50 protein-coding genes and 3 pseudogenes (1 of these 53 cut by a window edge) are annotated in these 57,671 nt (G+C 36.7%); 6 read left to right on the forward strand and 47 right to left on the reverse strand.

The window, feature by feature from the left end:
• The 4 genes and pseudogenes from U473_RS07890 to U473_RS07900 all read right to left on the reverse strand — a co-directional run.
• Positions 1 to 569 (reverse strand): metalloregulator ArsR/SmtB family transcription factor (locus tag U473_RS07890; protein WP_068725096.1); only part of this gene is annotated, 569 nt, incomplete at its 3' end.
• A 228-nt stretch (positions 570 to 797) separates the two neighbouring features.
• Complete coding sequence (locus U473_RS07895) at positions 798 to 1,391, reverse strand: GGDEF domain-containing protein (protein WP_068725098.1); 594 nt, start codon at positions 1,389 to 1,391, stop codon at positions 798 to 800.
• A 27-nt stretch (positions 1,392 to 1,418) separates the two neighbouring features.
• Positions 1,419 to 1,466, reverse strand: a pseudogene (locus U473_RS15675) (hypothetical protein); the annotation flags it as partial.
• Positions 1,454 to 1,966, reverse strand: a complete 513-nt coding sequence (locus U473_RS07900) for a PAS domain-containing protein (protein WP_068725100.1) — start codon at positions 1,964 to 1,966, stop codon at positions 1,454 to 1,456. The gene U473_RS07900 and the pseudogene U473_RS15675, both read right to left, overlap by 13 nt.
• A 147-nt stretch (positions 1,967 to 2,113) precedes the next feature.
• Here U473_RS07900 and U473_RS07905 point away from each other — a divergent pair, with 147 nt between their 5' ends.
• Entirely contained in the window at positions 2,114 to 2,350 is a 237-nt protein-coding gene (locus tag U473_RS07905) for a helix-turn-helix domain-containing protein (protein WP_068725102.1), read from the forward strand.
• 67 nt (positions 2,351 to 2,417) lie between these two features.
• Here U473_RS07905 and U473_RS07910 read toward each other — a convergent pair whose 3' ends face one another.
• From U473_RS07910 to U473_RS07920, 3 genes are all read right to left on the reverse strand, one after another.
• The gene (locus U473_RS07910) at positions 2,418 to 2,945 is read right to left on the reverse strand and encodes a hypothetical protein (protein ID WP_068725104.1); all 528 of its coding nucleotides are present in this window, start codon (positions 2,943 to 2,945) and stop codon (positions 2,418 to 2,420) included.
• A gap of 81 nt (positions 2,946 to 3,026) precedes the next feature.
• Complete coding sequence (locus tag U473_RS07915) at positions 3,027 to 3,308, reverse strand: hypothetical protein (RefSeq protein WP_068725106.1); 282 nt, start codon at positions 3,306 to 3,308, stop codon at positions 3,027 to 3,029.
• Positions 3,309 to 3,382: 74 nt separating this feature from the next.
• Positions 3,383 to 4,936 carry a rhomboid family protein gene (locus tag U473_RS07920; protein ID WP_068725108.1) on the reverse strand — a complete coding sequence of 518 codons (1,554 nt, stop codon included), beginning with the start codon at positions 4,934 to 4,936 and terminating at the stop codon, positions 3,383 to 3,385.
• Between the two features lie 106 nt (positions 4,937 to 5,042).
• Here U473_RS07920 and U473_RS07925 point away from each other — a divergent pair, with 106 nt between their 5' ends.
• Entirely contained in the window at positions 5,043 to 5,543 is a 501-nt protein-coding gene (locus tag U473_RS07925; RefSeq protein ID WP_068725110.1) for a DUF3907 family protein, read from the forward strand.
• A 278-nt stretch (positions 5,544 to 5,821) separates the two neighbouring features.
• Here U473_RS07925 and U473_RS07935 read toward each other — a convergent pair whose 3' ends face one another.
• The 4 genes and pseudogenes from U473_RS07935 to U473_RS07950 all read right to left on the reverse strand — a co-directional run bounded on the left by U473_RS07935 (position 5,822) and on the right by U473_RS07950 (position 9,208).
• On the reverse strand, positions 5,822 to 6,223 hold the full coding sequence (locus U473_RS07935; RefSeq protein WP_068725115.1) for a hypothetical protein: 402 nt from the start codon (positions 6,221 to 6,223) through the stop codon (positions 5,822 to 5,824).
• Between the two features lie 126 nt (positions 6,224 to 6,349).
• Positions 6,350 to 7,963 (reverse strand): annotated as a pseudogene (locus U473_RS07940) (MDR family MFS transporter).
• A gap of 14 nt (positions 7,964 to 7,977) precedes the next feature.
• On the reverse strand, positions 7,978 to 8,409 hold the full coding sequence (locus U473_RS07945) for a MarR family winged helix-turn-helix transcriptional regulator (protein ID WP_082732438.1): 432 nt from the start codon (positions 8,407 to 8,409) through the stop codon (positions 7,978 to 7,980).
• Between the two features lie 139 nt (positions 8,410 to 8,548).
• On the reverse strand, positions 8,549 to 9,208 hold the full coding sequence (locus U473_RS07950) for a TVP38/TMEM64 family protein (RefSeq protein ID WP_068725118.1): 660 nt from the start codon (positions 9,206 to 9,208) through the stop codon (positions 8,549 to 8,551).
• Positions 9,209 to 9,376: 168 nt separating this feature from the next.
• Here U473_RS07950 and U473_RS07955 point away from each other — a divergent pair, with 168 nt between their 5' ends.
• On the forward strand, positions 9,377 to 9,583 hold the full coding sequence (locus U473_RS07955) for an alpha/beta-type small acid-soluble spore protein (protein ID WP_068725120.1): 207 nt from the start codon (positions 9,377 to 9,379) through the stop codon (positions 9,581 to 9,583).
• 70 nt (positions 9,584 to 9,653) lie between these two features.
• Here the strand turns inward: U473_RS07955 and U473_RS07960 are convergent, their stop codons facing one another.
• Together U473_RS07960 and U473_RS07965 are read right to left on the reverse strand one after the other, a co-directional pair.
• Complete coding sequence (locus tag U473_RS07960) at positions 9,654 to 10,619, reverse strand: cell wall hydrolase (RefSeq protein ID WP_068725122.1); 966 nt, start codon at positions 10,617 to 10,619, stop codon at positions 9,654 to 9,656.
• 184 nt (positions 10,620 to 10,803) lie between these two features.
• Positions 10,804 to 11,928 (reverse strand): PRK06851 family protein, encoded by a 1,125-nt coding sequence (locus tag U473_RS07965; RefSeq protein WP_068725124.1) that lies wholly within the window; start codon positions 11,926 to 11,928, stop codon positions 10,804 to 10,806.
• Between the two features lie 196 nt (positions 11,929 to 12,124).
• Between U473_RS07965 and metC the strand changes: the two are divergent.
• Positions 12,125 to 13,296: pseudogene (gene metC / locus U473_RS07970) on the forward strand (cystathionine beta-lyase).
• Between the two features lie 166 nt (positions 13,297 to 13,462).
• Here the strand turns inward: metC and U473_RS07975 are convergent.
• The 7 genes from U473_RS07975 to U473_RS08005 form a co-directional block, all read right to left on the reverse strand.
• A complete protein-coding gene (locus U473_RS07975) occupies positions 13,463 to 14,377 on the reverse strand; it encodes a ketopantoate reductase family protein (protein ID WP_068725126.1) in 915 nt (304 codons plus the stop codon).
• 95 nt (positions 14,378 to 14,472) lie between these two features.
• A complete protein-coding gene (locus tag U473_RS07980; protein WP_068725128.1) occupies positions 14,473 to 15,420 on the reverse strand; it encodes an aldo/keto reductase family protein in 948 nt (315 codons plus the stop codon).
• A gap of 105 nt (positions 15,421 to 15,525) precedes the next feature.
• Positions 15,526 to 16,182, reverse strand: coding sequence for a phosphatase PAP2 family protein (locus tag U473_RS07985; protein ID WP_235589082.1), 657 nt, complete (start codon positions 16,180 to 16,182; stop codon positions 15,526 to 15,528).
• A gap of 35 nt (positions 16,183 to 16,217) precedes the next feature.
• Positions 16,218 to 17,219, reverse strand: coding sequence for an MBL fold metallo-hydrolase (locus tag U473_RS07990; RefSeq protein WP_068725130.1), 1,002 nt, complete (start codon positions 17,217 to 17,219; stop codon positions 16,218 to 16,220).
• Between the two features lie 102 nt (positions 17,220 to 17,321).
• A complete protein-coding gene (locus U473_RS07995) occupies positions 17,322 to 19,322 on the reverse strand; it encodes a sensor domain-containing diguanylate cyclase (protein ID WP_068725132.1) in 2,001 nt (666 codons plus the stop codon).
• A 33-nt stretch (positions 19,323 to 19,355) separates the two neighbouring features.
• Positions 19,356 to 19,961 (reverse strand): histidine phosphatase family protein, encoded by a 606-nt coding sequence (locus U473_RS08000; protein WP_068727551.1) that lies wholly within the window; start codon positions 19,959 to 19,961, stop codon positions 19,356 to 19,358.
• A gap of 200 nt (positions 19,962 to 20,161) precedes the next feature.
• On the reverse strand, positions 20,162 to 21,337 hold the full coding sequence (locus tag U473_RS08005; protein ID WP_068725134.1) for a hypothetical protein: 1,176 nt from the start codon (positions 21,335 to 21,337) through the stop codon (positions 20,162 to 20,164).
• Positions 21,338 to 21,497: 160 nt separating this feature from the next.
• Between U473_RS08005 and U473_RS08010 the strand changes: the two genes are divergently transcribed.
• Positions 21,498 to 23,771: a YcdB/YcdC domain-containing protein gene (locus tag U473_RS08010; protein ID WP_068725136.1), complete on the forward strand. Its 2,274-nt coding sequence runs from the start codon at positions 21,498 to 21,500 to the stop codon at positions 23,769 to 23,771.
• Positions 23,772 to 23,817: 46 nt separating this feature from the next.
• Here the strand turns inward: U473_RS08010 and U473_RS08015 are convergent, their stop codons facing one another.
• The 27 genes from U473_RS08015 to U473_RS08145 form a co-directional block, all read right to left on the reverse strand.
• Complete coding sequence (locus U473_RS08015; RefSeq protein ID WP_068725138.1) at positions 23,818 to 25,020, reverse strand: sugar ABC transporter permease; 1,203 nt, start codon at positions 25,018 to 25,020, stop codon at positions 23,818 to 23,820.
• Between the two features lie 28 nt (positions 25,021 to 25,048).
• Positions 25,049 to 26,575, reverse strand: coding sequence for a xylose ABC transporter ATP-binding protein (locus U473_RS08020; RefSeq protein WP_068725140.1), 1,527 nt, complete (start codon positions 26,573 to 26,575; stop codon positions 25,049 to 25,051).
• A 74-nt stretch (positions 26,576 to 26,649) separates the two neighbouring features.
• Positions 26,650 to 27,705, reverse strand: coding sequence for a substrate-binding domain-containing protein (locus U473_RS08025; protein ID WP_068725142.1), 1,056 nt, complete (start codon positions 27,703 to 27,705; stop codon positions 26,650 to 26,652).
• Positions 27,706 to 27,907: 202 nt separating this feature from the next.
• Positions 27,908 to 28,984, reverse strand: coding sequence for a sugar ABC transporter substrate-binding protein (locus tag U473_RS08030; RefSeq protein WP_201024166.1), 1,077 nt, complete (start codon positions 28,982 to 28,984; stop codon positions 27,908 to 27,910).
• Complete coding sequence (locus U473_RS08035) at positions 28,981 to 30,594, reverse strand: response regulator transcription factor (RefSeq protein WP_068725144.1); 1,614 nt, start codon at positions 30,592 to 30,594, stop codon at positions 28,981 to 28,983. The genes U473_RS08030 and U473_RS08035 overlap by 4 nt, the downstream gene beginning before the upstream one ends.
• Positions 30,587 to 32,080, reverse strand: a complete 1,494-nt coding sequence (locus tag U473_RS08040; RefSeq protein WP_201024168.1) for a sensor histidine kinase — start codon at positions 32,078 to 32,080, stop codon at positions 30,587 to 30,589. The genes U473_RS08035 and U473_RS08040 overlap by 8 nt, the downstream gene beginning before the upstream one ends.
• A 23-nt stretch (positions 32,081 to 32,103) precedes the next feature.
• Complete coding sequence (locus tag U473_RS08045) at positions 32,104 to 33,114, reverse strand: substrate-binding domain-containing protein (RefSeq protein ID WP_068725148.1); 1,011 nt, start codon at positions 33,112 to 33,114, stop codon at positions 32,104 to 32,106.
• Positions 33,115 to 33,236: 122 nt separating this feature from the next.
• Positions 33,237 to 35,015 (reverse strand): acyl-CoA dehydrogenase family protein, encoded by a 1,779-nt coding sequence (locus U473_RS08050; protein WP_068725151.1) that lies wholly within the window; start codon positions 35,013 to 35,015, stop codon positions 33,237 to 33,239.
• 29 nt (positions 35,016 to 35,044) lie between these two features.
• Positions 35,045 to 36,223 carry an acetyl-CoA C-acetyltransferase gene (locus tag U473_RS08055; RefSeq protein WP_068725153.1) on the reverse strand — a complete coding sequence of 393 codons (1,179 nt, stop codon included), beginning with the start codon at positions 36,221 to 36,223 and terminating at the stop codon, positions 35,045 to 35,047.
• A gap of 15 nt (positions 36,224 to 36,238) precedes the next feature.
• Positions 36,239 to 38,641: a 3-hydroxyacyl-CoA dehydrogenase/enoyl-CoA hydratase family protein gene (locus tag U473_RS08060; RefSeq protein WP_068725155.1), complete on the reverse strand. Its 2,403-nt coding sequence runs from the start codon at positions 38,639 to 38,641 to the stop codon at positions 36,239 to 36,241.
• Positions 38,642 to 38,715: 74 nt separating this feature from the next.
• Positions 38,716 to 39,858 (reverse strand): acyl-CoA dehydrogenase, encoded by a 1,143-nt coding sequence (locus U473_RS08065; RefSeq protein ID WP_068725157.1) that lies wholly within the window; start codon positions 39,856 to 39,858, stop codon positions 38,716 to 38,718.
• 23 nt (positions 39,859 to 39,881) lie between these two features.
• The gene (locus tag U473_RS08070; RefSeq protein WP_068727555.1) at positions 39,882 to 41,021 is read right to left on the reverse strand and encodes an acyl-CoA dehydrogenase; all 1,140 of its coding nucleotides are present in this window, start codon (positions 41,019 to 41,021) and stop codon (positions 39,882 to 39,884) included.
• A 1-nt stretch (position 41,022) separates the two neighbouring features.
• Positions 41,023 to 41,874, reverse strand: a complete 852-nt coding sequence (locus U473_RS08075) for a 3-hydroxybutyryl-CoA dehydrogenase (protein ID WP_068725160.1) — start codon at positions 41,872 to 41,874, stop codon at positions 41,023 to 41,025.
• Positions 41,875 to 41,959: 85 nt separating this feature from the next.
• Complete coding sequence (locus tag U473_RS08080) at positions 41,960 to 43,135, reverse strand: acetyl-CoA C-acetyltransferase (RefSeq protein WP_068725162.1); 1,176 nt, start codon at positions 43,133 to 43,135, stop codon at positions 41,960 to 41,962.
• A gap of 19 nt (positions 43,136 to 43,154) precedes the next feature.
• Positions 43,155 to 45,245, reverse strand: coding sequence for a (Fe-S)-binding protein (locus U473_RS08085; protein WP_068725164.1), 2,091 nt, complete (start codon positions 45,243 to 45,245; stop codon positions 43,155 to 43,157).
• A gap of 62 nt (positions 45,246 to 45,307) precedes the next feature.
• On the reverse strand, positions 45,308 to 46,288 hold the full coding sequence (locus U473_RS08090; protein WP_068725167.1) for an electron transfer flavoprotein subunit alpha/FixB family protein: 981 nt from the start codon (positions 46,286 to 46,288) through the stop codon (positions 45,308 to 45,310).
• 15 nt (positions 46,289 to 46,303) lie between these two features.
• Positions 46,304 to 47,062, reverse strand: coding sequence for an electron transfer flavoprotein subunit beta/FixA family protein (locus U473_RS08095; protein ID WP_068725169.1), 759 nt, complete (start codon positions 47,060 to 47,062; stop codon positions 46,304 to 46,306).
• A gap of 17 nt (positions 47,063 to 47,079) precedes the next feature.
• Positions 47,080 to 47,859, reverse strand: coding sequence for an enoyl-CoA hydratase-related protein (locus U473_RS08100; RefSeq protein WP_068725171.1), 780 nt, complete (start codon positions 47,857 to 47,859; stop codon positions 47,080 to 47,082).
• An 18-nt stretch (positions 47,860 to 47,877) separates the two neighbouring features.
• Positions 47,878 to 48,465, reverse strand: coding sequence for a TetR/AcrR family transcriptional regulator (locus U473_RS08105; RefSeq protein ID WP_068725173.1), 588 nt, complete (start codon positions 48,463 to 48,465; stop codon positions 47,878 to 47,880).
• A gap of 165 nt (positions 48,466 to 48,630) precedes the next feature.
• A complete protein-coding gene (locus U473_RS08110; RefSeq protein ID WP_068725176.1) occupies positions 48,631 to 50,331 on the reverse strand; it encodes a long-chain-fatty-acid--CoA ligase in 1,701 nt (566 codons plus the stop codon).
• 153 nt (positions 50,332 to 50,484) lie between these two features.
• Complete coding sequence (locus U473_RS08115) at positions 50,485 to 51,096, reverse strand: anthranilate synthase component II (protein ID WP_068725178.1); 612 nt, start codon at positions 51,094 to 51,096, stop codon at positions 50,485 to 50,487.
• The gene (gene trpA / locus U473_RS08120) at positions 51,093 to 51,884 is read right to left on the reverse strand and encodes a tryptophan synthase subunit alpha (RefSeq protein ID WP_068725180.1); all 792 of its coding nucleotides are present in this window, start codon (positions 51,882 to 51,884) and stop codon (positions 51,093 to 51,095) included. The genes U473_RS08115 and trpA overlap by 4 nt, the downstream gene beginning before the upstream one ends.
• Positions 51,881 to 53,092, reverse strand: coding sequence for a tryptophan synthase subunit beta (gene trpB / locus U473_RS08125; RefSeq protein ID WP_068725182.1), 1,212 nt, complete (start codon positions 53,090 to 53,092; stop codon positions 51,881 to 51,883). The genes trpA and trpB overlap by 4 nt, the downstream gene beginning before the upstream one ends.
• Positions 53,089 to 53,700, reverse strand: coding sequence for a phosphoribosylanthranilate isomerase (locus tag U473_RS08130; RefSeq protein WP_082732443.1), 612 nt, complete (start codon positions 53,698 to 53,700; stop codon positions 53,089 to 53,091). The genes trpB and U473_RS08130 overlap by 4 nt, the downstream gene beginning before the upstream one ends.
• A complete protein-coding gene (gene trpC / locus U473_RS08135) occupies positions 53,697 to 54,488 on the reverse strand; it encodes an indole-3-glycerol phosphate synthase TrpC (protein ID WP_068725184.1) in 792 nt (263 codons plus the stop codon). Before trpC ends, U473_RS08130 begins: the two co-directional genes overlap by 4 nt.
• Positions 54,485 to 55,507, reverse strand: a complete 1,023-nt coding sequence (gene trpD / locus U473_RS08140) for an anthranilate phosphoribosyltransferase (RefSeq protein ID WP_068725186.1) — start codon at positions 55,505 to 55,507, stop codon at positions 54,485 to 54,487. The genes trpC and trpD overlap by 4 nt, the downstream gene beginning before the upstream one ends.
• Before the next feature lie 16 nt (positions 55,508 to 55,523).
• Positions 55,524 to 57,044: an anthranilate synthase component I family protein gene (locus U473_RS08145; RefSeq protein WP_068725188.1), complete on the reverse strand. Its 1,521-nt coding sequence runs from the start codon at positions 57,042 to 57,044 to the stop codon at positions 55,524 to 55,526.
• A gap of 556 nt (positions 57,045 to 57,600) precedes the next feature.
• Between U473_RS08145 and scfA the strand changes: the two genes are divergently transcribed.
• Positions 57,601 to 57,671: the 5' portion of a six-cysteine ranthipeptide SCIFF gene (scfA, locus tag U473_RS08150; RefSeq protein WP_068725191.1), read on the forward strand. It continues 82 nt past the right edge of the window; the window shows 71 of its 153 coding nt (coding positions 1-71); the start codon lies at positions 57,601 to 57,603; the stop codon falls past the right edge of the window.

Genomic DNA, 57,671 nt, shown 5'->3' on the forward strand with positions numbered 1-57,671 from the left:
ATAAAAGAATTGACTATAAATTCTCTACGAATCGTGGCAAAGTCCTCATGAAATTGTTTAATATGTTCATTAATCTCTTTCTCCGAGTATTTCTTCCCTTGCTCTAACTCTTTTATCATATATTCTAAAACGAATAACTTTTTCTTTCTTTGAGAAGGTATATTTTTAAGCTTTCCATTTGGGGTAAAGAAGTTTTTGATCACTTCTACTTTTTGCTTTTCTAGTTTTTCCTTCTTCATTTTCTCCCTTTCCGTTTCTTCTTCCATATCCTCACCTCCTAATTGATCACTTAGTTCATGAGAAAAAACGACTTTAATAATTGATTCTGCCTTTCTTCTTAAGGTTTTTTCATCTAAATAAAAATAAATGGTGTTCTTATCCCTTCGTTCATAGATCAGTCCTACTTCTCTTAACTTCATCATATGGTGTGTAATCGTTGGTGGCTTAACTCCTAATTTGCCAGCCAATGCCTGCCCGTGTAATGGCTCTTTTGCTAATAATACAAGAATTCTTATTCTTGTGGGATCTGCTAATACTTTATGAAAGTTAACAAGCCGATCAAGCTGCAAACCAATTCCCCTCCAACCTGTTAGATGAAATAACTTTAAAAAATAAAGACTTGTTTAATATTTATCTAATTAGATAATAATCAAATCAACTACCAATATCAACTTTTTTTATTTCAATATAAAAAAAGGGTTGTATATTCCATCGCGCTCCGTCATCCGTGCCCTTCTATGAATAAAGATTACGGAGAAAAGGGCACTTCTGAAGGCACACAAAGTGTACAAGTCGTGCTACAACCCTTTTCGTAAGGCATTTTCCAATTGCAGTTTTCGGTAGTATTTATCACTCAATTCCGTGGTATAAAAACGATACGTATTCTTCCCATCTTCCTTTGCCAAATACATAGCAATATCCGCACTACGTATAAGGGTTTCAATATCTTCACCGTCATACGGGTAAATGCTTATTCCAATGCTAGGTGTGACAAATGTTACATGACCCATTAATAGAAATGGAGATTTAAACTCATTAAGCATTCGCTCAGCAATTTTTGTAACCTCATTTCTACCGATATTCTCAAGCAAGACAACAAATTTATCACCACCATAATGAGAGACTAGATCATTTTGACGAATGCAATTCTTTAATCTTTCAGCAGCCTGTTGTAATAGCAAATCTCCAACATTGTGCCCTAAAGTATCATTGACTAACTTAAAGCGATCTAAATCAATGAACATCAATGCCGTAATCATTTTTTGCTGTTCTGAACGTTTGATGAAATATTGAAGGTATTTATTCAAGAGATAACGATTAGATAAACCTGTTAAGGCATCATAAAAGGCCAGTTGATTAATTTTTTTCTCTACCTTTTTCTGCTCTGTCACATCATGAATGGTACCTATGAAAGCATTTTTATCATGGTAGACTGTTTTTGAAGCATGTAGCTCTATATAAATGATACTGCCGTCTTTTTTATCCCTCTTATATGTTCATGTATATGTTCAACATTCTGACTCATCTTCGCATATTTTGTAAGTAACTCTTTATCTTCAGGGATGATCAGATCCAAAATATTGATTTGAGCAAGTTCTTGATTTGTATAACCAATAATTTCTTTAAAACGAGGATTTGCATAAATAATTCGTCCATTTTGATAAATATATATTCCTACAAATGCACCCTCAACCAAACTCCGATATTTGGCCTCTGTTTCCATTAGTGTTTTCTCAATTATCTTACGTTCAGTAATGTCCCTGACAAGCTTTTTCCTACTCTTCGTTAGCTCTTCAAGATATAATCTTGATTTGTCATATTGCACCCCAAACCATAGGGTGATAAAAGTAGTGATCGCAGCAATGAACAAGTCATGACGATCAATATCCAATTCTACAACACTATGAAAAGCAACAACGATTAGACCTACAAAAACCGCTGTTATTCTACCTAGATACTTTTTCAATTTTAATCCCCCCCATCATTCGGCTTCTTTCACAAACATTACTATTTTACCATAGCGTTCTCTGAAATTGTAGACTCTTGTCCGTGGACAACTTCCTTAATAAAAAATCATAATGGTTCAAGAATCCCAAAAAAAGGAGAAACCAGCTTGGACGTTCAAATTATCTTTGGTAAAGTTTTAAAAAACTTAAGGGTTAACCGTAAGATCTCCCAAGAAGAGTTGGCTTTTCGCTCAAAGCTTGATCGTACTTATATTAGTTTATTAGAAAGAGGAAAACGCAAACCTAGCTTGAACACGATTTATGCCCTTTCAAAGGCATTAAGTATAAAGCCTTCTGAATTAATTAGAGAAGTTGAAAATGAGTATCAATTAGACGATGAATAGCCTCCATAGAGTCAAGGTCACTCACGAACAGAGTGACCTTTATCAATTGATGATAAAAAAATGAGCTTTATATCCCTAGATAAGGGATTTGTTCTTCTTTTGCCGTGAAATAGTCCCCTTTGTGATGCAAAAACTGATAGCGATGTTGAACTAAGGCCACATGGCGAAGTTGCTGTTTACAGTAATTCACTCCGTGAGCACAATAAAGCGTATGGTTTCCCTTCAATGACAATTTTGTTACAGCTCTATTTTCACTATTGATTCCGATAATCGCCTGGGCGATTATCCAACCCATTGTAAATTCATCTTCTGGTTTACTCGCAACTTTAAATGGTGTTAAAATCCAGTCCTCAGTCAATGGAAGAGGAATCATCTGACTCTTTCCTATAGCTTGTCCATACTGTTTCCGCAAGGCTACGATATCATATCCAAAGAACTGAACAATTCCATGTAGAAATGAGTGTGCGGATGTTGGTAATTCTTCTGAGGTTCCGTCTACGTATAGTACCTTTAAATACAAGCCTTCTCCTGCTACTGCTGTAGCAAAAAAGGCACATCCCTTCGATAAAAACGGATAAAATTGTATTCTTTTCACAGAATCCCCTACCCCCTTTGTTATCATTATATACAAACATATGTTCCTATTCAAGTATAAAAAAACCCTGATTTTGGCAAATCAGAGTGCTAATCGTTTTTTTGCTTCATCTAGATCCATATCCAATTTTATAATCATATATAATGGACTAACTGGAGAGATAATCTGTTTTAGGGATTGAAATAAAATAGGTCTTTCATTTCTTAAAATGGTGACAACCTCTACAGTAGGGGGAATCGTATTTTTGACTCTTAAAAGAGTATTTAAAAAATCAATCACTTTATATACGTCTTTCCTATGATCAGTAATTTCTTCTAAAAAAGAATTGAATTCTTTAATAATGGTTTGGTCATATTCGCTCATCTTATTGTCTCCTTTTCACGATGTTTATTTTTATTTTACATCATAAAGAAAGGGAAACATATGAACCATTTGTCCTATTGTATTTCTTTTAATAGTTGTTTTGCCTCATTAAAATCTGGATTGATTTCTAATGCTTTTTGTAAATGCTGGATTGCTTCCTGCTCGTTTTTCTCAAAGATAGAAATCAGGGCAAGATAATAATGAGCTTGATACAATTTTGGTTGTAACTCCAGACTTTTTTGATAATACGCTGCAGCCTGTTCCAATTGTCCTTCTTTCAGTAAAGTGCTAGCAAAATAATAATGTGCATAAGGGTTATCTGGGTAAGATTTAACCAATTGGTTAAATAGGGTGTGTGCTTCATTTAGGTTATTATTTTGTAACGCTTTTTCCCCCTTTAATAGAAGAGCTTCGCTTCCTTTCACTTCCCTCCCATTAATTCCCCACCAAGTACTAACTGAAACGATAAGTAAGATCATGGTTGCAGTTAAAGTAACCAACCATTTATTATGCTTCTGATTTGGTAGATGGACGATCGCTGCTATCAAAAACCCACCAATGAGTCCCCCAAGATGGGCATAATTGTCGATGTTTGGAACCACCATTCCAAAAACGAGGTTGACCATGATTACACTAATAATATCCTTTCCCATGGTTCTAAAAAATAGATCAGGATTCACATAGCCAAAATATAATAATGCGCCAAAAAGGCCAAAAATTGCACCTGATGCCCCTGCTCCAATGTTATTTGGAGCAAATAAAAAGCTGCTAATATTCCCAATGATCCCAGCGAACAAATAAATGAGAAGAAAACGAGTTGATCCGTAAATTCTCTCTGTCATCTGTCCAAGATAATGCAAGGCCACATTATTTAATGCAAAATGGAGAAATCCAATATGTAAAAAAATCGGGGTAAAGAGTCGCCAATACTCTCCTTGGGTGATGAGAAAGGATTCCTTTGCACCAAAATCAAGAAGTACTTCTGTATTGGTGCTTCCACCCTTTAGGGTCATTAAAAAGAAAAAAACTGCATTAATTGCAATAAGGAAATAAGTTAGGATTGGTTTCCCAAATTGAAATACTTGTTTATATTCCTCTTCTTTGCGTTTTTGTATCTCTTTCATTTCCTCTATTAACTGTTCAGGTTCTATCGATATGGGATTTGAAAAAGAATCGACAAAAGGTTCTTTTGTTATTTTTAAGTATTCAAAAGTGCCTTCGGGAATACCTAGTTGTTGGTTCTCTAGATCAACATAACCAAAAAATAAATCTAAATGGTTTCCTAATGTTTTAGAGGATTGAGCAATCATTTGTTGAATTTCATAAGAAGGTATAGCTTGAAAAAGATAAATATTGAAAAAATCCATTCTATTAGCCGATACTTGTCGGGAGATTTGATCTGCTTTTATTACAGCTTGTTCCATCTCTTGCTGCAAATGATTAGGCCAAATAAAGTCAATGGAAATCAAACGGAGATAAAGGTATCTTCGTCCAACATTATTTATAAAATGTAGGGTTGGAAAATGATCATTTATACCCAATTGGTCTTCTATATGAAATAGGGAAAAATCTTGTTCTCTTATTAAATTAGCAGCGACAGACCACATATAATCTTTTGAAGAGATCAAAAGCGAAACACCCACCATTCTTAGAATACTTATCTATTTTATCAAATTTTCATACCAAAGGAAATGATTGGGTGTTACAATAAAAAGAAAAGTGGAGGAATCGGAAATGCCTGAATCTCAAATTAAACAGCTTATACTTTTATCACAAAATTTGTTAAAAGAAATCAATGAATCGCTTGAACATTTTTTGAATTTCCATGCTGTAAACAATTTAGTCTACAATGAGGGTCAAATAGTGAAGACGTGTGAATTATTATCTGATTTACGCCATTTATTAGTCAACTGTGAAAATACTTATCAAAAACTAGGGGTTGTTGCTAGAAGCCATCATTTTAATAAGGATTTTGCAGAACAAGTTCTTTATGAAACGGTCTATCTTTGTGTACATAAATTCTATTACCCTGCACACGAAGTCTATGAAGAGGATGGTAGACATTCCTACACCGGAAAAGATGCGATCAAATTTTCTTATACCCCACATCCTGATACAAAAAAAATCATTCTTGCATTATCCAAAACCTTTGAAATCTTACGTGAAGAATTAAGCTATTATGAAACAGATTATGTAACCAAAAAAAGACTACAACAAGGAGAACAATTTGATTAGAGTAAAAATAAAACAACCCTTACTTTAAATAGTGAAGGGTTGTTATTTTTTGCGTTTTAAGCGCTTTACTATCCAAAAAATGACAATCAAAATGAACAAACCAACAATCCATACGATTTGGTTCATATTGTTTGTAGAAGAGTGGTCTTCTTCTGCTATTAGCTTTTTTGGTGCCTCCGGGATTTTGGGTGAATCCTTTTTTTCTACAAGATATTTAGAAAAATCTTGACTAATTCCTTTTGTTAGATTGATCAACGCGAGAGGAACAGACCCAGCTTTCACATTAGGAACGAAATACTGTTCAATTTCAGTTTTAAAAAAACATCATCTAATCCCTTTTTTTGTAGCGCCTCGCCAGTAACAGCAAAGATTTCCTTCTGATCGGTAAATATCAGAATCATAATCGTATCCTGCGAAAAATTTCTCTGTTGAAACATTGTTTTGGCCTCAAGATCGATTCCTTCCTTACCACTTGGAAGAACGATAATCTTGTAGATTTCAGGCAATTTTTTAACTTCGTTTTCAATTCTTTCCTTATCTGATTCAGAAAAGTATTGATACGGATCGTCTACCACAAAATCCTTTTCTTCTGCTTTTGCTATGATTATCCGTCCCTGATTCGATAGGATTAGGACAAGGAATAGTAAAGCCCATATTTTAATAAAACGGCTATACATCATTGTTCAATCCTTTCCTTCTTTTCCAACATCTCATATTTCGACAAATCTATTATACCATAGAAAAAGGAAAAAAAGAGGCTAAAACAATGAAAAAAGATTGAATAAGTTAATTTTAGAATGCTTTGGTTATTCTTGAACTAAAAAATCATGATTTGTTTTTTCTTTCTTTATTTCTCTTTTATTCTCACGAGTTGATTTTCTTAATGGTATTTCTTTCAAAAAAAATACAAGAACTAAGTTGATAAACATAATTAAAAATCCATAGAAGAAGACAGATTCAATTGCATGAGAAAGAGCAACTCGAACGGCTTCTAAAATTTGGTTAAAAATGTTTAAAGTTTCAGGTGGGATCGTAGCCTTAATCTTTTCTATCCCCTCGGGATCAAATAATACCTGAGGATTTGTTAATTGATTTAAACCTGATTTGGCAAATAACTCTTTTGCCTTTGAAGGAATAAGTTTAGCAAGATCTTCATTCATTTTATGGGACATAATCGTTCCCATGATCGCGACGCCAACCGTTCCACCAATCTGTCTAAATAACTGAACAGAGGATGTGGCCACACCAAGAAATTGTGGTGAAACCGCATTTTGTACCGTTAGTACAAACAAAGGCATGATTATTCCCAATCCTGCTCCTAAAACAACCATATTGATTACAGCCGTTATATTTGTTGTGTTGATATCCATACGAGACAATAAGTACATGGAAATAACAACCACTGTCGCTCCAAAAATGGCCAACTTTTTATATTTCCCTGTTTTTGAAGTGATTTGACCACTCAGTGTACTAGCAATCACCATGCTAATCGTCATTGGCATAAGAACTAATCCTGATTGAGTAGCTGAAGAACCGATTACACCCTGTATAAATAAAGGAATAAACATGATCGAGCCAAATAATCCAATTCCTGTTAAGAAACCAATAGTATTAGCAACAGTGAAAATACTGTTTTTAAACAAATGTAGTGGCAAAATTGGATCAGCTACCTTACTTTCTATCAAAATGAATAAGAATAGGCCAACTGCAGCGATAATAAATAAAGTAATAATTTGTGTTGAACCCCAAGCATACTTATTACCTGCCCATGAAAAACCAAGCAACAAAGGAACTAAAGTAACCACTAAGAACATGGCTCCAAAGTAATCTACTTTTGCTTTTTCTACACGAATTTCATGTTTAGGAAACAAAATATAAATCAAGATCAATGCAAGAATTCCAGTTGGTAGGTTCACTCAAAAAATCCAATTCCAAGAGTAATGATCAACGATAAATCCTCCTAATGTCGGACCAATAATACTAGATAATCCAAAAACTGCACCCATCAAACCTTGCCATTTTCCTCTTTCTGCTGGAGAAAATAAATCCGCAACAGTGGTCATGGATGAGGACATAATCGTACCGCCACCCAAACCTTGAATGCCCCTATAAATAATTAATTGGGTCATTGAAGTTGCCGTCCCTGATAAAAATGCTCCGATCATAAAGACACTAATTCCAGAAATTAAAAACCATTTACGGCCATAAATATCAGATAGTTTTCCCACAAGAATGACAGTGATGCTTGTTGCTAACATGTAAATTGTAAAAATCCAAGTATAATAATCCATACCACCTAAATCAGCTACAATTTTTGGAAGAGCTGTATCTACGATGGTCTGACTTAAAGAAGCAAAAAACATGGCCATCATGATGGTTAACATGACGGTAATTTTCTTTTTATTTTCTAAATGTTCCATTTGATCTCCTCCATCTATGATGTTTTCATATTATCCCTTATTTTTTTATAAATACGTATTAAATGTTGAAGATCTTCTACGGGAAGACCTTCCATATATTTCTCCATCATCTGATGACGATATTGGCGAAACTCTTGAAGAAGCTCTGTACCTTTTTCTGTTATGTGCAAATAAACAACACGTCTATCCTCGTCACAACGATCTCTTTCAGCCAGTTCTTGGCGAATTAATTTATCTGAAAGTGCAGTTACTGCTGGTACACTTACACCCATTTTTTCTGCAACTTCGGTTATTTTTAAAGGTCCTTGATCATTTAGCATTTTTAAAACCCAAAATTGACTCCAAGAGATTCCTGACTTGAGAAATTTATTTTTCTCTATGCCAATCATTTGCGTAATCTCGTAAAAAATACTGGTAAACTCTTTTATTAATGTTTTTTTATCCAACACTTAATCCTCCTAATATTTAAGTGACTTAACTATTTTAATCAAAATCATAAATTAATGCAACACCCAGATTAGCCCACAAAAATAAGGAACGGAAGCTTATTTCACTTCAGTTCCTTTTATCTTAAAGTTATGAAAGTCATTTACCTTTTAGGGTTAATCTTTTATTCAATAGATAACCAATCCATACAAGCAAAGTGAAAATAATCACGACAATCATGAGTCGCTTAGGATGTTGCTTAAAGTAAACCATATCATGCCCCATCAGGGTTTCAAGGAATACAATCGGTAATTTGCCAACCACCGTAGACCAGAAAAATTGACGAAAAGATAAGGGAGAAATACCACCAATAAAATTTACAGCACTTGAGGGAATCACAGGGATGACTCTTGCTAACAGGAAAATAAAAAAGCTATTTTTCTTAATATGTAAATTTAGCTTATCCAGAAGCTTATACTTTGATGCCTGCTTCATTGCATAATCTTGTGCTAAATATCTTGCAAATAAAAAAGAGACGATTGCGCCGATCACTGCAGCCATCCAACTAATCCAATAGCCATGCCACAAACCAAAAACTAGTGCATTTGCCCCTGCTAAAAGAACAAATGGGATAAAAGGAAAAAAGGTTTGAATAATTACAATGATAATGCTAATCAGAATGGCTAACCAACCATACGATTTCAAATGCTTAACCAGTGCATTCAAGTTCCCATGTCTTAAAATCGTACCCATTTCCGTACCAAAAAGCAGATATCCTAAAACAAATATTACAATCCCAATGATCACCCATTTTTTCACAAGATGACTGCCCCCACTATTAAATTCCTATTCCTTTTTTATTGTAACATAATCAACTTTGTTGTGATTAGCTTTATTCAAATATAACTTTTGCTATTAATCAGATATACATTCTTTAACAGGTATGATTCGTTAAACTAAACCAAAAATAATATTGGGGGTGATATTTTGAGCAGAAGAAACCGCTTAATCAATCCGAAGGCTGAACAAGCGATGGATCATTTAAAATATGAAGTCGCTAAGGACTTAGGTCTAGATGATGACATCAGAGATCGTGGCTTTGGAGAAATGACAACAAGAGAAGTTGGCAAAATAGGCGGGAATATGGTTAAAAAGATGATTACTATTGCCGAAGAGCAAATGGCTAATCGATAGTGCTCAAAACAGACAGCCTTCCATATGGGGCACCTTGAATTGGGTGCCCTTTATCACTTTTGTGGGTGAGTTATCGAACAAAACGATGGTTACCTATGGTTTTGATCACTTTCTTTTGCGTAAAGAAAGAACTCTTTGTAACCTTGGGATTGTAAAAATATAAAGCTCCTTCCACAGGATCTACTCCTTCTAACGCTTCTCTTGCAGCTTTATATGCACTATCGCTAGGGATTACCTTATAAATCTCCCCTGTTCTTACAGGTGTAAATTGACCCTTTGCAAAAATAACATCATAGATCGAATTAGCAAAGGTATCCTCTAATACTCGATTGATAATCACTGCCCCAACAGCAACTTGGCCTTCATATGGTTCATTACCAGCTTCTAAATAGATAATTTTTGCTAACCATTCTAATTCCTCATCTTGAAATGAGATCACTGCTTTTGCCTTTAATTGATCAACCGTAGTAACCTCAACAGATTCTAGATAAATTTTGGAACCAACTGTTAGATTGTTTTCATCAGCGATTTGATTCCAAGCTTTTAAGTCTTTAACTGGAATTCCAAACACTTGTCCGATACTTGCTAATGTATCACCTTCTTGAACATTGTATGTAATTTTTTCACTAATATAAACCGTTTTGGTCGTATTATCCCAGTCAACATTATAAAACAATGCTTCAGAAACAAAACGAATGGGTACATAGGTCGCATTATTAAGAATGATAGCAGGTGCGTCCATTAAAATCTTTTGTTGATCACGCGTTGCGAATCTTTCTCCAATCTTAAATTGAATCATATGGTTCTCTTGAGTAAAAGTAACTTGTTGTAAGTCACTATCCCAATTTAATTCGGCTCCTAAAAATTCAGATATCTTACGTACAGGCACATACGTCCTCTTATCAATCAATCTAGCATCTGGTTGATCGATAAGCTTTCCGTTAATCTTTAACTGAATAGAGGATGCATCTGCCTGAACCCCTACAAAGAGGGATATGATCAAAAATAGGACAATCAGACTGATTTGCTTCTTCATTAAATTCTCCTTTCGCCACTGAAAATGATTAAAAAAATCTATTTTTTCCATTGTAACATGAATTTGCTTCAAAAATCATAGTTAATTTTAGCAAATTGATGTTTTTATGAAATATATAGATAGTGTTATATCAAAAAAAAGAACCCTCTTTAAGATTATTCTCAAAAAGGATTCTTTTCGTTATTTAAAAAATTACTTCGCTTTTATATTGTGCTTTCTCCTCAGCATATTGCAAAACTTCATCAAGAATTTCTTCTCTTTTGGCATTAATCCGTTCAAAGTCCATTGCCGCTACATAATATCTTTCTAATAAATCATGAAGTCGTTTTGCCTCTTTAATATAATTGGTTCCAATGGTCATTTTAATTTTATATCTTGATTCAATATTGTGTAATTCTTTTTCCTTTTCCACTTCTACATTCGGGTTAATACATAATGCAAACATATCAACAATTTCATCATTATCTCTTGTTGCATCAATGACATGGGGAGCAGTTCCATCAAGAACAGCGACACTCAACGTTGGAATGATCACCATATCTAAACTATTAGGATCAAATCCACATGGAAAATACTCTACAGACAAGCCTAATTCTTCAGCGCGTTTTCCGATCTTTTTCATCATCGTTGATTTACCACTACCAGGACGCCCTTTTACAATATATCTCTTTTCTTTATCCTCGGTAATATTATCGATAAAATTTACCGCTCCTTGTGGAGTAGCAGCACCAAAGAAAATGCGTTTTGTCGTTGGATTTTCTTCCTTTGTGATTTCCCTAGTAAAAATTTTTTCAATTAACGTTTCTGTTACTTCATTTGCCTTATCAAAATTCATTTCTGCCAAGTAAATATCTTCCCATTCGTCATGAATCGATTTTGCTTCTGCAAATTGTTCATAGGCTCGTTTAAAATTAGCCGAGATGTCTTGTGTTAGTTTGATGATTTCCTTGCCATTCTCTTTAAGCTTTTTATCATCCCAAAATTCACCGAGGTTAATAATCTCATCGATAACCCCTGGAAATTTTGGATCTACGATATGAGGAGCCGTTCCATCTACAAAACCTAATTTCAATTCAGGAATAATCACTCCATCTAAAGAGTTATTGTCTGACGAACAATGAAGAAATTGAATGTTGTATCCTTTATCTGCCATCGTCATGCCAATCGTTCTCATAAATGATGATTTCCCTGTCCCAGGGCCACCTTTAAATATATATAAACGGTCTAATCCCTTTAAAGCCTCATCATATAAGGAATAAAAACCAACACTCGTATTTCCGCCTGCATAGTAGTTTTTAATTGTACTCATATGTCTTCCTCCTAGTTCTACATATCTTTCGTTTAGGCCATTCGCCTAATTTAGTCTATGCGGTATAATGCAAAATGTTCCTCTAATTAAGAATTATTATTATTCAAAATAAGAATTTTTACTTTTTGCGGTTGAAAAACTTATTTTCATCATGTACATTTATATGAAATGATTTTAATAATGGGAGGTTTTCCAATTGAATCAGAATGAATTAAGTTTTCAGACGCTATTAGTTCACAATAAACACTCGATAGATCCTTCTTCAGGAGCAGTTAGCGTTCCTATTCAGCATGCATCTACCTTTCATCAATTTAATTTCGATCAGTTTGGCCAATATGACTACAGTCGGTCTGGAAATCCAACAAGAGATGCCCTAGAGCAAACCATTGCTGAACTTGAGCATGGAGTAAGGGGTTTTGCCTTTGCATCTGGAATGGCCGCTATTTCAACAGCTTTTATGCTTTTCTCTAAAGGAGATCATGTATTAGTCACTGAAGATGTTTATGGTGGTACCTATCGTCTTGTTACCCAAGTTCTTTCTCGTTTCGGTATTGAATATACCTTTGTCGATATGACAGATTTAGATCAGTTAAAAAAAGCATTCGTCCGAATACAAAAGTGATCTACATTGAAACACCATCCAATCCTACCCTTAAAATCACTGATATTCGAGCAATTGTTGATTTAGCTAAAACACACGGATGTTTAACCTTTATTGACAACACTTTTTTAACCCCTGCATTACAGCAACCTTTAGAATTAGGCGTAGATCTTGTTTTACATAGTGCAACCAAATTCATTGCTGGCCATAGTGATGTGATTGCTGGTTTAGCTGTGGTTAAGGATGAAGAGTTAGGACAAAAACTTTATTTCCTTCAAAATACTTTTGGTTCTGTATTAGGCCCACAAGATACTTGGCTTATTTTAAGAGGAATTAAAACATTACATGTTCGTTTAAAGCAATCACAAGAGTCTGCAATGGAAATCGCAAAGTACTTGCAGCAAATTCCTCAAGTAGAACAAGTCTATTATCCAGGGTTACGAGAACACAAAGGTTTTGAGGTTCAACAATCTCAGGCCAAAGGAGCAGGGGCAGTGCTTTCTTTTCGGTTAAAAGATGAACAAGCCGTGAGAACATTTGTTAAAGAAGTAAAAATTCCTGTCTTTGCTGTAAGCCTTGGAGCAGTTGAATCGATCCTATCCTACCCTGCAAAAATGTCCCATGCAGCCATGCCGAAGGAAGAACGGGAAAAACGAGGAATTACAGATGGGTTGCTTCGTTTATCTGTTGGGTTAGAAGATCCAAGGGATCTGTTAGCTGATTTCGAACAGGCTTTTTCAAAACTAAATGTAAAATATAACCTATAACAAAACAAAGCTCGTTTGTTTGTTGCAGCAATTACATTTTAATCTTCTAAGCAAATTTTAAAAACACCTTATACTTTTGTGCAGTATAAGGTGTTTATTTTTGATAGGATCCCGCAAAAGTAATCGGAGTAAACTTCGAAGGAAGTCGACATTTTTGTGGGTGTTATTAAAACTTCGAGGCCTTTAATGTTAGAACACCATACACCATTTCATGATATGGTGTCTCAACATTTGCTTTTTTTCCATATTTAACAACAGCACCACTTAAGCTATCCACCTCTATTGGCTTTCTCCGTTCAAAGTCAACGAGCATTGAGGATTTAGTTGTCGGAGCAAAATTGTGTCCAATTTGATAAGCTACTTCTACATCTTCATCTGATAATTCAATGCCATTCGCTCTGGCAACATGCTTTACCTCTTTAAGAAGTTTACAGAAAAGTTGGTCTGTTTTTTCGCAAGCCCAAACATCCCCTGCCGGTAATTCAGTAATCGTAGTAATTGCGCTAAAAGAGCTAATAAACATAAACTTTTTCCAAATATCCTTTTGAATGTTGCCAGAAAGAACCGTTGGTATACCTGCTTCTTGAAAAACAGATAGTAATTGCTTAGCTCTCTCTGTAATTTGTCCATCCATTTCTCCAAAGATGATATCTCGTTTTGCACTTTTTTGAGCAATGATACCAGGTGCTTCTATCGTTGTTTCTATGTATGTAAGACCGCCCAATACTCTCTCTTTTCCTACAACTTCAGCCATGATTTCCTCATTACCTACACCATTTTGTAGGTTTAAAACCATTGAATCCTCTTTTAAAATAGGTAGGATCTGCTCGGTCGTTTTTTTGATATCGAAGCCTTTTGTAGTAAATAAAACGACGTCAACCAATCCAACCTCTTGTGGATCAGCAACTGCTTTTAATGGTAGCTGAAAATCTCCGTGAACACTATGTACTGTTAATCCATTCTCCTGAAGTGCTTTCAAATGTTCTCCTCTAGCAATTAAGGTGACTTCGTGACCTTTTTGTGCCAATAATCCCCCAAAATAGGCACCTACTCCTCCTGCACCCATCACAGCAAACTTCATTTTACATCCTCCTCCTCTTACCCATTGTACTTGACTTAAAAAGGAGTACATTTTTTTCATGTACTCCTCTGGTTTTTCACTAAGCTAACCCTTTATTAAGCTAAAATCTCTTCAATACGTTCTAAAACATCCTGAGTTAAAGTTACACCTACTGCTTTAACGTTCTCTTCTACTTGTTCTGGTCGGCTGGCACCAATAAGCGCACTGGATACGTTCTTTTGACGTAATATCCAAGCGATCGCCAATTGTGCTAATGTCAAGCCAAGCTCTTTAGCTACACCTTCTAATTGATCAATACGCTCAAAGAATTCATCCTTCATATACCGTGCAATCATTTGACTTGCTTCTGGATCGGCACCGCGGCTTCCTGCTGGTGCAGGTGCTCCTTTTTTATATTTACCTGTTAATACCCCTTGAGCTAGTGGGGAAAAGACAACTTGGCCAATTCCATGTGCTTCAGACAATGGAATGATCTCTTTTTCAATATAGCGGTTTAACATGTTATATACGGGCTGGTTGACCACAATTCGGTCTAATAATTTTTTATCTGCTATATGGATGGCTTCAGCAATCTGGGCTGGTGTCCATTCACTTACCCCAACATATAAAACCTTACCTTGGTTAATAAGGTCATCAAAAGCTCGCAAAGTCTCTTCTAATGGTGTTTCTGGATCATAACGATGAGCATAGTATAGATCTACATAATCTAAACCTAAACGCTTTAAGCTCGCATTACATTGCTCAATCACATGTTTTCGAGATAATCCGCGGTCGTTGACGCCATCTCCCATTGGCCAGAAGACTTTAGTTGCAAGAACATAGGATTCACGTGGAAAGTCTTTCAAGGCTTTTCCTACTACTTTTTCTGCTTCTCCACGACGATATACATTGGCGGTATCAAAGAAGTTAATCCCTAATTCATAGGCTTTATGTATCGTGTTAATTGCATTTTGATCTTCTACATAACCACCATAAGTTAGCCAACTACCCAATGAGATTTCACTCACTTTTACTCCAGTTGTTCCTAAATGACGATATTGCATGTTCATTAACCCCCTTTTAAATCCTTTTACCTATTGAAAATGAAAGTACATTTTTAATTTTAACATATTTTTAATATTTACACTATTTTCCCAGTGTAAGAAGGCCTATTTATTCCTTTTTGCCCGTCTTTCAAGATACCATTGATAGATCATCACACTTAACGTAAACCAAACACCACTTGCCAAATATCCACCTAACACATCACTTGGAAAATGCACCCCTAAATAGATTCGACTGATTCCAATTAAAAGAATCATAACTGTTGCAAAGAGAATCATCAATCCTCTACCAAATCGGGAGCGAAGATGTTTCCATAGTAGAAAGGATATCATTGCATACAACGTAAAAGCTGCCATAGAGTGTCCACTTGGAAAACTATATCCAGTTTCTTCTATGATGCGATGAATCGTTGGACGTTCTCTATGGAAAATAACCTTTAACAAATTATTTAAAGCTGTTGATCCAATCATCACAATCACAAAAAAGACTAACTCGATACGATGTTTTAGTAAAACATACAATATGATGGAGGTTATGATGATAATGGCTATGACAATTTTAGTAGAACCTATCCATGTAAAAAACTTCATAACCTCTGTTAAATAAGAATTTTCCAATGATTGAACCCATATGATGATCGGTAAGTCAAACCATTGAATTTTATTAAAACTAACAAAGGCAGCAATTAAACCAAAACTAAGAAGTAGGAGAAACCCTATTTTTCTTCCTGTTTTTTGTTTATTTTTATGGTGTATATTCAATTAATCTCCTCCAAGACGTCACTTTTGTGGTTTTTTTACATTTTTAATTGGTATTTGATTAAATGATCTTGTCTGAAGCTGGAAATTTCACCATTGTACTCTAAATAATCAAGAAAACTTAATATTTCAGAAAAAAATAAGTTCAGGTGTTTCTCGTACCGGTTTGGATATACTTTTCTCATCAAATCATATACAGTAAAAGAACCCTGTTCAAGAATTTCTTTTAATTGCTCTGAACGTTGCTTAAAACGAGAGAATTGCCGATCAATCATTTCATCTAGATTGACGATCACTTTACCATGTCCAGAATAAACCTTTTCGATCTTTAATCCTTTTATTTTTTCAAGCGAATGTAGATAATCTATTCCACTTTTCGCTCTAGAAAAAAGATTGTTTATTAAAATGGGTTCTACAAAAATCCCTGAACTTGTATTCTCCAAAATAAAGTCTCCAGCAATAAGAATTCCTTTTTTCTCATGATATAATACGATATGCCCTTGAGAATGACCAGGAGTATGTAGTACTTTCCAATTTGGAAGATGAGGTAATGATGAACCATCTTCAATCAACTCAATATCGCTAACAGGATCCATAAATTGATTCAAATATTGATTAAACGATTTGATTCTTTGCACCTGGTCCTTTGATAATCCATTTTCAAGATAGAGTTTCTCATAAAAGAGAGTAAGTTGTTGATTAAAAATTGGTTCTTTTTCAACCCATGGAATGGTCCATTGATGGGCATAAACTTTTAATTTAGAATGGTGTTGTCTTAATATGTCCAAAAGACCAATATGATCAACATGATGATGTGTAAGTAAGACTTGATCAATATCTTTAAGACGGATACCATTTTCATTTATTTGATATATCAATGATTTCCAGGCTTGTTCTGTTTTTATTCCTGCATCGATTAATGTGATTTTGTCACCTAACAGAAGATAGGCATGAACATCACCTACTGGAAAAGGGGTTGGAAGGTTTAGCGAAATCAACTTTATATTTTGGTTTTCTAAGTTTGTCTGTAACCGATTCACGATGATATCCCCTTTAAGTCAAGTTTTTTAATATCAGAAAATTCCTTAAATTCATTGTACAGTTTTTAGAGATTCTCTTCAATCATAAAGGGGGAAATATGATTACTTTTGAAAGACTCTAACTTGATTTTTTCCACTATTTTTAGCCTCATATAACATTTTGTCAGCCATCCGAAATAGGGATAATCGATTAACCTCTTGATCTTCTCTTTTCCATGAGGCAAGGCCACAAGAAACTGTTACCTTAGGATTTGTTTCTTGGCTAATTCGATTTAAAATGCGAAAGGCTACTTTTTTTGCAACGTTTGGATCTACATTTGGCAGATAAAGAGCAATCTCTTCCCCTCCCCATCTGACCGCAATATCTGTATCTCGAATACTAGAAATGAGAATCATTGCGACTTGTACTAGGATCTGATCTCCTATATGATGACCATAGGTATCATTAATCTTTTTGAAATCATCAATATCTAGTAAAAGGATCGACCCTTGTTCATCTTCTTTCATCGAATGTTGAATCTTCTCATCTAAATAAGAACGGTTATATAAACCGGTCAAATAGTCAGTGATTGCCAACTGTTGCAAACGTTCATGCAGAATGGCATTTGTTAGTGCTAGACCTAAATGTTGGGCAAAAACTTGAAGCATTTTAAAATTGTCATAGGAAAAATGCAATGGATTTTGATTTGATATAGAAAGGATTCCTATAATCTCATCATTTGAAAGAATAGGTACCGACATTAACGAACGACAGCCTAATTGTTTTGCATAAGTATCTTTTATGGTTAAATCTGTCTCTGTGTCTGAAATAATAATCGCTTCTTTATTTCTATACACAAGTCCCATATATCCGTTGTCTAAGGAAACAATCGTGCCTACGTTTTCATCAGAATTAGAGGCAATCACTTTCAAAATATCTTTTCTGTCATTCACTTCAAGAACACAAACATGTTCTGCATCAAATAATTGTCCAAGTTCAGTAAGAACAAATTGCAGGATAGAATCCTTTGTTAAACTTTGATTTAAGCGTTTTGTCAGGTCGTTAATCACTTGTAACTCTTTGACTAGATTATTCGATTGTTGATATAATCTTGCTTTTTCAAAAGCTGTCCCAATAATATCTGCTACACTAGAAATAAAACTAATCTCTTCATCCGTAAATACATTCGAGTGTTGACAAGCAATATGAATTACACCATAAATCCCTTGTTTTCCTTTTAATGGTGCAGCGATTTCTCCCTGTTGCCGGTTTTCTCTTTTTGTTCTGCGAATTAATTTTCCTTCCAAAAAGGCTTGCCCATTAATATCTTCACTATTAGGGATAAAAGTCATTTGTTTAATTGGAAGATTAGGGATCAATAATTCCTGTGTTAACCACAGTTCTAATTGTACATTAGGATAAAATCTTTGAAAATGATGAATTGCCACTGATAAAACTTCATTTACATCCATTGTGGAATACAAGGTTTGTGTCATTTCCAATAGGGCTTCTCGTTTTTTTGCTTCTCTTTCCAACGTTTCGATTTTCTCATGTTCGGTTAGTGCCAGTTCAAAAGCGACCAACAAGCCCTGTAAGCAACCGATCGTTTGCCATTTATCATTCATCTTAGAGATAAATCCTAGAATACCAATAAACTGTTGATTAGAATCAAAAATAGGGACAGAGGTCGTTTGAGCATCATGCAAACATTGAAGAAAATGTTCCTTCCCATTTACAAATTCAGCTTTACTAGTTTTTGCTGTTAAACCAAATGCATTTGCACCAATTGCTTCTATCCTGCAATCAAAATACTCATGATCCTTTTTTTGAAGGAATAAGGGTAGGTCTTTTTCATAGGTTAACTCGAGCACTTGACCTTGATGATTTGCCAAGGCTAAAATACCATGCTTCCAAACATATTCTTTGTCTTGAATATGTTTAACAAAAAGTTGGAAGACTTGTGCTAAATGATAATCATTTGTAAGGTTTAATCTGATCCCTAGAGGAATACGGGTAGCATCTAGTTGTTGTTCTGCTGCATATTGATTTGCCATGTTAATCAAGTCTTCTCGACGATTACTTTCTTTAAAATCTTCAAAATTTTGGCCACAGCAAGATGCCATTTTACTTCCCTTCCTCTCCCTTTGATTCCTCTTTTACTCTACATGTGATGCGTTATTGACGTCTTCTATATGAAAAAAATTTAATAGATGATCATACGTGATTGTAGTGATGCTAGTATTCACAATTCTTGTTTTCCCTGGTCCATACTCACCTTGACTAATTTCATGCAATAAAGAATTGATGGCTCCTCCATGACTAACAATGACCACATTTTCACCAGCGTGCCACTTTACAATTTCTCTTACCGCACTATAGACCCTATTCTTCAATAAATGAAAGGGTTCAACATCAAAAGCCCCTGCTTCTTCAAGATTTCCTAAATGAATTCCATATTTTGCAGTGATATCTTCAATTTTGTTTCCCTCTAAAAGCCCATAGGACCTTTCTCTTAAACCAATATGTACTTGAACATCTTTCCCATAGTGATAAGCAATTGCCTTTGCTGTCTCCTTTGCCCGTTTTAAATCACTAGAATAGACTGCATCAACTTTATAGTTTTCCTTGTAAAATCGTTGCGCAACTTTTTCAGCCTGAGATTGACCAAATCTATTTAAAGGAATATCCTTTTGACCTTGAAATCGTTTTTCTTTATTCCATTCTGTTTCACCATGTCTGATTAAAAAAATTGTTGTCTTCATCATTTTATGCTCCACTCCAAAAAAATAATAGGTTCAAAAACCTATTAACATTATATATAACAATTACACCAGTTTCTATATAAAAATAAGACTATTTTCCTATCGACAAATTGCGACTTTTTCATACAAAAGTCCCCTGATTTCTACGAAAAACCAGGGGAAGTCACAAACATAAACTGACAATCGCTAGTTAAAAAGACCTATATTGGTTGAATAGGTCTCATTTCTCCTACTTTGTCATCCCATTGAAACTCTATTGTTCTTATTAATTTGTTTGTTGAACTCTCATATTGATCAACAACAAAATATTGTAATGTATCTTTTTCACCATTCATTGTAATATTGACTTGGTAATAATAATACCCTTTTTGCGGATGTATGGGTTTTGTATCCCGATTAAAAATCCCCTGTGGACTCCCATACCAAATCATAGTTCCTTTTGGGTCTAAATAAACCCATTGTTCTGTTATGTTTTTTTTCTGACCTATTTCTTTTTTTAAGCTACTATTATCTGTTGAAATAGCGATATACCCTTTTCTAACTCCTGTTACTCCTTGATCATAAATAAATTTAAAATTCCCATATAACCAGTTATCTGCTTCTTTGTCCTTTCCTTTTTCACTATTTTTAACTGTTAACTTTTCTAACTGGATAAAGATCGGTTTAAACTGATTTGCTCTATTAGTTTCTTCTGAATCAAATCCCGTTTGCACAAACGCTAGCCAGTTTGTTTTACCAGGGAAAGAAAATAGATCAATATATTTTTCTCCTTCATCAGCTAATCCAGGAAACAACCATTCTTCTTGCGATCGATTATTTGATAGCTTTATCTTAGATTTTTCTTGTTTGCTTAATTCCTGAAAAACCCAAGTTTCTTGACCGTTCTTGTATTTCATTCCATTTTTCCAATTTAATTTACGTGGAAAGACTTGGATATTAAATCCATGATCTAATACCTCTTGAGCCAATTTAATCTCCTCTGATTCAACTATTTTTTCTTGGTCTGGAATAAAAAATGAATACGTCAAATCTCCTAACCAAGTATCATATATTTGTACAAGATATCCAACCTCATCTGTGTCATTATAATGAATGAAAGCTGCATAATGACCGTCAGAACTAAACCCCAAAAAATAGGGGATCCGATTGAAATAAACGGTTTGGATAAATATGTTATTCACCATAAGTTTCTCTAACTTTGGAACCTTACCCTGCTCATATAAAGAATCAATTTCTGATGTCGGGTTTCTTTCATCTGGTTGATTCCAATCTGTTTCCTCAGGGGGTACAGGTTCTTGTTTTGTTAGATATGTGACACTTACTATGATCATGATCAGCAAAATGATAAGTCCAATTAACCAAATTTTAGATTTCAAAAGAACACCCCCTATGAAAATAATATCTATATTTTACCATACAAGAAAGTATATCATCATTTTATGCTTTAGGTAAAAAATTTTTATTTTTTGAAACCTTTTCCAAATGTAAATCGTCTATTAGGGTGAAGGGAAAAAATACAAGGAGAGGAGTTATGGAATGAAAAAAGGAACAAAAGCAATTCTATCTGTTTCACTAGCAAGTGCGTTAGTCTTTACTTCCTTCCCAGCTTTAACTTTTGCCGCAGAAGAAGTTATCCCATCTACAATGACTCAAGCAGAAAAAATTGCTGTCACTTCAGCGAAAATTCAAAAAGACGAAGCGATTGAGCTTGCTAAAAAGTATGTAACGATCCCAGATGATTACAAGCTTAACAGTGTTAATTTTTCTTCCAATTGGGGTTATCCCAATAGAGCAGCATGGAGCCTATATTGGAGACTAGAAGAGAATAACCAGACAAAGGCACACATATCCGTAACAATTGATGCAAACGAAGGTATACTATTATCACTAGATAGTTATCAGTACAAAGAATCTCCTTCAATGTACCCTGCGAAAGTAAGCCTAGAAGAAGCAAAGAAAATTGCGGATGAATATGTTAAAAAAATCTATCCAGATCTCTTAAATCAGGTTGAAGTCGATCCTAATTTTCTCGCCAATTACCAACCCCCATTAAATGGACCTGTTTATTACTCTTTCCCCTATCGTCGAATGGTAAATGGGATTCCATTTAGTGACCAAAGCATTTATGTACAAGTCAATGGGGATGGGGAAGTCACCAATTTCAATTATAACTTTACTGGAGACATTGAATTTGAGGATGCTGATCAATATCTTACAGCTGAAGAAGCAAAAGCTAAATTTGCTGAACAATTTAACATCAATCTTTCTTTTATACTTCCATATCGACAATATAAAGGGAATGGTATAGTTTACTTAGCTTATACATCCTTAGAACCTCAATACATCAATGCAAAAACAGGTGAAACCTTCTATTTACCAGGCCAGCCTAAAGCAGTGGATGCATCAACATTTAAGCCCATCGTAGATCAACCATTAGCTTCTGCACCTAAAGAAGGTAAAGAATTGACAGAAGAACAAATTACAAAAATCGCTGAAGATTTAATTAAAAAATTCTCAGTAGACGATCTAAAACTTCAAAGCCTCTATTATAATTCTAACTACTATCCAAGTGGTCATGCTGCATGGAATATTTCCTTCGCAAATGAAGATAAACGGTCTTATTCCAGTATGGCGATTGATGCGATAACAGGCGAACTTCTCAGCTTCTATATGGATGATTATACTGCGACAAAAGATACAGATAAGAATAAACTCACTTATGAACAAGCTAAACAAGTAGCAATTGATGCTGTTAAAACCTTCTCACCTTCTAAAGCCCATGAGGTTTATCTACAAGATGTAGAAAATACAGAACTAATGTCACAAGAAGGTCGTGCATACTTTAACTTTAGACGTCTTGTTCATGGTATTCCGACTGATCGAGAAAACATCAATGTGAATGTAAACTTAAAAACTGGAAAAGTAACGAACTATGATTCCTATTGGGGAGTTGTGAATTATCCAAAAGAATTACCCAAAACCATAGATATGGAAAAAGCTAAAGAAATCATGTTAAGTAAGGTAGATTTAGAGCTTGTCTATTTTGCTCCATATCCTTCCTATACAATCTATGGAAAGCCCACCTCACAAGAACAAACGAGAAAGGCTTACCTTGTTTACCGGCCAAAGGATACAAATATGTATAAATACAATTATGCCCCTACTTTCCTTGATGCCACAACAGGTGAATGGAGAAGTAGAGAAGATGGCTCAATTATCCAAGATAAAGTGCAACCTGTAGATATTAAAGGCCACTGGGCAGAAAAAGAGCTTCAAGTGATGGTGAATTACAAAGCATTGGATGTAAAAGACGGCAAAGTCCTTCCTGATGCCAACATCACCCGTGGTGAATTGATTAAAATGTTTATCATGGCACAAAGTGGTGGCAACTATTATCCATATATTGACACGAGAGGCCAACAAAGCTTTAAAGATGTAGGTAAAGAATCTGCTTACTATGCTTTTGTTGAAGATGCGGTAAGACGTAACCTCATTACCATAGATAAAAACAAAGAATTTAAGCCAGATGAAGCAATAACACGCGAAGAATTGGCTCAATTTGTCGTAAAAGCATTAGGATATGACAAGTTAGCGCAAACAAAAGGATTGTTCGCAATCAAATTTAAAGATCAGGATCAATTAAAATACCCTGGCCATGTTGCGATTGTGTCTGCTCTTCAGATTATGAATGGAGATGGTACCAACTTCAAACCGAACGAGAAAGTTACTCGTGCTGTTGCAGCAAAAGCTTTCTATCGTTTCCTTGAAGTTAGAAACAACTATCGAGAAAACCCACAATATTATTATTAAAATGAGAAAAGCTTAGCGGAGAAAAAATCTCTGCTAAGCTTTTTTGCTAGGCATTTCTTTTACGGGATGATATATCAATCCATACGGCTAATAATAAAACCAATCCTCTGACAATGAGCCTTTCTGTTGTACCTACATCTAGTAACAGCATACCGTTATTCAAGGTAGACATGACTAAAGCACCAATGATTGCACCGATGATTGTACCTTGTCCCCCTAATGTACTTGTACCACCAATAATTGCTGCTGCAATAACATCAAGTTCCATCCCTTGCCCTGCCGATGCAGCTGCTGATCCAACTCTTGCCGTATATATAATACCACCAATGGCACCAAGAATACCTGAAGAAATAAATATCCATAATGTTCGTTGTCTAATATTAATCCCTGATAATTTGGCTGCTTCTTTATTACCACCTATTGCATATACGTGTCTACCGAAGGTTGTTTTTGTTGTGATGAACGTATAGATACTACCAATCACCATTAAAATCAAAATTGAATAAGGAATTCCTAAATAAAGTGCCATAATTAAAAAGATAACCGTTATTAATGATGTAATTAAACCAATCTTAAGAAGAAACAATTTTAAAGGTAAAATTTCAAACCCATAATTGATTCGTTCTTTTCTTCTCTTTATTTCATACCACAAATAACCTATAACGATTAAAACCAAAAATATAATTGTTGTATCATGTGGAAGCAAATCTTTTGGTGAATTTTCTACAAAAAGTGTTGGAATATAATCTTGGCCGATTTTGTTAAAGGTGTTGCTTGTTGCAATGGTTTCTCCTTTTGTAACCCCCAATAATAATCCATTAAAAATCATCATTCCAGCCAAAGTGACGATAAAAGCAGGCACATCTCTATAAGCTACCCAATATCCTTGCCATAATCCTATAAGTGCACCTATAGCTAATGTAACTACAATTGCGGGTACAACACCTAGTCCATAATTTACTTGAAGAATAGCTGCAATCGCTCCTGTAAGGCCAACAACTGCACCAATGGATAGATCAATGTGACCGGCAACAATCACTAATACTGTGCCACTTGCAAGAATTGCAATATGAGCTGTTTGCATAAATAGAGTAGATAAGTTTCTTGGGGTGAAAAATACATCATTTATCATAGAAAAAATGAACATGATACCGATTAAAGCAATAAACATCGTATATTGTCTTATATTGTTTCTCATTGAAAACTTGATGATTTCTAATGAGGTTTGACTTCCAGATTTTGTTGTCATTCTAAAGCCTCCTTTAAATCCCAGCAGTTTATTCATTTATACCACCAGTTGCATAATGCATAATTTTCTCCTGGCTTGCTTCCTTCCAGTCCAATTCAGCCGTTAATTTTCCTTCATGCATAACAAGAATTCGATCACTTATCCCTAATATTTCAGGTAACTCGGAAGAAATCATGATAATGCTTACCCCTTGATCAACTAGATCATTCATAATATTGTAGATTTCATATTTTGCTCCCACATCTATTCCTCTGGTTGGCTCATCCAGTATTAAAATTTTTGGGGTAGCCATAAGCCATTTAGAGATCACTACCTTTTGCTGGTTTCCACCGCTTAAATTCTGAGTTTTTTGTTCAATAGAAGGAGTTTTAATTTTTAGAAGCTCTACATAATGATTTGATATTCTAATTTCTTCATTCTCATTAATTCCTCGAATATTAGAAATTTTATTTAGACTGGCTAGGGTAATATTTTCTTTTATATCCATCATTAAAACTAATCCTGTTTTTTTTCGATCCTCTGAAAGGTAACATAATCCTTTTACAATTGATTCTCTAGGATCTTTAATCGTTTCTTTTTTACCATCAATATAGATCTCTCCAGATTTATTAACTCCATAAGCTCCAAATAAACTCATCATTAACTCCGTTCTACCTGCTCCCATTAATCCAGCAATACCAAGAATTTCTCCTTTTCTTGCTGTAAAACTGATACGATCAATGGTTTTTTTATCTGGAAGTTCTGGATTATAAACCGTCCAATCTTTAACCTCCAAGACTACTTCACCAGGAATGTGTTCTTTTCTTGGAAAAAGTTGGGTAAGCTCCCTGCCAACCATTCCAGTTATCATTTTATCTATTGTGAAGCTATCCTGATTAGGATAAGTTCCAATGGTTTTTCCATCTCTCAAAATGGTAATGGTATCAGCAATCTCTTTAACTTCTTTTAGTTTATGGGAAATATAAATGCAGCTAATCCCTTGTTCTTTTAATTTTCTTATAATATTTAATAGATTTTCTGAATCATCTTCATTAAGCGCTGCGGTAGGTTCATCGAAGATCAGTATATTTACATGTTTAGATAATGCTTTAGCTATTTCTACCAACTGTTGTTTCCCGATTCCTAAATTGATCACTTTTGTATCTGGGTTTTCAGATAGTCCGATTTCTTTTAATAACTCTTTAGTTTTAAACATCGCCTTATTCCAATTGATTACACCATGTTTTGCAAATTCATTTCCTAGATATATATTCTCAGCGATTGACATTTCCTTTATTAATGCTAATTCCTGATAAATGATACCAATACCAGCCGCTTCGCTATCCTTAATAGTTTGGAATTTTTGTTCCTTGCCGTTCAATAATATTTTTCCTTTATAGCTTCCATAAGGATAAACACCGCTTAAAACCTTCATCAACGTTGATTTTCCAGCTCCATTTTCCCCAACCAATGCATGGATTTCCCCTTTTTTTACTTTAAAATCCACATTGTCAAGGGCTCGTACTCCAGGAAATTCTTTTACGATATTAATCATGTCTAACACATAGTCGTTCATTTGAATCTTTCATCCTTTCTAAAAGATAGAGGAATAACCTGTCAGCTATTCCCCAATCCACAAACATACATAAACTATTTCAAATCATTTTCACTAATATATCCACTTTCAACTAACACCTTAACTAAATTGTCCTTAGTTACGACTTGTGGTTCAAGTAGTACAGATGGGACATTGATCTTACCATTGTCTACTTCGCCATTCGTTTCAACTTTTTGACCGTTAGCTAGTTGGATGGCCATTTCAATAGCTTTTTTACCTAGTTCTCTTGTATCTTTGAAGATCGTCATGGACTGAGTACCCTCCATGATTCTTTTTGCGGCTGCTTTCTCTGCATCTTGCCCTGTAATTGGAACACTACCAGCGAGCCCTTGGGCGGCTAATGCCTGGATCGCAGCACCTGCAGTCCCATCATTTGGTGCAAGAATGGCATCAACTTGATTGTTATTTGCAGCTAATGCAGCTTCAACTATCTTTAAAGCATTTTCAGGTACCCAGTTTTCTACTGCTTGTTCAGCAATAACTTGAATCTTGCCAGCATCAATCAGTGGTTGAATGTATTTCATTGCTCCTTCTTTAAATAGCTTTGCATTGTTATCTGTTGGAGCACCTGACATGATGATATATTTACCTTCCGGTACTTTTTCTGTTATATATTTACCTTGTAACTCTCCAACCTTTACATTATCAAATGATAAATAATAGCCTAGTTTCTCTGTATTCGTAATTAAACGGTCATATGAGATTACCGGAACTCCTTCATTTGTTGCCTTTTCTACTAATGTTGCAGCTGCTGAAGCATCATGTGGAGCTAAAATTAACACATCAATACCTTGAGTTAACAAGGATTCAACTTGTGAAATTTGTTCTTGCATATTTGCATCAGCCACTTTAACGATTAATTCTATACCTGCTTCTTTAGCAACCTCCTCCATTTTTTCTTTATCTCTTACCCATCTTTCCTCTCTTTGTGTAGGTAAAGATATCCCAACTTTGATGGTTTTACCGGTATCACTGACCTTTTCCCCAGTACCATTGGTCGTTGTAGTTTCTTTACTGCCACAACCCGTAAATAATGTTACAATCATAATAACAGCAAGCAAGAATAATAAAATTTTACTTTTTTTCATCTTGACGCCTCCTCATCATATTTGAGATATGTAAGCGGTTTCTCAACTGGTTAAATCATATCCTTTTATCTCATTTTTTACCTTAGTCTTTTTTAAGCAAATGCTATAATATTTTGCTGAGATGATTTTGTAACAAAAAAGAAATGTATTTTTTTATGACAAAAAAAACAGACCTAAAATGTTAGCCTGTTTATCCGTTCTTTTATTCAAGATTCCTATATACCGCATTTCGTAAATGGAAGCCATCTTTGATAATGGTCTCATCAATATTATCCTTCGTGACAGCAATAGGCTCCAGTGAGTAATAGGGAACATCATATTTACCATTAAATATCGTCTCTTCTATTTCTAAATTTTCTCCTTTTGCCAATTTAATTGCCAAACTTGCTGCTATATCAGCAAGCTTTTCTATTGGTTTGTAGACTGTCATATATTGAGTGCCTTCTACTATTCTTTGACTGGCTGCAAGGTCTGCATCCTGCCCCACCACAATGATTTTACCAGCCATTCTATATTCAGATAATGCCTCAATGGCACCCTCAGCAAGTCCGTCATTCCCTGCAATAATCGCATCTATTCTTCTCCCCTTTTGAAGATCGTTATCAACGACTTTAAACGCATATTCTTTCATCCAATTAGGTGCCCATTCTTCATTAATGATTTGTATTCTTTTATTTTTTACTAGAGGATTTAATATTTTATCATAACCTTCTTTAATCATCTTTGTGTTATGGTCACTCTTAGCACCATTGATAATCAAAATATTACCAGTTTGTATTTTGTTTAAAACATATTCTGCCATTAGTTCTCCAACTTTTACATTATTAAAAGATAAATAGACATCAATATCTGAATTCAATACTAACCTGTCATAAGAAATCACTTTTACTCCTGCTTTTTTTGCTAGTTCAACTGCGTTTGCGGCCTTCTTTAGATCATTTGGTACAATGACTAGCACATCAATCCCTTGATCTAGAAGATATTTGACTTGTTCCAACTGATCTTGGTCATCATTATTAGCGTTTTGAACGATAATCTCTTGACCCAGTTCTTTAACCTTCGCCATTAAAATATCTCTATCTCTAATCCAACGCTCTTCTTTTAAAGTGCCTAAAGAGAAGCCAATTTTAATTTTATCCTCAACCTCATTATCATTGCCCTGATTTGTACTTTGATCAGAAGATCTGGAGATTAAAGTTAAGACTGTCAGATAAATAAGTACTAATAATATCATGAGAAGCGATATGGTTATTATATTGAGAAAACTCGTCTTTTTCACCAAGATATCACCTCACCCGAACCTTTATTTTCTCTATATTCTGTCGGTGTTAGTCCTGTACTTTTCTTAAATATTTTGCTAAAGTAATTCGGATCGCTGTAGCCAACCTTGTAACCTATTTCCTTAATACTAATTGAGGTCGTCTTTAGCAATTCCTTTGATTTTTCGATCCTTAAGTCAGTAAGATAATCAACAAAATTCTTTCCAGTCGATTCTTTAAAAAATTTGCTGAAATAGTGATAACTCATATTGATCTCTTTCGCAACATCATCTAAGGTGATATTATTTTCATAATGATGATGAATAAACTGAATCGCTTCCAATATTAAGCCATTTAATTCATTTGCTCTAGACTCTTCTAAAATTATTATAAATTTTTTTAAGTAGTTCATATAGTTGATTCTAAGCTCTTGATGATTGTCAATTTTTAAAAGATTGATTAAAAAATTTTGAAGGGATGTATTGTTTTCTTCTATTTTGTAGGGAATAGTCCTTCGTAATACAATTAACAGTTCGATTAACTTTGATTTTATTTTGTCAATATCATTCTTATAATGAGTAGAGTACCACCAATAAATTTCATCAAAGGCCTCTAAAGTGCCTGTTGTATTTCCAGATAATATACTATCAATAAGAATCTGTTCTATCTTATTAGTTGAATAATCATCCATTTTGTCTATAGACATCACAACATCTTTATAGTGTGTTATTGTCTCTTCATCAGAAACGGTTGCTGCCATGATCGCTTCGTTATAAGACTTTGAAAAATGATTGGAATGATAACAATTACCCACTCCTATTCTATAATTGATTTTCATTATTTTATCTATTTTTTCAGTTACTTTCTTAGCAATGTTAATCGAATTATTTTTATTATTATCATTATTTAAATCATCCTGTATAGGGATATATGCAACAATTCTATCTAATTGTGGTGGACCAACTAAACAAAAACATTCTCTTTTAAGTTCCATACTAAAATTGTCATAAAATTTCTGTTTTAAAAAATGAGACTTCATATTTTCCTCTTTTGATAAGCTATCCGTACCATTAATTATTGCTACTATAATATAACCATAGTCTAATTTTGTGCCGAGCATTTCCTCATAAAAGGATATATCTTCTGCCAATCTACCATTTATAAGTAGGGAATAAACAAACTGGCCTTCCATAAATGGAACTACTTTATTCATTTTTTCCTTTAATAAAATTCCTTGTTTTAATTCTTCTTTCCTTAAAGAAACTTTTTCTATTATTTTTTTGATTACATCAATCACTTTTTGCTTGTTTAATGGCTTAAGTAAATAGTCAATAACACCCAAATTAATTGCATCAATTGCATAATCAAAATACTCATGGGCTGTAATAATGACAAATACAACATGATTATTTTCCGCCTTGATCTGTCTAATCGCTTCGATCCCATTGATTCCTGGCATGCGAATATCTATGAAAATGGCATCCGGCTTTAGGTCTACAGCCTTTTCAATTGCTTCTCTCCCCGATCTGGCAGTACCTACTATAGTTGCCTGATCAATAAATTTATCTACAATATACTTTATTGAATCAAGAACAATTTGCTCATCATCGACGATTAACAGTTTAATCATGATAAACCACGTCCTTATTATTTGGGATCATAAGTATAACACTCGTTCCCATATCAATTACACTCTCTATTTTAATAACTTCCTCTATATCGTAAATATTAAAGAACAAACGTAATCTGTCTATTACGTTTTGTAACCCGATACCTGTAACATGTCCCTTAGAAGAGTTGCTACGATCTGAGACAATTGCTTTTATTTCTTTTTTATTCATACCCTTTCCATTATCTCGAACTTCAATATATATTTTATTCCCCTTAGCCTTAATGCTAAGATAAATCTCACCATTTCTTTCAATATCTTCTAGCCCATGTATAAAAGCGTTTTCAACAATTGGTTGAATAATCGTACAAGGGATCTTTGCTTCAAGTATCGTTTCATCAATATCAATATTAAAAGATATTCGATCGCCAAATCTGGTTTTTAGAATGTACATATAGTTCTTAACATTAGCTAATTCATCTCTTAAGGTTACAGGTTGATCAAGCTTTCTCAATTTGTATCTGAATAATTCGGACATATTGTCGATAAATTGTGATGATTTATCTGCTCCTTCTAACATAGCTAACTGTGCTGCGGTATTTAATGTATTAAACAGAAAATGTGGGTTTATTTGTGATTGAAGTGATTTAAGCTCAGCATCTTTTAACAGACTTTTCATCTTCAGATTTTGCATTTCCTGCTCTTTCAGTCTATTTTCAATTTCAGCCTGTCCTTTTATGTCATCAATATAACTTTTGATATTGACGACCATTTTATTAAACGCTTTCACTAATAGATTGATCTCATCATTTGTTTCTATCTTCACTGGTTCAATATCAAAGTCGCCCTTTGATATTCTTTCCGCTGAATGAGACAACTCAATGATTGGTTTTGTTAAACGATAAGTAAAGAAAATAGCAAGAAAAATATTGATAATTAGCGAGGATATAATCAACAATAAATTAAGATAACTAATAAAAGACATATTTTTGGTTAGCAGTTGATATTTTGCTGATCCGTTTTGCAATTTCATATTTAAAAGATTATTAATATAAAATTTAATATATTCACTTATTTCATTAGATCTTTTAAAACTTGCTATATATTCACTACTAATTCTTCCCCTTTTAGCCATTATGGCACGATCGGTTTCTTCAAGTAAATGATCAATCATATACCCTATATCTTTCAACATTAGATCATCCAACTCAAAACTGGGTTCTCTAGAGATCTTTGCTGATTTTTCCTGAAGGCGATTATAATAAGTGTAATAATTTAAAAGAGCATCCGATGATTTAGATGTTAGATATTTTTCTACCTCTGTTGTAAGTAATGTCACTTCGTTATTTAAATTATTTAAATAAATATAGTCTACAAAAATATCTTTTACTTTCGACAGCATTAATTTGGCATTATAATACGAAAAAGTACTGGTTGCCCCTAATAAAATAATTGTAATTAAATAGTAAATCATCAGTTTTTTTCTAATCCCTGTAAAACGAAACAAGCTCTTGAACATCTCTTCACCGTCTATTCTACTTTACTATATCTGATATTTTGATAATCTTGCAGATTTTTCATCGTAATCACTTTTACTCCTGTATCGATAAAAGTAGATGTTGTCTTTTTTTCTTTAATATCTATTAATGCTTCAATACTTTCATAACCCATTTTGTATGGATCGCTCATTACAGTACCATATATAATACTTTTCCCGATATATCTTAGGATGTTTTCTGTATCACCATAACCAACTAATGTAACAACCCCAACTTTATTACTATCAACGATAACTTGAGCTGAACCTAAAGTATCTACTGAGTTAGTTGTATAGATCGCATTTACTTGAGGATAATCTTTTAGGATAGATTGAGTGATCTCCTCCGCGCTTAAAATCCCTAGCCTTGAACTAAATATTTTTATGACTTCCATTTCTTTATAATCTCTTATTGTACTGAAGAAACCGTTAATTTTAAGATTTTGACTTACTTCATCCAGTTCATAATCATTGTTCATGATAATAGCAATTTTTGCTTTTCCGGCTGTTGCTTGAACCATTAAATTTCCTGCCTCTTTTCCAAGCAGGAAGCTATTTGTACCAACAAAGGCATTTCTGCTACTATTTACATCATCATTTTCCACAGTTACCACAGGTATATTTTTTAGATAAGCTCTATCTATTACATCCTTAAAATTCGCATTAGGTGATACATGGGTAATAATACCGTCAACATGTGAAGCTACAGCAATATCTAGATATTTTAATTCTTCTTCAGGATTGTTAAATCTAGGACTATTAAATTCGACTGCCACATTATTCTGTTTGGCTGCCTTCTCAATTCCAAGCCTAATCTCCTCCCAAAATGGATCAACAGAACTTTGCAAAATCACAAAAAAATGATATTTTGGTTTTTGTAAAACTTCTATTTGTTCATAGGTTTGAATCTTATAAAAAATAAAACTAATGGTCACAATCAAAATCAATAAAATAATATTGATATATTTCTTCAATTTGTAAGTAAATCTTGATCCTTTTTCCATTACATGAATTGTCTCCCTACTGATCAACTATCATTATATTCAACATATTCGACACAAGGGTTCAAAATCCTTTTGACACTCCCTGCGAGGATGGCTTTCTACAGCCATCCTCTTTCATTTCCTTACACCACGTATTTCTCCGCCTCCAAAATACGTGCAGCAATGTTGCGTTTTATTTGAACCGTGTTGATAGGGGTGTAACGAGTGAGTTTCTTTAAGATCGAGAGTTGTGTTCTTAACACATCTCCCTCTTCCAACGACGCTAGGGTCACCTTTGCTAGTTGAGACAATCTTTCAAAAGTCTCTTGGAAGTAGACTTGGGTCATTTCAATCTTTTGGATAGACTTCTCTACGCCGACCTTGTTTATGGATTTTAATGTCCGTAAAAGAATACTTTCTAATCCATAGATTTCGATGATCATATCGGAAATATTGCGCAAAATTTCTTGTTCCTGTTCTAGCTTTTGTTGATATTTTTGAACTGCGATTCCAGCCACCATTAGTGCCATTTTCTTGGTTTTTTCTAGCAGATCCTTTTCTTGGTTTAATGGAGTTTCTTCAAGTATGGAAGGCATGATTCCCATCAGTTCTTGTTGTAACCCTTGTGCTTTTGCTAAAAGTGGGAGTTCGCCTTTTAATGCCTTTTTCAATAGAGTTCCCGGGATTAAAAGACGGTTAATCTCGTTCGTTCCCTCAAAAATTCGATTGATTCGAGAATCTCGATACAATCTCTCAATTTCATATTCCTCAATAAAGCCATACCCTCCATGGATTTGAACCCCTTCATCTACAACAAAATCTAAGGCTTCTGAACCGTAAATTTTGTTTATGGAACATTCAATTGCATATTCGGCAATTCCATTAGCCACTTTTCGCCCTTCGTCTTCTTTGACACCTTTTAATGCGTTTAATGAATCCTCAATTAATCCACCCGTCCGATAAACAGTGGTCTCATTCACATACGTTCGAATTACCATATCTGCCAACTTCTCCTGAATCAGTGGGAATGAGCTAATCGGGGTCTTGAACTGCTTCCGTTCCTTGGCATACTTCACCGCAAGATCAATTACTCGTTTGGAAGAACCCACTGTACCAATTCCCAATTTGTATCGACCAATATTTAAGATATTAAAGGCGATCACATGACCTTTTCCGACTTCCCCTAAAAGATTTTCCATTGGAACCTTTGCATCCTCAAGGATCAATGGACGAGTCGAAGAACCACGGATTCCCATTTTCTTTTCCTCCGGTCCAACTGATACGCCTTCGAACTCTCTCTCCACGATAAAAGCAGAAAATTTATCCCCATCAACTTTCGCATAAACGACAAAGACATCAGCAAAACCTGCATTGGTAATAAACTGTTTCGTTCCGTTTAAAATATAATATTTGCCATCTTCACTTAATACGGCGGTTGCCTTTGCCCCTAATGCATCAGAGCCTGATGTAGGTTCGGTTAAGGCGTAAGCGGCGATCTTCTCCCCAGATGCTAAAGCTGGGAGATATTTTTGACGTTGATCTTCATTTCCAAAAAACACAATGGGAAGTGAACCAATCCCGACGTGCGCTCCATGACTTAAGGCAAATGATCCTGCTTTTGCGATATTCTCCGTAATTAAGGACGAGCTGATCTTATCTAACCCAATTCCGCCATATTCCTCAGGTACATCTGCACCGAGTAGCCCTAATTCTCCTGCTTCTTTTAATAGTTTCACAACCAAATCAAAATTTTTGTGTTCGATCGCCTCAGCTTGAGGGAGGATTTCTCCTTCGACAAAGTCCCATGTCGTTTTAGCGATCATCACATGCTCCTCATTAAAATCCTCTGGTGTAAAAATATCTGTTGGCTTTACATCCTCAATTAAAAAACTACCACCTTTGATTTGCTTTTTATCTTCCATCCGAATCCCCTCCATCACATCTATTATTTTTATAACAGTTCAAAGACTCCTGCGGCTCCCATTCCTCCGCCAATACACATCGAAACCACACCATATCTTCCATTTCTTCGTTTTAATTCATGTAAGAGTGTCACAGAGAGTTTGGCACCTGTGCAGCCTAATGGGTGCCCGAGTGCAATTGCTCCACCATTAACATTTACTTTTTCTGGATCAAGTCCTAATTCGCGAATGACATAAACTGCTTGTGCGGCAAAGGCTTCATTTAATTCAAACAGATCAATATCCTCAAGTGTTAATCCTGCTCTTTCGAGTGCTTTTGGAATCGCCGTTACAGGCCCAATTCCCATGATATCTGGTGCAACACCTGATACTGCATAACTTATAAAACGAGCGATTGGTTTTAATCCAAGTTCCTCGGCCTTTTCCCTTGACATGACCATCACTGCAGCAGCCCCATCACTGGTTTGTGAGGAGTTCCCCGCTGTCACCGTGCCATTTGCCATAAATGCGGGTTTTAACTTTGCTAATGCTTCCATTGACGTATCCGTACGAACCCCTTCATCGGTGTCAAAGATAATCTCTTCTTTACGTACCTTGCCTGTTTCATCCATCATTGTTTTCGTTACCTTAACAGGGACGATTTCCTCTTTGAATTTCCCTTCCGCAATTGCCTTTGCTGCTCGCTGATGACTTTGTAATGCGAAAGCATCCTGTTCTTCTCTAGAGACTTCGAATTGCTTTGCGACTTGTTCTGCCGTTAATCCCATCGCCATATAAGCTTCTGGCATATGTTCCATTAACCATGGATTCGGAGCTAGCTTATTGCCACCCATTGGAATCATACTCATACTCTCTGCGCCACCGGCAATAACCACATCAGCAAACCCGACCATAATTTTTTCAGCTGCAATTGCAATCGTCTGAATCCCAGAGGAACAATAACGGTTCACCGTCATTCCTGGAACGGTTTTTGGTAATCCCGCACGCAAGACAATATTCCTAGCCATATTCATTCCCTGCTCCGCCTCTGGAAAAGCACAACCGATGATTACATCATCAATTTCTTCTGGTTTTAAACCTGGTGTTCGACGTAATAATTCTTCAATTACATAGACTCCTAAGTCATCAGGGCGAGTATCCTTTAACATGCCTTTAGGTGCTTTACCCACCGCAGTTCTTACTGCTGCAACAATGACAGCCTCTCTCATTTTCCATCCTCTCCTTTAGTTTCGAAGTGGTTTCCCAGTTGTTAACATATATTGCATTCTTGCTTGTGTTTTTGGTTCACCAACCAAGCTTAAAAATGCTTCCCGTTCTAAATCGAGCAAATATTGTTCGGAAACCATTGTATTGGCTGGTACACTACCTCCTGCGAGAATAAAGGCTAATTTCTCAACAATCTTTTGATCATGTTCACTAATCATGCCACTAACGAGGAAGGAATAAATTCCTAGGCGTAAAGTGTTATAGCCCGTTTCTCCTACTACTGGAATTTTCTTTGGCTTTGGTGGCCGATAGCTAAGTTGATCAAGTGCTATAACCGCTTGTTTCGCATCATAGATTTGCGTATCCCGATTCACTGATATTCTATCCTGCTTTCTGAGATAACCAAGCGTTTTTGCATCTTTTGCGCTCGTCGAAACTTTTGCCATCGCAATCGTTTCGAATGCTCGATTCACAAGTGGCTGAACATCCATTGTTAGACCATCTGGAATTCCTTCCAGACTGCGAAGTAATAATTCTTTCGTTCCGCCCCCACTAGGGATGACGCCAACACCAACCTCGACAAGTCCCATATAGGTTTCTGCGGCCGCCTGAACATAGTCCGCTCCAAATGCGACTTCGGCACCACCACCTAATGTCATTCCAAAAGGTGCAGCTACAACAGGCTTATCTAAATATTTCAACTTCATGTTGGCATCTTGGAACATCCGAATCATTAAGTCTAATTCATCCCAATTTTCATCCTGTGCTTCCATTAAAATCATCATTAAATTGGCACCAACGCTAAAATTCTTCGACTCATTGCCAATCACAAGACCTCGATAGTTCCTCGACACTTCTTCTGCGCTCTGGTTGATCATCGAAATAATATCCGTAGCGATCGAATTATTCGGAGAATGAAATTCAAGTAAAGCCACATCATCGCCTAAATCAATAAGACTAGCACCAGAATTAGACTTGATCACCTTCTTTTGTTCTTTTAAGTCGGCTAAAGAAATTTTCTTAGGATTTTTTGAAATGCTTTCAAAGTTTCCATTCATAGACAGATAGAATCGTTTGCTTTCTACTTTCTCATAGAAATGAGTTTTACCACTTTCTAGAAGTGTTTTTACAAATAGAGGAATCTGAACACCCTCTTCTTCCATTCGTTTTACAGATTTTTCAACACCAATGGCATCCCAGATTTCAAAAGGTCCTAATTCCCAGTTAAACCCCCATTTCATCGCTTGATCGATATTCACAATATCGTCAGCGATCTCACCTAATTTATTGGCTGAATAGAGCAATACTTGTTTTAACGTGTTCCAAGCAAATTGTGCCGCTTCATCTTTGCCATAAACAAGTGTCTTTAATTTATCTTTTAGGGTTTTGGTCTGTTTCGCCATTTCAACGGATGCCGATTTGAATTTTTCCTTTGGCACATATTCCATTGTCTTCTGGTCAAATACAAAGATTTCTTTGCCCTTTTCAGTCATCACCTTTTTATAAAAACCTTGCTTGTTCTTATCACCAATCCATCCCTGTTTTACCATTTCAAGAATATAACTTGGAATCGTAAAGACGCGTTTTTCCTCTTCATCCTCTGAGTTGTCTCTTACATTATTGGCCACATGGACAAATGTATCGATTCCAACCAAATCTAACGTTCGGAAAGAGGCGCTTTTTGGCCGTCCCATTAATGGTCCTGTTATCAAATCCACCGCATCTGCCCGTAATTCCATCTTCTCCATCTCATGTATGGTAACCATTAATCCATATGTGCCAATTCGGTTGGCAATAAAGTTAGGTGTATCCTTTGCCAACACAATTCCTTTGCCAAGGACGTTCTCACCAAAATCCATCATAAATTCCACAATTTCTGAATCGGTTGTTTCTGCAGGAATTACTTCTAATAGTTTCATATAGCGTGGTGGATTGAAGAAATGAGTACCTAAGAAGTGCTTTTTGAATTCATCGGATCGATCCGCCACCATTTCGTTAATCGATATCCCTGATGTATTGGAACTGACAATGGTTCCTGGCTTACGATATGTTTCAATCGTTTCTAGCACTTTCTTTTTTATTGCTAGATTTTCCACAACAACTTCGACGATCCAATCCACCTCTGATAAACGATGCAAATCATCTTCCAGATTGCCGATTTGGATGATGTCAGCATCTTCAACTGAGTAGAGTGGCGAAGGTTTCGTTTTTAATAGAGCTTGTTTTGCAGTAGCTGCCAGTCGATTTCTTACTGCTGGATGATCAAGTGTAAGACCTTTTTTCTCTTCATCAAGCGTTAGTTGCGTTGGAACGATATCCAATAGATAAACAGATATTCCTACATTGGCCAGATGGGCTGCGATTCCTGAACCCATCACCCCTGAACCTATCACCGCGGCTTTTTTAATTTTCCTTTTCATGGACAAACCTCCATTTCAATTTCAATGTTCAGTGTCAAATTAAGGAGATCATATACACCTTTTCTATTTTTTCATTACTCTTTCAATAAGTAGTTAGCTATAACTACCCGTTGAATCTCATTTGTGCCCTCATAGATTTGCGTAATTTTGGCATCTCGCATCATCCGTTCTACTGGATAATCTCTGGTATAGCCATATCCACCAAAGATTTGAACGGCTTCAGTGGTAACCTCCATCGCCGTATCTCCAGCCATCAATTTGGCCATGGCCGATTGTTTGCTATATGGAAGACCGTGATCCTCTAGCCATGCTGCTTGATAGGTTAAGAGTCTTGATGCTTCAACTTTTGTTGCCATATCTGCGAGTTTGAATTGAATCCCTTGTTGGGCGCTAATCGGTTTGCCAAATTGAACCCGATCCTTCGCATAGTTCAGCGCTGCATCCAAGGCTCCTTGAGCAATTCCAACCGCTTGTGCCGCAATTCCATTTCTTCCACCATCTAATGTCATCATTGCAATTTTGAACCCTTGCCCTTCTTCCCCTAATAAATTTTCTTTTGGAACCCGTACGTTCTCAAAATGCAATTCAACGGTTGTAGATGAACGAATTCCTAACTTCTTTTCTTTCTTTCCAAAGGTAAAGCCTTCCATCCCTTTTTCTAAAATAAAGGCACTGATCCCTTTATGTTTTTTTCCTTTATCTGTAGTGGCAAAGACAATATAGGTGTCTGCCTCCATTCCGTTTGTTGTAAAAATCTTTGAACCATTGATCAGGTAATCATCCCCATCCTTCACCGCCGTGGTTCTGAGATTGGCAGCATCAGACCCAGCACCATTTTCCGTAATTGCAAAAGCACCTAGTTTTTCTCCCGTTGCTAGAGGCTTTAAGTATTTCATTTTCTGTTCCTCATTGCCAAACTTATAGATGGGCCAACTGGCTAAAGATATATGGGCTGACAAGGTAACGCCAACCGATGCATCGACTCTTGAAAGCTCTTCAACGGCAATCACATAACTCAAAAAGTCTGATTCTGCCCCACCATATTCCTCTGGCCAAGGAATCCCTGTAAGTCCTAATTCTGCAATCTTTTCAAATATCTCTCGATCAAAAAACTCTTGTTCATCCCTAAGTGCCACTGTTGGTTTCACCTCATTCTCCGCAAAGTCCCGTACCATCTTCCGAAACATTTCTTGCTCCTCAGTTAAACGAAAATCCATATCACTCATTCCCCCAAAGCTTTCTATTTAAATAGTTGATTCGCAATCACCATTCGCTGAATTTGATTTGTACCTTCGTAAATTTGTGTAATCTTCGCATCTCGAAAATATCGCTCAACTGGATAATCTCTCATATACCCGTATCCGCCCATAATCTGAACCGCTTCTGTTGTCACTTTCATCGCGACATCACTGGCAAACATTTTGGCCATGGATGACAATTTTGTACTATTCCCCTTTGCTTGATGAACTGATGCTGCTTGATAGATGAGTAATCTTGCTGCTTCAATCTGTGTGGCCATATCTGCAAGCTTCCACTGGATCGCTTGAAAGGTAGAAATCGGCTGTCCAAACTGTTTTCTTTCTTTCGCATACTGGATACTTGCTTCAAGGGCTGCTTGCGCGATTCCTAGTGCCTGAGCACCAATACCGATTCGTCCCCCGTCTAAATTGGACATTGCAATTTTGAAGCCTTCACCTACTTGCCCTAACTGATTAGCTTTTGGTACTTTGGCCTGATCAAAATGAAGCATCGTTGTATTGGAACCATGAAGTCCCATCTTTTTTTCCTTTTTGCCAATCGTAAACCCGGGCGTATCCTTCTCTACAATAAAAGCCGAAATTCCCTTTGTTCCTTTGGTTGGATCGGTAACGGCAAAGGTTACATAGAGATCTGCAACTCCACCATTGGTAATGAAGATTTTGCTTCCATCCAATTGATAATGATCATCTTTGTCGATCGCTATAAGTTTAATTCTTCCAGCATCTGAACCTGCCTGTGGTTCTGTCAATGCAAAGGCACCAATCATCTCCCCTTTTGCTAGCTTTGTTACATATTTTCCCTTTTGTTCCTCTGTACCAAAGTTGAGGATGGGTAAAGTTCCAACGGAAGTATGTACCGCTAGAATGACACCAACCGCAGCACTTGCTTTTGAAATCTCTTCGATTGTAGCAATATAGGAAATAAAATCAGCACCTACCCCACCCCACTCTTCTGGGATTGGAATACCTAGAAGACCAAGTTTCCCCATTTTCTTGATTAACTCCAAAGGAAATTGATCACTTACATCGATTTGGGCTGCAATTGAGGCAATCTCGTTTTTCGCAAAATCCCGTACCATTTTTCGTATATACTCTTGCTCTTCGGTAAAATGAAGATTCATCTTATTCATAGACATAGAAACCACGTCCTGTTTTTCGACCAAGCCATCCAGCTTTAACATACTTTCGTAAAAGTGGACAAGGGCGATATTTGGAATCCCCTAATCCCTCATGAAGAATCTCCATGATTGACAAGCAAGTATCCAAGCCAATAAAATCGGCTAATTCTAAAGGACCCATCGGATGATTCATCCCTAGCTTCATCACTTGATCCACGGCTTCTGGTGTGGCCACTCCTTCATAGACGGTATAGATAGCCTCATTAATCATCGGCAATAAAACACGATTGGAGATAAAACCTGGAAAATCATTCACTTCTACAGGTGTTTTCTTCATTGTTTTGGCTAAATTTTCAACTGTTTGGTACACAACATCCGTTGTAGCTAATCCACGAATCACTTCCACTAGTGGCATCACAGGAACCGGATTCATGAAGTGCATTCCAATCACTTGATTTGGTCGACCAGTTACCGCTGCAATTTCCGTAATCGGTAATGAGGAAGTATTGCTTGCTAGAATCACGTCGGGTCTAGCGATTTGATCAAGTTCTTGAAAGATTTTCGTTTTGGTTCCCATATTTTCCGTTGCAGCCTCAATAATGAAGTCCGCCTCACTCGCCAATCCTAATTCCGTCGTCAGTTGGAATCGAGCAAGGATCTGCTCCTTTTCTTCTACTGAGATTTTTCCCTTTTCGATATTGTGAGTAAGATTTTTTTCAATCACCTTTAGACCTCGTGCAAGATATTCATCTTTAATATCTTGCAGAATAACTTGAAAACCTGTTTGAGCAGCCACTTGGGCAATTCCGCTTCCCATCTGTCCTGCTCCGATCACCATGATCTTTTGTATGGACACTTTCCTCAACCCCTTTCAATATCCCAACCTTATACCCAAACTTCAATAACCTACCATTACATCAATCAAACGAAGAACATAAACTCTAAACTTGAACAAGAATAGCATCCCCTTGACCGCCACCACTACAGATGGCTGCTATTCCCAATCCTCCACCACGACGTTTTAATTCATAAATTAGGGTGAGTAAGATTCTCGTTCCGCTTGCGCCAATTGGATGACCAAGGGCAATCGCTCCCCCATTGACATTCACTTTTTCCGGGTTCCATTTGACAATTGTGGCACTGGTTAAAACGACGGAAGCAAAGGCTTCGTTCACCTCAATCAGATCGATTTGGTCAATCGTATATCCTGTCTTTATCAACAATTTATTAATCGCTTGACCAGGGGCAATGGCTAAATAAGGAGCTTCCACTGCAACTTGTGTATGACCGAGAATGGTTGCTAATGGTTGCAAACCATATTCTTGAGCCTTTTCTTCTGACATCAGTACCATCGCTGCTGCCCCGTCATTAATTCCTGGTGCATTTCCTGCTGTAACGCTCCCATCCTGAGTAAATACCGGGGGTAATGTTGCTAGTTTTCCTAAGCTCGTATCTCTTCTCGGTGATTCGTCTGTATCAACAACCAGCGAAATCTTTTTTTCCTTAATGGTGACAGGAACAATCTCTTCGGCTAATTTGCCATTATCGATCGCTGTAATAGCAAGTTGGTGGCTACGTAACGCCCATTCATCCTGTGCTTCACGGGAAATTTCATATTCCTTAGCCACATTACTTCCATGAACCGCCATGTGAACATTATGAAAGGCACAGATTAAGCCATCATGAACCATGATATCGATCAACTCGTCATTCCCCATCCGCATTCCGAATCTTCCATTTTTCAACGCATAGGGAGCTTGGCTCATACTCTCCATTCCCCCAGCGACAATCGTATCCGCATCCCCACTACGAATGATCTGGTCACCTAAGGTCACACTTCGTAAGCCTGAAGCACAAACCTTGTTAATCGTCTCTGTAGGAACATCCCAATCCAATCTTGCTTTCCTTGCTGCTTGTCGAGAAGGGATTTGGCCTGCTCCACCTTGCAGAACCATCCCCATTATCACTTCATCTACCCAATCATTTTGAACTCTCCCCCGATCTAGGGCTCCCCGTATCGCAATTCCACCTAGCTCGGATGCCGACATGGATTTGAATGCTCCACCTAATTTCCCAAATGGTGTACGAGCGCCACTTACAATCACAGTTTTCCTCACAATGACTCTCCTCCTTTTACTAAACCAAAGATCTTTCTAATAGCTCCACCACATCAAGCGTTTTCACATCTTCTTCGACTCCTTTAGCTTTGGTACCGTCAGAAATCATGGTTAAACAGTACGGACAAGCGGTTGCAATGGTAGTTGGGTTTAACTGTAAGGCCTGCTCCGTTCGAAGGACATTAATCCTTGTTCCCTCTTTTTCCTCTAACCAGATCAAACCACCACCTGCACCACAGCACATCGCATCCTGTTTACTTCGTTCCATTTCTACTAATTCCACACCGGGGATAGATTTGAGGATCAAACGTGGTGTATCGTAGTTCTCGTTGTACCGTCCAAGATAACAAGAGTCATGATAGGTAATTCGTTCTTTTACTTCTTTTTGTGGTTTAATTCTTGCCTCTTGAATTAGCTTTGCAAGGACTTCTGTATGATGATAGACCTCTGCATCTAAACCAAACTCTGGATACTCATTTTTAAATGTGTTATAGGCATGAGGATCGATCGTTACAATCCTTTTTACGTTATACTTTTGGAAATTAGCGATATTTTCTTTCGCTAATTGTTGGAACAGATACTCATTCCCTATACGACGTGCAGAGTCTCCTGAATTCTTTTCGTCATTCCCTAAGATGGCAAAGGTGATTCCTGCCTTTTGGAAGATTTTTACTAAGGATTGGGCAATTTTTTTACTGCGATTATCAAACGAACCCATCGAACCCACAAAGAATAGATACTCAAATTCCTTCGTTTCTTTTACCGTTGGTACCATAATATCCTCTCGTTCCTGCCGCCAATTGGCTCGTTCCTTTCGATTTATTCCCCAAGGATTTCCTTGCCGCTCAATATTATTTAAAGTCCGTGCCGCTTCTGGACTCATCTCTCCTTGAGTTAAAACTAGATAACGCCGTAAGTCGACGATTTTGTCCACATGCTCGTTCGTTACCGGACATTGATCCTCACAGTTCCGACAAGTGGTACATGCCCATATCTCTTCTTCTGTGATGACATCTCCAATTAATTGCAGTTCATCAAGCGGTTTTAATGCCGTTGCACCATCCGTTGTTACCACAGCCTCTTGACGGGCAAGTACCGACGGGAGCCCAACGGATGCGGGATCTTTAAAAATATGTCCCGGAGCCCATGGCGTTGTATGTGGAGCAACAACCTCCCCTTTTTCTGTAAGATGATCTCGTAGTTTTATGATCAGTCTCATTGGCGATAAGGCTTTCCCTGTGGCAGAAGCAGGGCACATATTGGTACAACGACCACATTCTACACAGGAATAAAGATCCAATAATTGCTTTTGCGTAAAATCTTCAATTTTCCCTACACCAAATTCTTCTTGTTCTTCATCTTCAAAGGAAATAGTAGATAACTTTCCAGGTGAATGTAATCTCTTATAATAGACGTTGACGATTGCAAAAATCTCATGAGCCTGCTTAGATTGAGGGAGATAGACGAGATAAGATAATAGAAGTAAGATGTGTGCCCACCAAGCCGCATAAAAGAGGATATATGCTTCGTTAGTTGGAATGTTGTGAATGACAAAATAGATAAAAGAAGAGAATGGTTTGTAAATGGTTGCATCCTCATGTAGAATCACCATTTCAGCTCCACCGGCAACAATGACAGATGTCATTAATGGAGCAAGGAACCAATAGACAAGCCCTGCTCGAAAACTCCGTTGTAATCGTGGCAGTTTTTCTACATATCGTCGATAAGCCATGAAAAGTACCGCAAAGAAAACGGATCCGACTAATAGTTCTTGAGATAATGTAAAGAAATGATAGAAAGGCACTGGGAGGTACCATCCATTGACCATCATAAAACCTTTCCCAATTAAATCGATTGCTCCGAATTGAACAAGAATCGCACCATAAAATAAAAAGACGTGCATCACCCCACTCTTTTTATCCTTCAGCAACTTCTTTTGACCTAATACAAATGTAACGATTGATTTCCATCTTGCCTTGGTATTCTTCTCTAAGTTGGGATCTTTCCCTAATTTTATATAGGTGTAACGAGCATATAACACTCGGTAAAATAGCCAGAAACCATAGATAACTACAACGATAAACGCAAATAGGTTAAACAGTTGCCACATTCATCTCCCTCCTCTTTTCTTGTTTCATAATAGCGATGTTTCAGGATATATTGAGTCGATGTTCATTCATTTTTAAGTACTTTGAGTTCGTCGACTAAGATGGGCAAGACATCGAATAAATCACCGACGATTCCGTAATCAGCAATTTGGAAGATGGGGGCTTCTGGGTCTTTATTCACAGCAACAATAACCTTTGAATTGGACATTCCTGCCACATGTTGAATCGCACCAGAAATACCTAAAGCAATATATAAATCGGGTGTAACAACCTTGCCTGTTTGACCAACTTGTAAGGAGTAATCAGCGTACTCGGCATCACAAGCACCACGAGAGGCACCAACAGCGGCTCCAAGATGATCAGCCAATTCATAAAGCTTCTCAAAACCCTCTTTGCTTTTCATTCCCCTCCCACCAGAAACGACAATTTTCGCTTCACTCAGATCTATACCCTTGCTTGCTTTACGAAGAACATCTCGCACCTTTACTCGTAACGCATTATTAGAAGGAGTAAAGGAAAGTGGAATCTTCAGTCCACTTCGGGAAGAATCTGCATCTTCCATTGCGATATTATTTGGACGAATGGTCGCAAAAACAAGTGAATCATTGCTTACTTTTTTCACAAATGCTTTTCCTGCATAAATCGGTCTAGTAAAGACAATCTTTTCATCTATCATTTCTATTGCAATAGTATCTGTTATCAACCCAACTTGTAACGCGGCTGCAATCTTTGGTGCCATATCTCGAACGATGGATGTATGACCCATTAAGATCACATCAGGTTGAAACTGGTTCACTACCTCAAGAAAAGCTTCTTTGTACACATCAGTTACATATTGCGTTAATAATGAATCTTGAACGACAAAAACTTTATCTGCACCATGTTCGGCTAGTGCTTGAACATATTCATCAGCGTCAGTGCCGAATAAGACACTGGCAATTTCCCCACCGTCGACTATTTTTTTTGCTGCTGCTAATACTTCAAAAGAGACATTACGCAGCTTTCCGTTTTTTTCTTCCGCAAAAACCAATACCTTTCGGCTCATTTTGTCTGCTCCTCTCTATATCACTTTTGCCTCGTTATGCAATAACTGAATTAATTCTTTTGCCTGCCCATTGATTTCACCAAAAAGAATCCTTCCTGCACTTTTCTTCGATGGTAGATAAGTTTCGAGCGTTTCTGTCTTTGCTTGAATCGCTTCTTTCTCTATCTCGACATCTGGGCGACTTAATGGTTTTTTCTTGGCCTTCATAATACCTGGTAAAGAAGGATATCTGGGTTCATTCAATCCTTGCTGAGTCGTAATTAAAACAGGTAGTGAAGCTTCTACAACTTCCGTATCCCCCTCAACATCCCGATGAACGGTTACATGTTGATCATCCAATTCAATTTTGACGGCGGTTCCGATAAAAGGAATACCTAAAATCTCCGCGATCCGTTGTGGCACCTGTCCAGAACCATCATCTACTGCTACATGACCCGCCAAAATCAGGTCATAGGATTGTTCTTGAATCACTTTTGCAAGAACTTGTGAAACCGTATATTCATCCCCAAATAAGTTCTCATCATCTAGTAAAATGGCCTGATCTGCTCCCATTGCGAGTGCTGTACGTATCGAGCTCTCAAAACGATCTGGTCCCAAGGAAAGGAGAGTAATCGTCCCACCATGGTTTTCCTTGATTTTTAAGGCCTCTTCGACCGCATACTCATCATAGGGGTTAATGATGAACTCTACACCTTCTTCACTAATTTGCCCATCTTTTAAGACGATTTTTTCTTCTGTATCAAAGGTTTGTTTTAATAGGACTAGAATATCCATCCATTTTTCCTCCTCTACTATTTATCTTCAAAAAAAGGAACACGTTTTTCTAGGAAGGCTTGAGTTCCCTCTTGTTTATCATCAGTGGTACAAACCTCACCAAATAACTTTGCCTCGTTCTTCAATCCTTCTTCTAACGTTCCTGCCAAACCTTGATCAATTGCCTCTATCGATTTTGCAATCGCGATTCCACCCTTTGTTGCAATATGATGAGCCAGTTTTTTCGCCTCGACTAAAACGCTTTCATGTGGAACAACATGATTAACAACCCCGACACGATAAGCTTCTTCTGCTGAATAAAGGTTCCCTGTTAAAATCCATTCGATCGCAATAGAACGGTTGGTTAAACGAGTGAGTCGCTGTGTCCCTCCAAAACCTGGGATAATTCCCAAATTGATCTCCGGTTGACCGAATTTCGCTTGATCTCCAGCGATCCGAATGTGACAAGCCATTGCTAACTCCATTCCACCTCCAAGACATACCCCGTTGACGGCGGCAATCACTGGTTTTTTCATCTTTTCGATTTGATCAAACAATTGTTGTCCCGTACGTGCTAATCGTTCCCCTTCTTCTTGAGAAGAAATTGCGGCAATCTCTTTAATATCTGCACCTGCTATAAATGCTTTTCCCTGTCCTGTTAACACCACCGCTTTCACTCGTGAATCCACACACATCGCTTCTAGAGCTGTCTCTAGCTCCTGCAACGTCTTCATACCTAACGTGTTGACTGGCGGATGATTAATCGTAATCACAGCAACTCGATCCTCTAATTCATAATTCAAACGTTCAAATTCCATTTCGTTTTCCACTCCTTTTTATTTGCATTTCAGTGCATTCATTAATAAGAAAAATACTGGCTGTACCAATGAAAGCAAATCATATTTCATTTCTTTCATCACCCAAGATGTCACTGTTTCATCAATCGTCCCAAAGATCATTTGCCGCATCACTCGAATATCTAACTGCTGATGAAATTTTCCTTCATCAATTCCTTGGCGGATCAAGTCTTCTATCAGTTGGTGATAAATTTTGAGTGTAGCTCCAATTAATTTCCGAATATCTCGGTTGGATTGCCTTAACTCAATTTGTGTGACTATCGCAAGGTCTTGATCCATTGCCAATTGTTTAAAATGCATATAAATTAACTGATAGAGCTTTTGCTCCACGGTATCGACTAACTCGATTTGATGTTTAACCTTCTCAACGAATCGAGTCATTTTTAAGCGAAATAAAGAGATAAGAAGGTCATCCTTACTTTCAAAGTATAAATAGATCGTCCCGTCTGCTACTTGAGCTTCACGTGCAATCTTTGTCACTTGTGCATTGTGATAGCCATGTTCAGCTATTACTTTGACCGCCGCATCAATAATCGCATGATATTTATCTCCAGCTTTTTTCACCATAATCCTGTTCCCCTTTATACTGAATGATGATTCATTCATGTATAGTTATAGAATAACGTTAAATGAACGAAAAATCAATATATTTTAAATATTCAGAAAATTTTAGGGACAAATAGACATTTTTTTACGTTATCGTTCATATACTGTTATTTTAGTTACGATCAACTAACTCACCTTATCCTGATCTATTTTTTTCTTTTCCTCGTCAACGAGTGCTCGTCGTAATATTTTTCCTACCATGGTTTTTGGAAGTTCCGTTCTGAATTCATACGCTCTCGGAATTTTATATGCAGCTAAGCGTTCCCGACAAAACACATCCAACTCTTTTTCTGTGATTGTTACTCCCTGTTTTAGAACGATAAATGCTTTAACTGTTTCACCGCGATACGGGTCAGGAATCCCTATAACAACTGCTTCTTGAACGGCCTCATGTTCGTATAGAACTTCCTCAACCTCTCGAGGATAAATGTTGTACCCACCTGCAATGATCATATCTTTCTTCCGATCTACAATGTAAAAGTACCCCTCGTCATCCATTGTTGCCATATCTCCAGTTAGTAACCAACCATTTAAAAATACTTTTGTCGTCTCTTCTGGACGATTCCAATATCCTTTCATTACAACTGGGCCTTTGATAGCCAATTCTCCAATCCCTCCGTGTTCTACATCTTCAGCTGTAACTGGATCGACAATTTTGGCGTCAATGTCTGGCCATGGCAAACCAATACTTCCTGTTTTTCGCTTCTGCCAAATTGGATTGGCATGGGTTACAGGCGAGGTTTCGGTTAAACCATACCCTTCAACCAATCTTGCTCCTGTTAATTTCTCGAATTTTTCCTGCACTTCTAAAGGTAATGGAGCAGAGCCACTAATGCAAGCATTGATGGATGAGAGATCATATTGTTTGACATTTGGATGGTTGAGAAGAGCGATATACATGGTAGGAGCACCCGGGAAAAAGGTGGGCTTTTCTCTTTGAATCGTCTCCAAAATTTCCTCTGCTTTGAAACGTGGAAGTAGGATCATGGTAGAAGCCAAGTGAATACTTAAATTCATAACAGAAGTCATTCCAAACACATGAAAAAAAGGTAACACACCTAAAATTCTTTCCTGTCCTTTCTTTGCCTGATACAACCAATGAGTTTCCTGGACCACATTCGCAACCAGATTATAATGTGTAAGCATGACTCCTTTTGCTACCCCTGTTGTTCCCCCTGTATATTGTAAAAGAGCAATATCTTCTTTGGGGTCAATCGAGACACGGATTGGAAATACCGGCTGACTTTTGAGTAATTTAGAAAAGAAACAAACACCATCTTGTTTGGGAATCGGCACATACTGTCCTTCTTTTTTTAACTTCAAATTATAGAGTAGGTTCTTGGGGAAAGGTAAATAATCTTTAATGCTCGTAACAATAATGGTCTTGAGGAACGTTTTGGATCGAATGTTCATCACTTTTGGGTATAATAAGTCCAGAGTCACAATCGTTTCAGAACCTGAATCCACCAGTTGATGTTCTAATTCTCGCTCGGTATACATGGGATTATTTTGAACCACGATGGCACCTAGTAATAACGCTCCATAATAGGAAATGACGGATTGTGGGGAATTAGGGAGTAAAAGGGATATACGATCCCCCTTCTTAATTCCTAATTGCTTTAACCCATGAGCAAATTTGTATACATCATTCATTAATTCATTGTATTTCATCGTTTTGCCCATGAAAGAAATGGCGTCGTGATTAGGAAAGTCCTTTGCAGATTGAACTAGCAAATCCGTAACAGGAATCTCTGGATATGCGATACTTGCCGGAACTTCTTTTGGATAGGAAGATAACCAAACTTTATTAAATTCATCCTTGTTCATCTTTTCCCTCCTCAATATATTTTTAATGTGTATCTCTATTGTATATAATTTTCAGAAGATTTTGAATATTTTTTTAAATTTTCTATTTTATTTTTAATAAAAAAAGGTAGGCGATAAACAACCTACCTACACTTAAAATAGAACCCGTACTTTTTAAGCGTACCTTTTTCCCTTTTTATTGCTGGCTTTATGTTCTCCTTTATAATACTGGATAAAATTTTGCAAAATTTGCCTTCCGTAAGGGGTTAAGATGGATTCGGGATGAAATTGTACTCCTTCAATTGGATACTCCTTATGGCGAATGGCCATGATCTCTCCTTCTTCTGTTACTGCTGTAACTTCGATTTCTTCAGGCAAAGACTCTCGATCAACTACCCAGGAATGATATCTCCCTGCTTCAAATAGTTCTGGAACTTGAGTAAAAATTTTTTGATGATTATGGGAAATGGTTGATGTTTTCCCATGCATCAATCGTTCAGCTAACTTTATTTCTCCTCCAAAGGCTTTCGCAATTGCTTGGTGTCCTAAACATACCCCTAATGTAGGAACTTCTGTCCCTAATTGTTTAATCACTTCTAAGCTAATCCCGGCATCCTCAGGAATCCCAGGCCCTGGTGAGATAAGAATAAAGTCAGGATTTAATTTACGTATCTCTTCTACTGTGGCTTGGTCATTACGGATGACGTAGCATGTTTCTCCTAGATCTTCAACCAATTGCACTAGATTATAGGTAAAGGAATCATAATTATCAATCACTACGATCATTGAAGAACCTCCCTCAAGTAAAGACGGAGTTCTTCGATCAATTGCTTTTCAAATTGCTTTGAGATTGCTTCGTCCTGCAAAATATTTTCTCTTGTTAGTAATCGTTGTTCGATCTCTGTAATTGCTCGAATCAATGCACTTCCTATCACAAAGCCATCTAGATTTTCAGCTAAAGGCTCAAGTTGAGACTTTTCCTTAATGCCAAAGCCAAGCACGATAGGAACCTTAGCCACATTTTTTACTTCATTAATTAATGTCGCGATTTCTTGATGAAAGGTTGAACGTTCACCTGTCACACCTAAGGAAGAGACAATGTAAATAAATCCTTCTGCTTGCTCGGCAATTTGTCTGATTCTTCCTTTAGAAGTAGGGGCAATCAACGAGATGATTGGAATCTTGTATGGTTGTAAAGCTTCTTTCAAAGCACCGTTTTCTTCTAAGGGTAAATCTGGGACAAGAATCCCATTAAAGCCACTTTCAGATAATCTTCTGGCCAATCGGTCTAAGCCCATTTGCAATAGGGGGTTATAATAGGTAAACAAAACTAAAGGAACTTGAAGCCCTTCTTTTCTTACCTCGCTAACTAGCTCTAAAGTTCTTTCTAAATTCATGCCTTGGTCAATCGCTCTAAGAGAAGATTGTTGAATGACTGGCCCATCTGCTAAGGGATCAGAATAAGGAACACCGATCTCAATCATCTCAGCTCCTTCTTCCTGCAACAAAAATAGAATTTTCTTGAATAATGACTCTGTTGGAAAACCTGCAGTAATAAAAGGAATAAACTTCATTCGACTCCCTCCCCTGTAAAGAACTGATGGATCGTGTTCATGTCTTTATCTCCTCTTCCAGAGAGATTGACAAGAATAATATTCTCTTTTTTCAGGGTAGGAGCTAGTTTGATTGCTTGAGCCAAGGCATGTGCTGACTCAATCGCAGGAATAATTCCTTCCTCTTGACTTAATCGCTTTAACGCATTCATGGCTTCTTCATCAGTAATCGTGGTATAGGTAGCTCTTCCACTGGAATGTAGATAAGCATGTTCTGGCCCAACCCCTGGATAGTCTAATCCTGCTGAGATAGAATAGGCTGGTTGAATCATCCCGTGATTATCTTGAAGTAAGTAGGTATAGGCTCCATGAATAATCCCTGGTTTGCCTTTGGTTAAGGTTGCTGCATGCTCTGAATCGAGGCCTTTTCCTGCCGCCTCTACACCTACAAGCTGTACTTGCTGATCTTGGATAAAGGGATGGAAGATACCAATCGCGTTACTTCCCCCGCCAACGCTAGCGATCACCACATCAGGCAAACGACCCTCTTGGTCAAGCATTTGTTGACGTGCTTCAATTCCAATCACCTTTTGAAAATCTCTTACCATCGTTGGATAAGGATGAGGACCGACAACAGAACCAATTAAATAATGAGTGTCCTCTACATGGGCAGCCCAATACCGAATCGCTTCATTGGTTGCATCTTTCAATGTTCCTCGGCCACTATGAACGGGAACGACTTCTGCCCCTAACAACTGCATTCGAAACACATTTAACTTTTGTCGTTCAATATCTTCTGCTCCCATAAAAACTTTGCATTCTAAGCCAAGCCTAGCAGCGATCGTTGCCGATGCGACTCCATGTTGGCCTGCACCAGTTTCAGCGATGATTTTTGTTTTTCCCATCCGTTTTGCTAGTAATCCTTGACCAATCGCATTATTAATTTTATGTGCACCCGTGTGGTTCAGATCCTCACGCTTAAGATAGATTTTGGCTCCACCTAAAGATTCACTCAGTTTATCTGCATAATAAAGTAAAGTTGGCCGTCCTGCATACATCTTCACCCATGTTAAATATTCTTCTTTGAACGCTTCGTCCTCCCGAATTTCTTGATATGTGGCTTCTAATTCTTTTACCGCATGCATCAAGGTTTCTGGGATATAAGTCCCACCAAATTCTCCAAACCTTCCATTATCCAGTTCAACAGTCCATTCCTTTGGATTGATCATTTTCTAGCCTCCTCTAAAACCTCTACAATCTTTTCCAAGGATTTTAATCCTTCTACCTCTACTCCACTGGATAGATCAACACCATCAATCGAATATGGTTTAAGTTGCTTTAGATCATTTGCTGTTACTCCACCAGCAACCAGAATAGGCAACTTGATTTTCTCCCAAGTTTCTTTGTGAACTCCCCAATCGAATTTGGTTCCAGTACCGCCACGATTCGCTCCTGCTGTATCAAAGATAAAACCATCTACCACATCAAGATAAGGTTGGTAGGGAAGATGAAGCTCTTCTCCTTCTACGGAAAGGACTTTCCAAATCTGCTTTCCAGTCATATCTTTGATAAGTTGGCAATAGTTAGCTGTTTCGTCTCCATGTAATTGAATGATATCTACTGGAGCTTCAACGATTTGTTCTATACTTGGATTTACAAATACGCCAACCGTTTTAACAAAATTTGGAATATGCATTTTCCATTGTTTAACTTGTTCAGCACTGACTTGTCGCCTACTTTTCGTAAAAACAAAACCGATATAATCTGGCCAAATCTGCCTTTCCTTTAATTCAACCAGGGTTTCTTCTTGAAAAATACCACAGATTTTCACTTTCATCTTTTTCCCACCAACTCGTATATCGCTTCAACTTGGTTAGCCGCTTTTACGATCCTTTCGCCAACTAATACCCCTTTAATTCCTAAATTGCTTAGAGTTTCTACTTGTTCATGAGAATGAATTCCGCTTTCGCTGATCAACAACGTTTCCTTTGGAAGTTGACCCAACAACTGATGAGTATGTTGGATTGAAGTATTAAAGGTCGTTAAATCACGATTATTGATGCCGATCATTTCAGGAGTAAAATCTTTAAGCACTTTTTGAATATCGTCTTGATCGTGAACTTCTGTTAACACTTCTAATCCGAGTTCTTTTGCTTGAAGATAAAGTTCTTGGTATTGACTTGGTTCTAAAATCGCCGCGATTAGTAAAATTACGCTTGCCCCATATCCTTTGGCCTCATCTACTTGGTAGGGGTCAATGATAAAATCCTTCCTTAATAAAGGAATCGTTTCCGTTAATTCTCGTATTTGTAAGAGGTGATTGATACTCCCTTGAAAAAATTCCTGATCCGTTAAAATGGAGATTCCCTCAACTTTCGCCTCTTTATACTTCTTAAAGAGAACCGTTGGTTGGTAATCTTCCATCAAAACCCCTTTTGAAGGAGAAGCTTTTTTCATCTCGGCGATGATCCCAACAGGTCTTGGTGTTTCAATTAGACTTTTTCTTAAAGAACAGGTGGATGCATGATAATAAGGCAAAGACCTTAGTTCAGATTGACTGATTCGTTGTTTACTTTCAGCGATGATTTCTTTCTTTTTGGATACGATGCGATCTAAGATATTCATGAAACATGATCCACCTTCTTTGAGAACCTTTGTAGCTTAAGGATCTTTTGATAGACTTTACCTGTATCTACTAGTTCTTTTGCCAGTTCAATTCCTTCCGCAATACTTTTTGCTTTTCCGGTGACATAAAAACTAGCTCCAGCATTGATCAAAATAAAATCGCGCTTTGGACCTTTTTTCCCTTGGAAAATATCTAATAAATCTTTTGCATTTTCTTGGGGGGTATCTCCTCGTAGATCAGATAATGAAGATCTAGTAAAACCAAATTGTTCAGGAGTTACAAAGTAAGTTTGGATTTCCCCATCTCTCAATTCTGTCACCTTGGTTTCGTTCGTCATCGTGATTTCATCCATTCCGTCAAGGCCAGATACGACAATTGCTCTTTTTACCCCAAGGCCTTGTAACACTTTTGCAATTGGTTCTGTCAAGTTAGGATGATAGACGCCCATCACTTGATGATCTGCTTTTAAAGGGTTGCTTAATGGCCCAAGGACATTAAACACGGTTCGAATTCCTAGCTCTTTTCTAGAAACGGCTGCATGCTTCATTCCTTGATGAAAGATTGGGGCATATAAAAACGCAATATTTTCTTCATTTAATAGTTGTTCTAGATCTTCAGGGGATTGTTGAATAGGAATATCCATTGCTTCAAGAACGTCGGCACTGCCACTTTTCCCTGAAACGGCACGATTTCCATGTTTGGCAACTTTAATTCCACCAGAAGCTGCAATCAATGCGGCTGCAGTCGATACGTTGATCGTACCGCTGCCATCTCCTCCTGTTCCACAGGTGTCAAGTAAGGGACCATTGATCTGAAATGGGGTCTTAACCTGCTCCCTCATCGCTTCAACCATCCCGATAATCTCTTCTGTTGTTTCTCCTAATACCTTTAGTCCAACCATAAAAGCGGTCACTTGGTGGGGAGGTACGTTCCCTAAAATGATTTCCTCCATAAACTGTTTACTCTCTTCTCTTGTCAAATGGTTACCAGCTAACAATTTTTCTAATATCTTTCTCATCTCTACTAATCTCCTCTCAACTTAAACTCTCTGAAATCTCAATCGCTTTTAACATCGCCTTTGCCTTATTCATGGATTCCATATATTCGTTAAGCGGTACAGAGTCGGCGACAATCCCTGCACCTGCTTGCACATAGGCGGTTTCTTCTTTAAAAAAGATCGAACGAATCGTAATACAAGTATCCAAATTTCCATTAAAGGCAAGCGCTGCTACCGCACCAGCATAAGGACCTCGCTCGATTGGTTCTAGTTCAGCAATTAGTTCCATCGCTCTTACTTTTGGTGCCCCCGAAACCGTTCCTGCTGGGAAAACCGCTTTTAATACATCAAATGCAGATTTCTCTTCCTTTTGTTGGCCTATCACTTTTGAAACAATATGCATGACATGAGAATAACGTTCAATTTTCATCTTTTCTGCCACAATGACAGAGCCTGGTTTACTTACTTTGCCGATATCGTTTCTTGCTAAATCTATCAACATTACATGTTCTGCTCGTTCCTTCTCATCGGCCAAAAGCTCCTGCTCTAAAGCGAGATCTTCCTGCTCTGTCTTTCCTCTTGGCCTTGTGCCGGCAATGGGGAATGTAGAAATTTCCTCGTTGAACACTTTGACCAGTGTTTCAGGTGAGGCACCAACAATCGTTTCATGATTCATTTGCAAATAAAACATATAGGGAGAAGGGTTGATTTGCCGCAATACTTGATAAACGATTGCTGGATGTACTTTTGTCTTCGTGATCAATTTTTGCGAAAGAACCGCTTGGAAAATCTCCCCTTTAAGAATATTTTTCTTAATCGTTTCTACTGCTGCCATAAATTGATCGGGCAAAAAAGGTTGTTCAAAGTTTTTCCTTATTTCAGGTAAATCATGAAGTGGGATGGGTTTCTGTAAACACTGCTCTATACGTTCTTGCCAAAATTGAGCTCGCTGTTTCAGATATTCAATAGCTCGCAAATATTTGTCTTTCTTTTGTTCTTCTGTATCTTCCGTTTCAATCATTACGTTATAAAACAGTTGTAATTCTTTTTCCGCATGGTCATAAACGAGTAACTCTTTAACAAAAGCTAGATGGATTTCTGAAAATAGGGAAGGCTTCTGATTAGCATTTTCTATTCTTTCAAGCCTTTTGATAAATTCATAGGAAAAATATCCGATTCCCCCGCCTGTAAAAGGTGGGTATCCTAAAATTCTAGGTGAACGGTATCTCTTGCTAATATTTTCAATCCCACTTACTGGATTATCAATAATCTTTTCATATAGGCCATTTGTTTTTAACTGTTGAAACTCATCAGGATCGGCCTCGATCTTCACTTGATTGTCCTCTACTTGAATCACTAAAAAAGGTTGGTCAGCAAAATAGGTGAATCGACCCCTTTCCTTGCCATGTTCACCACTTTCTAATAACAAAGAATAAGGGTAATCTTGGCTAAGCTTAAATAAATCAAGTTGAAACCATTCAAAAGAACCCAATGAATTTTTTAATGGGATGACAGAATAATGAGTAGCTAATTCTAAAAAATGTTCTAGGGGTAACATTGTGATACGCTCCTCTCTTGTACCTGTTTAGAAGGATGATTTCCTTCTTGCAAGAAGAGGAGTGAGGAATAGGAATAAGAAGTAAAAAATAGAAAAAACTAGGAATACTCCTAGTAGTAAGCATACTTACCCTAAGCAATTCCTCCACTCAACTTTTCTCTTCTTAACTAAACTCTTCTCTCTACTCAACTAAACTCATACTTAGGATTTCATTTTTGATAAACAAAATCGTTTAATTTAACAATAATCTTACTTTACTCTAAACTTGTCTGTCAAGGAAAGATGCAAAAAAACACAATTTTATTATTTTCTGCAACCATGTTGATGAGTTGTATGATAAGTTGTTCAATTCTATTGATTTTCTCCTCCAACTTTAGTCACCTCTATACATACAGTCTAACATTATAAAAAAATTGGGACAATATTCAATTTATATTAGAAAACCGAAAATTCTAACAATCTAATTTCAAATTGAAAATGTTGATATTTTACTTTACGAAAATGTAATTTATGGTAAAATATAATAGTCAAATTGCTTTATGAGGGGGGAAGAAACATGAAACACATCAAAGTTTTATCTCGCAATCGTCTACAAGATACTATGTTATCTGGAACTTGTAGTAAATG

The organism is Tepidibacillus decaturensis (assembly GCF_001561915.1).
Lineage (GTDB): Bacteria > Bacillota > Bacilli > Tepidibacillales > Tepidibacillaceae > Tepidibacillus_B > Tepidibacillus_B infernus.

Excerpts from the sequence above, each read along its gene's own strand:
- U473_RS08025 (WP_068725142.1), bottom strand. The coding sequence starts at position 27,705 with ATGAAAAAAAGTAAAATTTTATTATTCTTGCTTGCTGTTATTATGATT.
- U473_RS08015 (WP_068725138.1), bottom strand. The coding sequence starts at position 25,020 with ATGACAACAAAATCTGGAAGTCAAACCTCATTAGAAATCATCAAGTTT.
- U473_RS08095 (WP_068725169.1), bottom strand. The coding sequence starts at position 47,062 with ATGGATATTCTAGTCCTATTAAAACAAACCTTTGATACAGAAGAAAAA.
- U473_RS08115 (WP_068725178.1), bottom strand. The coding sequence starts at position 51,096 with ATGATCGTAGTGATTGATAATTATGATTCCTTTACCTATAATCTAGTG.
- U473_RS07980 (WP_068725128.1), bottom strand. The coding sequence starts at position 15,420 with ATGCAATATCGTCATTTAGGAACAACTGGAGTAAAAGTGAGTGAAATC.
- U473_RS08145 (WP_068725188.1), bottom strand. The coding sequence starts at position 57,044 with ATGTTACCCCTAGAACATTTTTTAGAATTAGCTACTCATTATTCTGTC.
- U473_RS08060 (WP_068725155.1), bottom strand. The coding sequence starts at position 38,641 with ATGAAAAGGAAAATTAAAAAAGCCGCGGTGATAGGTTCAGGGGTGATG.
- U473_RS08050 (WP_068725151.1), bottom strand. The coding sequence starts at position 35,015 with ATGGAAGATAAAAAGCAAATCAAAGGTGGTAGTTTTTTAATTGAGGAT.
- U473_RS08010 (WP_068725136.1), top strand. The coding sequence starts at position 21,498 with ATGAAAAAAGGAACAAAAGCAATTCTATCTGTTTCACTAGCAAGTGCG.
- trpD (WP_068725186.1), bottom strand. The coding sequence starts at position 55,507 with ATGAGAAAGATATTAGAAAAATTGTTAGCTGGTAACCATTTGACAAGA.
- U473_RS08090 (WP_068725167.1), bottom strand. The coding sequence starts at position 46,288 with ATGAGCCGAAAGGTATTGGTTTTTGCGGAAGAAAAAAACGGAAAGCTG.
- U473_RS08130 (WP_082732443.1), bottom strand. The coding sequence starts at position 53,700 with ATGAAAGTGAAAATCTGTGGTATTTTTCAAGAAGAAACCCTGGTTGAA.
- U473_RS08045 (WP_068725148.1), bottom strand. The coding sequence starts at position 33,114 with ATGGAAAAAGGATCAAGATTTACTTACAAATTGAAGAAATATATCAAT.
- U473_RS08070 (WP_068727555.1), bottom strand. The coding sequence starts at position 41,021 with ATGAATCTTCATTTTACCGAAGAGCAAGAGTATATACGAAAAATGGTA.
- U473_RS07925 (WP_068725110.1), top strand. The coding sequence starts at position 5,043 with ATGCCTGAATCTCAAATTAAACAGCTTATACTTTTATCACAAAATTTG.
- trpC (WP_068725184.1), bottom strand. The coding sequence starts at position 54,488 with ATGAATATCTTAGATCGCATCGTATCCAAAAAGAAAGAAATCATCGCT.
- U473_RS08065 (WP_068725157.1), bottom strand. The coding sequence starts at position 39,858 with ATGGATTTTCGTTTAACTGAGGAGCAAGAAATGTTTCGGAAGATGGTA.
- U473_RS07975 (WP_068725126.1), bottom strand. The coding sequence starts at position 14,377 with ATGAAGTTTGCTGTGATGGGTGCAGGAGGAGTAGGTGCCTATTTTGGG.
- U473_RS08085 (WP_068725164.1), bottom strand. The coding sequence starts at position 45,245 with ATGTGGCAACTGTTTAACCTATTTGCGTTTATCGTTGTAGTTATCTAT.
- U473_RS07935 (WP_068725115.1), bottom strand. The coding sequence starts at position 6,223 with ATGATGTATAGCCGTTTTATTAAAATATGGGCTTTACTATTCCTTGTC.
- U473_RS07995 (WP_068725132.1), bottom strand. The coding sequence starts at position 19,322 with ATGGCATCTTGCTGTGGCCAAAATTTTGAAGATTTTAAAGAAAGTAAT.
- U473_RS07965 (WP_068725124.1), bottom strand. The coding sequence starts at position 11,928 with ATGAGTACAATTAAAAACTACTATGCAGGCGGAAATACGAGTGTTGGT.
- U473_RS07915 (WP_068725106.1), bottom strand. The coding sequence starts at position 3,308 with ATGAGCGAATATGACCAAACCATTATTAAAGAATTCAATTCTTTTTTA.
- U473_RS08100 (WP_068725171.1), bottom strand. The coding sequence starts at position 47,859 with ATGGAATTTGAACGTTTGAATTATGAATTAGAGGATCGAGTTGCTGTG.
- U473_RS08105 (WP_068725173.1), bottom strand. The coding sequence starts at position 48,465 with ATGGTGAAAAAAGCTGGAGATAAATATCATGCGATTATTGATGCGGCG.
- U473_RS08035 (WP_068725144.1), bottom strand. The coding sequence starts at position 30,594 with ATGATTAAACTGTTAATCGTCGATGATGAGCAAATTGTTCTTGATTCA.
- U473_RS08110 (WP_068725176.1), bottom strand. The coding sequence starts at position 50,331 with ATGAACAAGGATGAATTTAATAAAGTTTGGTTATCTTCCTATCCAAAA.
- U473_RS08020 (WP_068725140.1), bottom strand. The coding sequence starts at position 26,575 with ATGAACGACTATGTGTTAGACATGATTAATATCGTAAAAGAATTTCCT.
- trpA (WP_068725180.1), bottom strand. The coding sequence starts at position 51,884 with ATGAAGTTTATTCCTTTTATTACTGCAGGTTTTCCAACAGAGTCATTA.
- trpB (WP_068725182.1), bottom strand. The coding sequence starts at position 53,092 with ATGATCAATCCAAAGGAATGGACTGTTGAACTGGATAATGGAAGGTTT.
- U473_RS08055 (WP_068725153.1), bottom strand. The coding sequence starts at position 36,223 with ATGAGAGAGGCTGTCATTGTTGCAGCAGTAAGAACTGCGGTGGGTAAA.
- U473_RS08000 (WP_068727551.1), bottom strand. The coding sequence starts at position 19,961 with ATGAAGACAACAATTTTTTTAATCAGACATGGTGAAACAGAATGGAAT.
- U473_RS07960 (WP_068725122.1), bottom strand. The coding sequence starts at position 10,619 with ATGAAGAAGCAAATCAGTCTGATTGTCCTATTTTTGATCATATCCCTC.